Source organism: uncultured Maribacter sp. (assembly GCF_947500405.1).
Classification (GTDB): Bacteria; Bacteroidota; Bacteroidia; order Flavobacteriales; family Flavobacteriaceae; genus Maribacter_B.
Map to the genome: position 1 here is coordinate 173,014 of NZ_CANMRY010000006.1, position 57,671 is coordinate 230,684.

Annotated in this window: 47 protein-coding genes and 1 pseudogene (2 of these 48 only partly in view); 20 read left to right on the forward strand and 28 right to left on the reverse strand. The window is 31.3% G+C overall.

All coding sequences use genetic code 11. The features are described 5' to 3' along the window. Positions 1-917: the 5' portion of a DUF5689 domain-containing protein gene (locus Q0945_RS10235; RefSeq protein ID WP_299434200.1), read on the reverse strand. The gene continues 415 nt to the left of window position 1, outside the view; the window shows 917 of its 1,332 coding nt (coding positions 1-917); its start codon is at positions 915-917; its stop codon lies beyond the left edge, outside the window. A gap of 53 nt (positions 918-970) precedes the next feature. Beyond that, positions 971-3,709 (reverse strand): TonB-dependent receptor, encoded by a 2,739-nt coding sequence (locus Q0945_RS10240; RefSeq protein ID WP_299434202.1) that lies wholly within the window; start codon positions 3,707-3,709, stop codon positions 971-973. 100 nt (positions 3,710-3,809) lie between these two features. Here Q0945_RS10240 and Q0945_RS10245 point away from each other — a divergent pair, with 100 nt between their 5' ends. Continuing rightward, positions 3,810-4,862, forward strand: coding sequence for an endonuclease/exonuclease/phosphatase family protein (locus tag Q0945_RS10245; RefSeq protein ID WP_299434204.1), 1,053 nt, complete (start codon positions 3,810-3,812; stop codon positions 4,860-4,862). A gap of 7 nt (positions 4,863-4,869) precedes the next feature. Here the strand turns inward: Q0945_RS10245 and Q0945_RS10250 are convergent, their stop codons facing one another. The 8 genes from Q0945_RS10250 to uvrC form a co-directional block, all read right to left on the reverse strand. After that, positions 4,870-5,307, reverse strand: a complete 438-nt coding sequence (locus Q0945_RS10250) for a hypothetical protein (protein ID WP_298487963.1) — start codon at positions 5,305-5,307, stop codon at positions 4,870-4,872. Between the two features lie 92 nt (positions 5,308-5,399). After that, positions 5,400-8,177 (reverse strand): TonB-dependent receptor, encoded by a 2,778-nt coding sequence (locus tag Q0945_RS10255; protein WP_299434206.1) that lies wholly within the window; start codon positions 8,175-8,177, stop codon positions 5,400-5,402. A gap of 171 nt (positions 8,178-8,348) precedes the next feature. Further along, the gene (pgi, locus tag Q0945_RS10260) at positions 8,349-9,986 is read right to left on the reverse strand and encodes a glucose-6-phosphate isomerase (protein WP_299434208.1); all 1,638 of its coding nucleotides are present in this window, start codon (positions 9,984-9,986) and stop codon (positions 8,349-8,351) included. A gap of 4 nt (positions 9,987-9,990) precedes the next feature. Continuing rightward, positions 9,991-11,259: a peptidoglycan DD-metalloendopeptidase family protein gene (locus Q0945_RS10265; protein ID WP_299434210.1), complete on the reverse strand. Its 1,269-nt coding sequence runs from the start codon at positions 11,257-11,259 to the stop codon at positions 9,991-9,993. Positions 11,260-11,261: 2 nt separating this feature from the next. Beyond that, on the reverse strand, positions 11,262-12,230 hold the full coding sequence (locus Q0945_RS10270) for a tryptophan 2,3-dioxygenase family protein (protein WP_299434212.1): 969 nt from the start codon (positions 12,228-12,230) through the stop codon (positions 11,262-11,264). A 7-nt stretch (positions 12,231-12,237) separates the two neighbouring features. Further along, on the reverse strand, positions 12,238-13,017 hold the full coding sequence (locus Q0945_RS10275; RefSeq protein WP_299434214.1) for a DUF3108 domain-containing protein: 780 nt from the start codon (positions 13,015-13,017) through the stop codon (positions 12,238-12,240). A 322-nt stretch (positions 13,018-13,339) separates the two neighbouring features. After that, complete coding sequence (locus Q0945_RS10280; RefSeq protein WP_299434216.1) at positions 13,340-15,589, reverse strand: patatin-like phospholipase family protein; 2,250 nt, start codon at positions 15,587-15,589, stop codon at positions 13,340-13,342. 11 nt (positions 15,590-15,600) lie between these two features. Further along, complete coding sequence (uvrC, locus tag Q0945_RS10285; protein ID WP_299434218.1) at positions 15,601-17,397, reverse strand: excinuclease ABC subunit UvrC; 1,797 nt, start codon at positions 17,395-17,397, stop codon at positions 15,601-15,603. 565 nt (positions 17,398-17,962) lie between these two features. Here uvrC and Q0945_RS10290 point away from each other — a divergent pair. Beyond that, on the forward strand, positions 17,963-18,526 hold the full coding sequence (locus tag Q0945_RS10290) for a 5-formyltetrahydrofolate cyclo-ligase (protein WP_299434220.1): 564 nt from the start codon (positions 17,963-17,965) through the stop codon (positions 18,524-18,526). A gap of 34 nt (positions 18,527-18,560) precedes the next feature. Here the strand turns inward: Q0945_RS10290 and Q0945_RS10295 are convergent, their stop codons facing one another. Genes Q0945_RS10295 through ileS form a run of 4 tightly spaced genes read right to left on the reverse strand, consistent with a single transcriptional unit; the run spans position 18,561 to position 23,680 of the window. Then, complete coding sequence (locus Q0945_RS10295; protein ID WP_299434222.1) at positions 18,561-19,202, reverse strand: lipoprotein signal peptidase; 642 nt, start codon at positions 19,200-19,202, stop codon at positions 18,561-18,563. A 32-nt stretch (positions 19,203-19,234) separates the two neighbouring features. Then, positions 19,235-19,855 (reverse strand): hypothetical protein, encoded by a 621-nt coding sequence (locus Q0945_RS10300; protein WP_299434224.1) that lies wholly within the window; start codon positions 19,853-19,855, stop codon positions 19,235-19,237. Between the two features lie 38 nt (positions 19,856-19,893). Then, a complete protein-coding gene (locus Q0945_RS10305; protein ID WP_298487973.1) occupies positions 19,894-20,277 on the reverse strand; it encodes a TraR/DksA C4-type zinc finger protein in 384 nt (127 codons plus the stop codon). 4 nt (positions 20,278-20,281) lie between these two features. Then, positions 20,282-23,680 (reverse strand): isoleucine--tRNA ligase, encoded by a 3,399-nt coding sequence (gene ileS, locus Q0945_RS10310; RefSeq protein WP_299434226.1) that lies wholly within the window; start codon positions 23,678-23,680, stop codon positions 20,282-20,284. A gap of 182 nt (positions 23,681-23,862) precedes the next feature. Here ileS and Q0945_RS10315 point away from each other — a divergent pair, with 182 nt between their 5' ends. Continuing rightward, on the forward strand, positions 23,863-24,273 hold the full coding sequence (locus tag Q0945_RS10315) for a hypothetical protein (protein ID WP_299434228.1): 411 nt from the start codon (positions 23,863-23,865) through the stop codon (positions 24,271-24,273). Positions 24,274-24,328: 55 nt separating this feature from the next. On the opposite strand, the gene Q0945_RS10320 is transcribed toward Q0945_RS10315, so the two are convergent. The 4 genes and pseudogenes from Q0945_RS10320 to Q0945_RS10335 form a co-directional block, all read right to left on the reverse strand. Next, positions 24,329-26,740, reverse strand: a complete 2,412-nt coding sequence (locus Q0945_RS10320) for a TonB-dependent receptor (RefSeq protein WP_299434230.1) — start codon at positions 26,738-26,740, stop codon at positions 24,329-24,331. Position 26,741: 1 nt separating this feature from the next. Continuing rightward, the gene (recO, locus tag Q0945_RS10325) at positions 26,742-27,461 is read right to left on the reverse strand and encodes a DNA repair protein RecO (RefSeq protein ID WP_299434232.1); all 720 of its coding nucleotides are present in this window, start codon (positions 27,459-27,461) and stop codon (positions 26,742-26,744) included. 93 nt (positions 27,462-27,554) lie between these two features. Continuing rightward, positions 27,555-28,898 carry an NADP-specific glutamate dehydrogenase gene (gene gdhA / locus Q0945_RS10330; RefSeq protein ID WP_299434234.1) on the reverse strand — a complete coding sequence of 448 codons (1,344 nt, stop codon included), beginning with the start codon at positions 28,896-28,898 and terminating at the stop codon, positions 27,555-27,557. A 206-nt stretch (positions 28,899-29,104) separates the two neighbouring features. After that, positions 29,105-29,305, reverse strand: a pseudogene (locus tag Q0945_RS10335) (PLP-dependent transferase); the annotation flags it as partial. Between the two features lie 215 nt (positions 29,306-29,520). Here Q0945_RS10335 and Q0945_RS10340 point away from each other — a divergent pair. Next, entirely contained in the window at positions 29,521-30,264 is a 744-nt protein-coding gene (locus Q0945_RS10340; protein WP_299434236.1) for a DUF3298 and DUF4163 domain-containing protein, read from the forward strand. A 1-nt stretch (position 30,265) separates the two neighbouring features. On the opposite strand, the gene Q0945_RS10345 is transcribed toward Q0945_RS10340, so the two are convergent. Next, the gene (locus Q0945_RS10345; RefSeq protein ID WP_299434238.1) at positions 30,266-30,730 is read right to left on the reverse strand and encodes a DinB family protein; all 465 of its coding nucleotides are present in this window, start codon (positions 30,728-30,730) and stop codon (positions 30,266-30,268) included. A 102-nt stretch (positions 30,731-30,832) separates the two neighbouring features. On the opposite strand from Q0945_RS10345, the gene Q0945_RS10350 reads away from it, so the two are divergent. After that, complete coding sequence (locus Q0945_RS10350; protein ID WP_299434240.1) at positions 30,833-31,186, forward strand: ArsC/Spx/MgsR family protein; 354 nt, start codon at positions 30,833-30,835, stop codon at positions 31,184-31,186. Then, a complete protein-coding gene (locus Q0945_RS10355; protein ID WP_299434243.1) occupies positions 31,183-32,076 on the forward strand; it encodes a DMT family transporter in 894 nt (297 codons plus the stop codon). Before Q0945_RS10350 ends, Q0945_RS10355 begins: the two co-directional genes overlap by 4 nt. On the opposite strand, the gene Q0945_RS10360 is transcribed toward Q0945_RS10355, so the two are convergent. After that, positions 32,060-32,536 carry an acyl-CoA thioesterase gene (locus tag Q0945_RS10360; protein WP_299434245.1) on the reverse strand — a complete coding sequence of 159 codons (477 nt, stop codon included), beginning with the start codon at positions 32,534-32,536 and terminating at the stop codon, positions 32,060-32,062. The genes Q0945_RS10355 and Q0945_RS10360 overlap by 17 nt on opposite strands. Before the next feature lie 118 nt (positions 32,537-32,654). Between Q0945_RS10360 and Q0945_RS10365 the strand changes: the two genes are divergently transcribed. The 4 genes from Q0945_RS10365 to Q0945_RS10380 are packed head-to-tail and all read left to right on the forward strand — an operon-like array spanning position 32,655 to position 35,520. Beyond that, positions 32,655-33,629, forward strand: coding sequence for a nitronate monooxygenase (locus Q0945_RS10365; protein ID WP_299434322.1), 975 nt, complete (start codon positions 32,655-32,657; stop codon positions 33,627-33,629). Position 33,630: 1 nt separating this feature from the next. Further along, a complete protein-coding gene (locus tag Q0945_RS10370) occupies positions 33,631-34,035 on the forward strand; it encodes an ACT domain-containing protein (protein ID WP_299434246.1) in 405 nt (134 codons plus the stop codon). Next, positions 34,035-34,997 carry an alpha/beta fold hydrolase gene (locus tag Q0945_RS10375; protein WP_299434247.1) on the forward strand — a complete coding sequence of 321 codons (963 nt, stop codon included), beginning with the start codon at positions 34,035-34,037 and terminating at the stop codon, positions 34,995-34,997. Before Q0945_RS10370 ends, Q0945_RS10375 begins: the two co-directional genes overlap by 1 nt. 40 nt (positions 34,998-35,037) lie before the next feature. Further along, positions 35,038-35,520, forward strand: a complete 483-nt coding sequence (locus tag Q0945_RS10380; RefSeq protein WP_299434248.1) for a cytochrome c — start codon at positions 35,038-35,040, stop codon at positions 35,518-35,520. 62 nt (positions 35,521-35,582) lie between these two features. Here Q0945_RS10380 and Q0945_RS10385 read toward each other — a convergent pair whose 3' ends face one another. Continuing rightward, positions 35,583-37,154, reverse strand: coding sequence for a SulP family inorganic anion transporter (locus tag Q0945_RS10385; protein WP_299434249.1), 1,572 nt, complete (start codon positions 37,152-37,154; stop codon positions 35,583-35,585). A 235-nt stretch (positions 37,155-37,389) separates the two neighbouring features. Then, positions 37,390-38,307 (reverse strand): nicotinic acid mononucleotide adenyltransferase, encoded by a 918-nt coding sequence (locus Q0945_RS10390; protein ID WP_299434250.1) that lies wholly within the window; start codon positions 38,305-38,307, stop codon positions 37,390-37,392. A 121-nt stretch (positions 38,308-38,428) separates the two neighbouring features. On the opposite strand from Q0945_RS10390, the gene Q0945_RS10395 reads away from it, so the two are divergent. Then, positions 38,429-39,430: an NAD(P)H-dependent glycerol-3-phosphate dehydrogenase gene (locus Q0945_RS10395; RefSeq protein WP_299434251.1), complete on the forward strand. Its 1,002-nt coding sequence runs from the start codon at positions 38,429-38,431 to the stop codon at positions 39,428-39,430. A 2-nt stretch (positions 39,431-39,432) separates the two neighbouring features. Here Q0945_RS10395 and pbpC read toward each other — a convergent pair whose 3' ends face one another. Further along, on the reverse strand, positions 39,433-41,781 hold the full coding sequence (gene pbpC / locus Q0945_RS10400) for a penicillin-binding protein 1C (protein WP_299434252.1): 2,349 nt from the start codon (positions 41,779-41,781) through the stop codon (positions 39,433-39,435). Between the two features lie 27 nt (positions 41,782-41,808). After that, entirely contained in the window at positions 41,809-42,165 is a 357-nt protein-coding gene (locus Q0945_RS10405; RefSeq protein ID WP_299434253.1) for a hypothetical protein, read from the reverse strand. 86 nt (positions 42,166-42,251) lie between these two features. On the opposite strand from Q0945_RS10405, the gene Q0945_RS10410 reads away from it, so the two are divergent. After that, positions 42,252-42,758 carry a CvpA family protein gene (locus tag Q0945_RS10410; RefSeq protein ID WP_299434254.1) on the forward strand — a complete coding sequence of 169 codons (507 nt, stop codon included), beginning with the start codon at positions 42,252-42,254 and terminating at the stop codon, positions 42,756-42,758. Between the two features lie 150 nt (positions 42,759-42,908). Then, positions 42,909-43,349 (forward strand): hypothetical protein, encoded by a 441-nt coding sequence (locus tag Q0945_RS10415; RefSeq protein WP_299434255.1) that lies wholly within the window; start codon positions 42,909-42,911, stop codon positions 43,347-43,349. Positions 43,350-43,360: 11 nt separating this feature from the next. Here Q0945_RS10415 and Q0945_RS10420 read toward each other — a convergent pair whose 3' ends face one another. Next, a complete protein-coding gene (locus tag Q0945_RS10420) occupies positions 43,361-48,877 on the reverse strand; it encodes an MG2 domain-containing protein (protein ID WP_299434256.1) in 5,517 nt (1,838 codons plus the stop codon). Between the two features lie 313 nt (positions 48,878-49,190). On the opposite strand from Q0945_RS10420, the gene Q0945_RS10425 reads away from it, so the two are divergent. From Q0945_RS10425 to Q0945_RS10450, 6 genes are all read left to right on the forward strand, one after another. Further along, positions 49,191-49,655 (forward strand): CAP domain-containing protein, encoded by a 465-nt coding sequence (locus Q0945_RS10425; RefSeq protein WP_299434257.1) that lies wholly within the window; start codon positions 49,191-49,193, stop codon positions 49,653-49,655. A 136-nt stretch (positions 49,656-49,791) separates the two neighbouring features. Further along, a complete protein-coding gene (locus Q0945_RS10430) occupies positions 49,792-50,331 on the forward strand; it encodes a 3-hydroxyanthranilate 3,4-dioxygenase (RefSeq protein ID WP_299434258.1) in 540 nt (179 codons plus the stop codon). After that, positions 50,332-50,703 (forward strand): DUF1304 domain-containing protein, encoded by a 372-nt coding sequence (locus tag Q0945_RS10435; protein ID WP_299434259.1) that lies wholly within the window; start codon positions 50,332-50,334, stop codon positions 50,701-50,703. 84 nt (positions 50,704-50,787) lie between these two features. Beyond that, the gene (locus Q0945_RS10440) at positions 50,788-52,338 is read left to right on the forward strand and encodes an aldehyde dehydrogenase family protein (RefSeq protein ID WP_299434260.1); all 1,551 of its coding nucleotides are present in this window, start codon (positions 50,788-50,790) and stop codon (positions 52,336-52,338) included. Between the two features lie 221 nt (positions 52,339-52,559). Beyond that, on the forward strand, positions 52,560-53,465 hold the full coding sequence (locus tag Q0945_RS10445; protein WP_299434261.1) for an OmpA family protein: 906 nt from the start codon (positions 52,560-52,562) through the stop codon (positions 53,463-53,465). 27 nt (positions 53,466-53,492) lie between these two features. Further along, on the forward strand, positions 53,493-54,095 hold the full coding sequence (locus Q0945_RS10450) for a hypothetical protein (protein ID WP_299434262.1): 603 nt from the start codon (positions 53,493-53,495) through the stop codon (positions 54,093-54,095). 67 nt (positions 54,096-54,162) lie between these two features. Here Q0945_RS10450 and Q0945_RS10455 read toward each other — a convergent pair whose 3' ends face one another. Beyond that, a complete protein-coding gene (locus Q0945_RS10455) occupies positions 54,163-55,158 on the reverse strand; it encodes an acyl-ACP desaturase (RefSeq protein WP_299434263.1) in 996 nt (331 codons plus the stop codon). A gap of 64 nt (positions 55,159-55,222) precedes the next feature. Further along, positions 55,223-55,948, reverse strand: coding sequence for a metallophosphoesterase family protein (locus Q0945_RS10460; protein WP_299434264.1), 726 nt, complete (start codon positions 55,946-55,948; stop codon positions 55,223-55,225). A gap of 160 nt (positions 55,949-56,108) precedes the next feature. Between Q0945_RS10460 and Q0945_RS10465 the strand changes: the two genes are divergently transcribed. After that, positions 56,109-57,056, forward strand: a complete 948-nt coding sequence (locus Q0945_RS10465) for a carbohydrate kinase (protein WP_299434265.1) — start codon at positions 56,109-56,111, stop codon at positions 57,054-57,056. On the opposite strand, the gene Q0945_RS10470 is transcribed toward Q0945_RS10465, so the two are convergent. Beyond that, a protein-coding gene (locus tag Q0945_RS10470; protein ID WP_299434266.1) for an ATP-binding protein crosses the window boundary here: on the reverse strand, positions 57,053-57,671 show its 3' portion. 521 nt of this gene lie beyond the right edge of the window; only the last 619 of its 1,140 coding nucleotides appear in the window; its start codon lies beyond the right edge, outside the window — the gene reads right to left on this strand; its stop codon occupies positions 57,053-57,055. The genes Q0945_RS10465 and Q0945_RS10470 overlap by 4 nt on opposite strands.

Genomic DNA, 57,671 nt, shown 5'->3' on the forward strand with positions numbered 1-57,671 from the left:
TACCTTTGTAATGTCCATTTGTTTAAACTTAATGCACTATCACTAGCATTATAAAGCTCTACAAATCTTCCTAAACTAGTATTATCTGGGTCTGCTAATTCTGATATAAATATAGCGTCTGATGTAAATTCTGTTATTTCTTCCATACAACGTTCTTTATTAAAATTAAGGTCGTGTAAACTTCTAATTAGTAATTGATAGTCCTTACTAGATTTTGAAAGTACTCCTGTTATGGTTCCATTTAAATCTGGTAAAATACTATCATAAAAATTGGAATAGCCACTATTAACAAGTTTTAAAATATCTTCATCACAGTTTCGTAATGTTCTTTCGGTTTCCTCTTTTTCTTCTGCAAACGGTAATTCTAATTCTTCCTCCAAAAATTCTACATTATTAAATGTAACCAGAGTATTAATGTGTTGGTCTGATACTTCAGATATTTCTACTACTGTTGGTTCTAGTTTTTGTTGCTCTTCACAAGATAAAAACACATGTTCTTTTAAAGATATTGCTGGCAACCTACCTACCGATAAATTACCAAAAGAAGTAAAAAGACCTCCAATTTTATAAGTTTCTTTGCTTTTTCCTAAATACAATCCTTTTAATTTTATAAAAACTTTGGAACCTACAGGATATTGTAAATGTAAATTTTGTAAATCTACCTCTAGTTGTATTCCTCCTGTAGGGTTTATAGTTTTGTCTTGACAATGAAGAACACTAAAAAAGTTACCTTCTTTGTCGGATGAAATAACAATTGCCTCCAAGACTAAATCTTCTTGTATTTCTATGACACCATCAACATATATATTTTTTAAGTCTTCTAAACTAATTGTAGCTACTAATTCTGAATTACATAGATTATCTGGTGGGTCAAAATTTTTATCTGGAGCACAGCCTAAAACAAACGCTAAACTCATATTTAGCATAAAAAAACAAACCTTATTTATGTTAACATTACTCATTCTGTTCTTTAATTAAAACTATATGCAAAATTTAAAAAATAGGTTCTACCGTAACCATACCAATATTTTGGAGCAAAAGAAGGGCTACCACTAAGGTTATCATCTTTTAATTGCCCATAATTTCCATTTCTACTTTGTTCATAACCACCCGTTCTATATTTGGTGTTAAATAAATTATTTAAACTCATAAAAACACTAACATATTTGCCATTTACTAACCAAGATTTTCCTGCAACGGCGTTTAATAAATAAAAATTATCTAATGGTTTTTGTGCTAATAGTGCCGTAACATTTTCTTCTGTAGCATCCAGAAAATTTTCTCCCGTTTCTGGATCTAAATAAAAACTGTTTGTTCTGGTAATGGTAGATATATTATTATAATTGTTGCCTAAAAAATTAGCACTTAACCCTACCCACCAATATTTAGGGTCTCTATAATCTATACCAATAGCCCATGCTTTTTGAGGTCCTTGAGCTAGTTTATATCCCTTTATATATGCTTCTCCTAAATTTACATTTCCGGTTGTATTTATGAGTTCTTCTGATGCATCTGCAGTATCAAAATTTATAGAAACATTAGGGTTGCTTGCATATACATATTTTGCAAGAGAAAATACTCCAGATAGTTTTACCGCAGAGGATAATTGATAGGTTACTCCTAACTCTGCGCCAAAATGTAATTTGTCTAAACCGGTGAGTACTTCTTGTACAAAGTCTGACCCAACACCTGCATTTACAAAAAAGAAATTTATATCTGTAGTATTTTGAAAACGGGTATGAAAACCTGTAACTCTTCCTGTTAGTTTAGGAAAACTTGCAAAGTAACTTACATCTACACTAGTTATGGTTTCTTTTGTACTCTCGCCAACTATAGTATTATTCTCTCTAGGGTTAATAAACAAATTTTGGATTGTTGGAGGTCTGTTTATTAATGCTACATTAGTAGACACCCAATTTCTACCATTAATTTTATACGTTGCACCCGCTTTTGTAGCAATATTTGAAAAACTTAGCATCTCACTTTTACCTAAGGAGCTATCTAAAAAACGTTCATTTTTATATAACCCTTCTCTTTGGTAATTAGATGCGCTATATTTTCCAGATATAAATCCTTCCCATTTTTTAGATTCATATTTTAACTGCCCAAATACATTGTAATTGTTTACAAGAATATTGTAGTTATAGTTAAAAATATCTCCTACTACTTTTTCCTGTTTTTCGTTTACATTATTTTTTGTGTTAGAAAAAGCATCTACATCATCATGATAATTTGCTCCTAAAAGGTCTACTATTTTAGCGTAATTACCAGAATGTAAATTTTGATAGTACCCCCCAATGTCTAATTTTAAATCTGTTCCTAAATTTACATTTACAATACTATTTATTATAAACTGGTGGTCTTTAACCACATCATTATATAAAATATATGAGGCTGGGGAACTTATGGTATTTGTATTAGCTACATATATATTTTCCCAATCTATTTGCGCATTATCTAAAAAATCTTCTTCAGCTTTATTAGCACTATAAAAATTAGCTCCTATGGAGCTGTTTAAATAAAAGCTGGGCAAATATCTATAATATGTTTTATCAGGGTTAGGTGCATTATAATATCCTAACCTACTTTTAGAACGTGTGCCATATTGATAAGCAACCCCAGTGTTTATGTTTACTTTTTGGGTATTAAATCTATGGTTAAACATAAATACAGGTTCTTGTAATTTACGCTCTCTAGAATTTCTGGTTTTTCCATTCTGATTTCCCCAATATGGGTTGTAAGTGTTACCTTTTAACTCAAAAACCTCTTCTGTAATTGCAGAGGATCTTCCTCTTCTGTTCGATGCCAAGAAGCCTGTTAGTAGTAGTGTATGTTTAGCATTTAAATTATATTCCACAGCACCGTAAATTGCATACGCATTATATAATGTCCCTTCTACATATCCATTTTTAGCTCCTCTTAAAGAACCCGAAATACTATATTTTATTCCTTTTTTATTAGTTTTAGAGGTATACGTTGCCATTAATCTACCGGCATAAGTTCTATTAGAAACAGAAGAAGAGAATCTATAACCAGGTCTAAGTTGCGATGGCCTTGTATCTATATTTGTAGTTCCCAAAACTCCACCAAAAGATGAAGAAGAGGGTTTTAAACCTGCTGAAAATTCTTGGTTTCTAGTTACATCATTTAATCCGCCCCAGTTATTCCATTGCGGCCTTCCGTCTATAAGTTTATTCATGGGAATACCATTAATTAGCACCCTACCATTACGAGAATCATAGCCACGGACTCTAAAGAAAGCCTGACCAAAATCAAACGCAGCCCTATTTAAAAATATATCTTTTGTTGCTTGTAATAAACCAGAAGTAATAGATTCTCCTTGATCATCCTCCAAATCTGCATCTGTTAAAGCAATTAAATTATTGGTTTTCTCAATTACTATATCTGGCTCTAAATAAATAGCACCTAAATCTATATCTTCCCTATTACCTATTAGCTCTAATTTCTTAGTTATAAAATTATATGCACTAACTTCTAATATAAAAGACCCCTTTATGTTCAAAAAAATATTAAAATTACCCAGTGTAGATATAGGGCTTTCTATTGGTTTTCCATTAATGCTAAGTGCTGCATTAATAGGCTCTTTTTGGTTTACTATGGATGTAACTTTGCCGGTTATTTTATAATCTTCTTGCGCTACTACAAATTGTAACATAAAAAGCCATAGCGACAGTACAAAATATCGCATTATATTTGGTTATGATTAATGGTTGCTTATAACATATAGCTAAAAAGGCAATATTATTGTATGAAAAAACCTTATTATTTTGTTATATATTAAAATTTTTATGAAATATAACTTTACATTTTTAAAGAATATTCTTGTATTTCTATTCGCTATTTCTACTGGATATGGGCAGGAAAAAAACAAATATACAGTCCGAACTATTGCATTTTATAATGTTGAAAACTTGTTTGATATTAAAAATGATTCCCTTACTAGAGATGATGACAGAACTCCTTCTGGTAAAGATAATTGGACATTAGATAGATATACTACCAAAATTGAAAATACCACGAAAGTATTAAGCCAAATTGGTTCTAAAGTGACCAATACATCTCCAGATATTATTGGGTTATGCGAAATAGAGAATATAGAAGTTTTGCAAGATTTAGTAAATCATCCTAATATAAAAAACAAAAATTATGGTATTATACATTTTGATTCTCCTGATGAAAGGGGCATAGATGTAGCTTTACTTTATAAGAAAGATGTTTTTATTCCTGATAGCTTTAACAGTCATAGACTTTTGCTTTTTAATGAAGAAGGGTATAGAGATTTTACTAGAGACCAACTTGTAGTTAGTGGCTTATTAGATTCTGATAAAATACATTTTATTGTAAATCATTGGCCATCAAGAAGTGGTGGTGCAGCAAGGAGTAAACCTAATAGACTACAAGCTGCCAAACTTAATAAACGTATTATAGACTCTATTTCTAAGACTGAAGTAAACCCAAAAATTATAAGTATGGGAGATTTAAATGACGACCCAACTGATGATAGCCTTAAAAAAATTTTACAAACCAATGGGAAAAAGAAAAAATTAGAAGATGGTTCTTTATATAACCCTATGGAAAAACTATATAAAAAAGGAGTTGGTACACTTGCCTATAGAGATAAATGGAATTTATTTGATCAATTTTATATGACAAAAAGTGTAACTAATTCTGTTTCTTCTAGTGGCTATAGTTTTTGGAAAACTGGGGTTTACAATCCACCCTATTTATTAAACCAAACAGGTAAGTACAAAGGGTATCCCTACAGAACATATGCTGGCGGAAGTTACGCCGGTGGTTATAGTGACCACTTTCCTATATATCTTTATTTAATAAAAAAGTAATGCTTATTTATGCAAACCATTGCCCCCATGGAATTCTACTTAAAATAAGTATTAAGCCAATACCATAAAACATTGCAATACTTTTAAATTTTTTGTTACCCTCAACAAATTTCTTGTGACGAGACCAACCAATTGTTATTAAAACCAAAGCAATTATATTAATAAAAGGGTGTTCTACAGCTAAAAGTCTTGCTGCAGAGTTTAAACCTCCCATACCAAGCTCTTTAATTGCATTTAAACCATTTGCAGACACAAAATAAAGAATAAGTCCTACTAGTAATTGAATATGACATAAAATCATAGCAAATAGGCTAATACGTAAATCTTTAGTCATAGTAAATACCTTATTTCCAACTAAACCAATAATAGCATTTGCTACTGCTAAGAATAATACCGCCAACGCAACATAGGCCAAAGAAGAATGAAGGGTTTTTATAATTTCCATAGTCATCAATTATTTTGATAAAAATAGTGAATTTTAAGCATAAAAAAACCCTGCATAGAGCAGGGTTTTAAAAAATTATTCTTCTTTTCTTTTTAGAATTTGTAACGCAAACTTACATTCCATGTTCTTCCAAAACCAAACCAAACTTGGTTTCTTGTATCTATACCTTTATAAGTTGACACTGTCGTAGCTGGGTTTACTTCTGGCGCTATATCATCTGTATAAATACTAGAGCTACCTTCTGCAATATATTCAGTATCTAAAACATTATTTACATTAGCACTTAATCTAAGTGTTTGGTTTTCATGCAAATCAAACGTATATCCAGCACCTAAATCAAATAAATTATAACTAGGTAATTCTAAAGCCCCTCTGTTATCTTCTGATAAGAATTGAGCATCATTTGCCCACTCTCTTGTATCTAGTTGAAAAGAGAAATCAGCATATAAATCTGATGCATATCTCCAATCTAAATTAAGATAAAATCTATCAGTTACATTATAATTTGCTCCTAATGTAGCTGTAGTTTGCGCAGCATCACCAACCTTAGCACCATCTACAAATAATGTTGCAGAATCTACTAAATTTTGATTACTATCAAATACGCTTGCAGTAACATTATCTTTATACTCCCAGTTACCAACACTTAACATACCTTCTATCCTTAAGCCGTTAAGAGGGCGAGCAGTAAATTCTAATTCAACACCAGAATGCACTTGCTTAATCCCTGCAAATGTACCTGTACCATCATCTACCTGATCTGCTCCTCTAATAGTTTGTGAAAGAAAACGATTATCCCAAGTAGTGTTATATAAGTTTAAAGACACATCTAAAAATGATGATTTAAAACCATATCCTAATTCAAAAGAAGTAATTTGTTCGTTCTCTGCATCTTCATTAATATCATTAGCAAAATTAGGAAAAATAGCATCAAAGAAAGGCTGTCTTTCTATTCTCCCGGCATTAAAAAATACATTATGTTTTTCATCTATATTATAGTTTATACCACCTTTTAAATATCCTCCAACTTTATTTTCTTTATCACTTGTTACATTATTAACACTTGCGAAATAATCAATTCTCTTATACGATTGATTTGAAATACCTGCTTGTAAAACTGCTGACAAATGCTCGTCATCACTATACTCTACAATCCCATTAAAACCTGCCCATTTAACTTCACCTACATTATAATAGTTAATTTTACTATTTCCATTTAAACCTGTATCATTAAATGGTGACGCTTTTATAGTTTCTGTAATAATTTTACCATCTACTAAATTTCTATCACCAGTACTCCAATAACCATCTAGGCCTAACAAATCATTTAATACTCTATAATGAAATCCTGTATATGTTCTTAAATCAATACCAGCTCCAAAAGTCCATTTATTAGATTCATACTTAAGATTAGATATTGCTCCATACCAGTTATGAGAATTTACAGAAGCTCTTCTTACAGCTGTATTTTCATTGATTGTATTGTTTGGAGAAATACTAGTATTAGTACCAATAATAGCTCCTGCATAATTAGAATTCCCTTCTGCATAAGGTAGCCCTGCTCTATTATTAGCAACAACAGCATCAAAATCTATAGTACCATTATCATTTCTAAAAGGTAAATTACCATCCGCAATAGCTTCCGTTAAATCTTTTCTAAATGGATTAATACCAAAGTTTCTTCCTCTAGCACCAGTTCCTCCTCCACGTCCCCAAGAACCATATACAGATGTTGATAATGATAATTTTTCATTAATATTCCAATCCCAGTTTAAAGTCCCTATTGGTTTGTTATAAAAATTTCTTCTGAAATTATATTCTTTACCATCCTTAAGACCCCAATCAGCATTAAATTTTCTAAAATCATCACCTCCAAAATTTTGATAATCTCTTATAGATAACCTAGTTGTTCTTTGATTATGCCATTGTGCAGAACCTGTAAAAGTAAAATTAAAGGCATGTTGTTCTGATGGTTTATAACCTAATGAAAATAAATACGTGTATCCTTCTCCTTCTGTACCATCTACGTAACCATCTCCTTGCCACCTTCCCAATAAGATACTAGATGCCCATCCTTTGTCATTAACACCTGTATCATAACCCGCAACTGTTTTTATATAACCGTCATTAGCAACTGAAGTTAATAACATACCTCCTTCATTTTTATCTGTAGATTTAGTAACTACAGTAATTGTACCTCCAACAGAGGGTACAGCCAATTTAGAAGCTCCTAAACCTCTTTGAATTTGAAGACCCGAAGAAATATCTGAAAGACCCTGCCAATTAGACCAAAAAACTCTACCATTCTCCATATCATTAACTGGCTGACCATTTATGATAACTGATGTGTTGACTTGTCCAAAACCTCTAACTCTTAAAGTTCCATCACCGTAACCACCACCTGTTTTAGTTGCATAAACTGAAGGTGTAGAATTTAAAATTTCAGGAAATTCTAAGTTTCCTAATTTTAATTGAATTTCTGAGCCTTTTATAGTAGACGCAGCTACTGGAGTTTTTCTTTCTTTTACTAAATCAATTACTCCTGTACCAACTACCACAACACCTTCTAACTCTTCTGCATTTGGTTGTAATGTAATTGAACCTAAGCTTCCTTCTGATGTATAGGCTACTGTTTTGCTTATAAATCCTATATATGAAATTACTAAGCTTCCTGAACCTTCTGAAACATTTATTGAAAAGTTACCATCAAAATCAGTTACTGTTCCATTAGTTGTTCCTTTTACCATAACATTTGCGCCTGGTAATGGACTATTTGTTTCCCCGTCAATTACAGAACCCGTTATAGTTCCTTGTGAAAATGCAATAGCAGTAATTAAAAAAGCTGCTAGTGCGAAGTACATTTTTTTCATTTTTCTAATGTTTGTTATTTTCATTATTGTGCAAAAGTGTCGCATTTTTTTTAACAACACATTAAGACAATGTTAAATTAGTCAACCCAAATTTAACATACAATTAGCAATAAAAAAGGCTTATAACCTTATAAGTTACAAGCCTTTATAGAATTTTACTAATAAAGAAAATTATCTCTTAAATTTTTGAAGTAATTGTAATGTTGATGCATCATGATTAGCAATTTCTGAACCATTAATATCTTTTAGAATGGTACCAGCTAATTGTTTTCCAAGTTCTACTCCCCATTGATCATAGCTGAAAATATTCCAGATTACGCCTTGTACAAATATTTTATGCTCATACATTGCTATAAGTGCTCCTAGAGACTTAGGAGTTAACTTATCTATTAATAGTGTGTTTGTTGGTTTATTACCTTCAAACACTTTAAATGGAGATAATTTCTCAATCTCTTCTTCTGATAGGTTTTTAGCTTTTAATTCTGAATCTACTTGTTCTTTCTTCTTTCCGTTCATTAAAGCCTCTGTCTGTGCAAAGAAATTAGCCATTAATTTATTATGGTGATCTGTTTCTCCATACAAAGACTCTTTAAACCCTATAAAATCTGCTGGAATTAGCTTAGTACCTTGGTGTATTAATTGAAAAAAGGCATGTTGCGAATTTGTTCCAGGCTCTCCCCAAATTATTGTTCCTGTTTGGTATTTAGTTGTTACTCCATTACGGTCTACACTTTTACCATTACTTTCCATTATACCTTGTTGTAAATAGGCAGAGAATCTACTTAAATACTGTGTATAAGGTATTATTGTTTCGGTTTCTGCACCATAAAAGTTATTATACCAAACACTAAGAAGTGCTAAAACTACCGGAATATTAGTGTTAAAGTCTTCTTCTTTAAAATGTTTATCCATAGAGTTTGCCCCTTGTAATAAAGCATCAAAATTATCATAGCCTACAGCTAATGCTATTGACAAACCTACAGCACTCCAAAGAGAAAAACGGCCACCAACCCAATCCCACATAGGAAAAACATTAGCACTAGATATTCCAAATTCAGCAATTTTTTCTGCATTTGTAGAAACGGCTGCAAAATGTTTTGCTATATCTTCTTGAGTAGCATGTTCTAAAAACCATTTTTTTATGGTTGTTGCATTACTCAATGTTTCTTGCGTTGTAAATGTTTTAGATACTATTACAAAAAGTGTTGTTTCTGGGTTTAAATCTCTTAACACTTCACGAACATGATCCCCATCTACATTACTAACAAAGTGTAATTTTAAATGGTTTTTGTAAAACTTTAGAGCTTCAGTTACCATTGCCGGTCCAAGATCCGAACCTCCAATACCAATATTTACAACATCTGTAAAAGATTTTCCTGTATACCCTTTTGCTTCCCCAGATATTATAGTCTTAGTAAATTCTTTAATATGCTCATTTACTTCATATACTTCTGGTATAATATTTTTTCCGTTTACTAAAACAGTATCTTCTTTTTTAGCTCTTAGCGCTGTATGTAACACTGCTCTACCTTCGGTTTCATTAATTACATCTCCCGTAAAGTATTTATTTATTGCATCTTTTAACTCTAATTCATTAGCCAATTCTACTAATAAATCTATAGTTTCTTTAGAAATTCTATTCTTAGAAAAATCTACTAAAAAATCTTCCCAATTTAGAGTGAATTTTTCTGCTCTTTTAGGGTCTCTACTAAATAACTCTTTTAAAGTAGTTTCTTTTGTAGTACTAAAGTGCTCCTCTAATTTAGTCCAAGCTTTTGTTGTTGTTGGATTAGTGTTTTGTAGTGGCATTGTTTTAATTAAGTGTTACTAGTTCTTCTTCTATTTTCTCTGGAAAATTAATACTATCTAATTGTTGTCTTTTAGGGTTTATGAAATTATAATAATCTTCCCTTAAAGATTCTGCTAAAGGTTCTGCTTGTGGTAATTTTTCTTTAAGTGGATCTACTTGTCTTCCATTTTTCCAAAAACGATAACATACATGAGGCCCTCCCGTATTTCCCGTCATACCAATCCATCCAATAACATCTCCTTGCCTTACAAACTCTCCCTTTTTAACATTTTGGTTTTTCATGTGTAAATATTGTGTAGAATAAGTACCATTATGTCTTATTTTAACATATTTCCCATTACCCCCTCTTCTGGTAGATTCTGTAACAGTACCGTCTGCTGTAGCAATAATTGGTGTTCCAATGGCTGCAGCATAATCTGTTCCTTTATGCGGTCTTAGTTTGTAACCGTAATATTTTATTCTTCTTTTTAAATTATACCTTGAAGATATACGACTAAATTTTACTGGAGCTCTTAAAAAGGTTCTTCTTAAGTTATTTGCATTTTCATCAAAATAATCTACAATGTTTTTTAAAGAGTCATTTTCATAAGCAAAAGCATAAATTGGTTTGCCATTATGTTCAAAAAAAGCGGATTCAATTGGCCCGGCTCCTGCATAAATAGAATCATTAATATACTTTTCTTTATATATTACTTTGAATTTATCTCCTTTTTGAAGTCTAAAAAAGTCTATTGTCCACGCATAAACTTCTGATAAATTGTTTGTTACATTATAATCTATCCCTTGATCTAAAATGGCTTCAGACAAGGATGTTTCTATTACCCCAGAAGCTTCTCTTTCTATGTATTTTACTTCTTTTTTATCTTTATAAGCTATTATACTGTCTCTTAAATCTACTACTGTATAATTTATAGCATCATTTTCGTAAATAAAAACTTGTGCTGTTTCCGTTGTATCTTTTGCTTTTAATATTACGTAAGGTTTTCCTACTCGTATTTTACGAACATCAAAAGTGTCTTTATAATCTTCTGAAATTTTTGCGATTTTAGGATACTCTACATGGTTTTTAAGCATTAATTCTCCAAAGCTATCGCCATTTTTAACTGTGTCTTTATGTACTTTAAAATTATCTAAATTAAAGCCGTACTGTTTCGTAATTACCTTTTCTTCTTGCTTAGGTTTTTGTACCGCAACAGTAGTTTTTTTTATTTCATTGTTTTTACAAGCAGACAGTAAAACCAATGCTATTATTGTGCCCCAATATTTACGCATTATTACTCTTTATTATTATCTGGATTAAAAATATGGTTTACCCATTCTCTTCCCCAATCTATTATTTCTTGTTCTGTATATATTTCTGGAAAAAATATTACTTTTTGAAAACTTGGTGGTAAATATTTTTTCCAATTTGTTCCTCCAGTTGCATCTATGGCTTCTTTCTCCTTATGTAAATACCTATGTGCAGATCCCATATGCATTAATGGCCAATTTACATTTGCATTTAAATCTAACGTTTTTAACGCTTTAACCAGCTCGTTATTGTTTTGGTCTTCTTTAGAAAGCTGCAAGTATTTATCATATATAGTACTGTTATGAACTTGTTTTGCTATTCTTATTAAGCGTGGAGTATACCTGTACTCAAACTGTTTTAAGGTTAATGTCTTTTCTCCGGTTTCTTTGTCTATTGCTCCTTTTTTCCAATATATAGATTCATACAATTCTTCTATAGTATTTTCTGAAGAAAAAAGCTCTCTTTGTGTATGATGTACTAAATTATGCATTGGAGTTGCATAAAGCTCTATCATCCTATATTGTGCAGATTGAAAACCACTCGCTGGCAATAATGCCATTCTGTATTTTAAAAATTGCTCTCTTTCCATTCCTTTAATCATGATACTAAAGGATGATATTAAGGCTTTATAATAATTATTTATTCTATTAGCCTTATCAATAAAAAAAGAAACGCTTAGAGACTTATCGTCCACCAATTGTTTTTGTTCGTGTAGTATTAATTTAAAATATAATTCTGTAATCTGATGATACATTATAAAAATCTCTTCATCAGGGAAATATGTTTTGGGAACCTGTAAACTTAAAAGTGTATCTAAATGTATATAATCCCAATAAGTTAAATAACGTTGGTAAAGCAAACCATCTAAATAAGCGCTAAGATCTTGGCCAGAATCTTTATATTTTTCTTGTAATTTTTTTATTTGAGACTCTATCTGCTCGTTATTCTCCATTATTAAGTTAGTCCATTATTATTTTAAACTGATGTTTAAGACCATTATACCCATCTAAATCTGCCTTTATAGAACCAACTGCTATGTCTGCTTTTATTCTTATTGGTATTCTATTATCATCATTGGACACCCAAAGAGATAAACTTTCTTGCTCTTTAAATATTCTTCCTGACTGTACTAAAGGTCTAAATTTTAGGCACTCTACCTTTCCGTATTTTGTCTTAACCACTTCTTTTCCAAGATACTTTAATTTAAAATTAAAAACACCATCATCATCAAACAACATTTTTAATGTAATTGCTTCTCCTTTTACTAAATCTTGAACATTGTAATTGTTTCTAAGGTAATAAAAAGCAGATATTAAATCTTGTATACTATCTTGAAGGTCAAAATTAAGCTTTTTCTTGTTCTTTTTATCGTTTAATAAAGCCTTATCTTTCTTATAATCAAAATTTATCTCAACATCTTTCTTATAACCTCCTTCATTAATTTTGCGAACAAAACGGTATGGCTTTCCATCTTTTTTATCAAAATAGCTTTCATAGGTATCATCCACTTTAAAAAATACACTTGCAAAACCTGTAGTTTTTCCATGAGCTACAACATGGTATACTGGTTTATTATTTATAGTACTATTTTTAACTTGTAAGGTTGCGTAACTAGCATTTAAAAAACCATAGTGCATTCGAAATTTAAGCCACTCTCCTGATTTAAATGAAGATTTTTGATTTTGCGCGCTACTAAATAAACTTATGAATAAGAAAAATAAGAATATAATTTTTTTCATAACCTAATAGTTTTTTAAAACATTAAAATTACTAATTAGTAGTAATAAATGTGTGTTAGTAACAATTACTTAAACAAAATTTGTTCCAAAGTATTGTATAAAAAAAGCCCAGTTTTAAAACTGGGCTTTTCCTAAATAACCAACCAAACTTTAAATTATGAAAAACCAATACTTAAAGTTATAAGGGAACCACCCCTTATGTTATACAAATGTAGTATATACTACTTCTATAACAGCAAGCTTTAACTTACTTTAACTATTACATTAACACTTATTGGTATTTAGCCTATTATTTTATATTTTTTTTAAGAAAAAAGGGTTGTTAAAACCAGTATCCTACACTTATAAATAGATTACTCTTTTTTACTTCTGGAGACCAAGAATACATTAATTGAATAGGACCTATAAAAGAATCTAAACCATACCCTATACCATAGCCAGAAAAATTTGGTGCTGTAAACCATTCTCCTGTTCTAAAAATATCATCCTCGACATTAGAATAATTACATGCAAACATAAAATGATTTTTAGCCGCAAATTCATAGTCTAATTTTGCATAAGCTTTTACAAAACTATTTCCTGGCAAGCTTAAAAAATCGTACCCAATAAAAGGAATAAAATTATTAATAGTACTAGCTCCAAAACCTCCTAAAACAAAATCGAAAGTTGATACTTTAGATGTACCCAGTTTAAAGCCTCCTTCTGTTTCTATATTTAGGGCTACGTTTTTAATTATAGGAATAGCTACTCCTATTTTTGCTTTAGATATTGAAAATTCTTTAAAATTGTTGTTATAATCTGATGACCAAGGGTAAAAATGAAAATCGCCATTAAAATACACTCCTTTTTTAGGAAAATATTTATTGTCATAAGTATCATACGTTAATTGGCTATAGGCGCTTAAAAAAGTGCTTTTTTCAAAAAAGGTTCTTCTATCTTTAGAATTTGCGGTACTATCTATACTTGCGAGAGTTCTAGAGCTATATTTTATAAATTTATGTTCCACACCTAATGTAAACGCTAATTCGTCTTTTAAGACTGTTTGTACATATATTTGGTTTGTTAAATCTGTTACATCTAAATTAATCCTATTAACATTAGTTATACCAGGAATATCGTAATTTTCATTTACTAGACTAAAATCTATTTCTTCTTCAAAAGCATTGAACCTAGAGTTAACCCCAAAACTCCAATAACTACCTTTATCTATATAATACTGCATATTATAACGCACATTATCTCCCAAAATAAAGTCAAAAGAAGCTACATCATCTCTTGTTAAAAAATTCTTTCTTGTAAGGTTAATTATTGCTGCACTTTTATACAGATCGTCATAATGAGCTCCTAAACGAATAAAGGTTTTTGTCTTCTTTTCTTCTAAATTTAAAATGAGGTCTTCTCCAATGCCATTTTCTAAAAGTTTATATCTATTTGTTTGAAAGTTTCCTGTTGCCGATAAATTTAAAATTCCTTTTTGTAAGTCTGCAAAGGTAATTTCCTTACCTAAAGAGAACCTTAACTTCCCTTTTACATATCCTCTAGAATAATTATTATTACCATCAATAATTAATCTACTAATTATTAATGTATCCTTTATAGTTGTTTTAGAAATACCTTTTTTTCTAATTTTTTGATTAAATGCAATTGTTTTTAATTCCGAATATTTTTGAATTGCAGCGGTTTCTCCGGTTTTTATAATTGCATCTCCTTCATTAAAATCTAACACAGAATACTCTTCTATTTTTGGCTTTATATAAATAGTGGTCTCTTCAGATTTTTTTTTCATGTCTGTAGCTACTCTAAAATTATTTATCTGTGACAAAATCTCTGTAGCAGAAATAAGTTTTTCTTTGCTAGATAAACCGTGTTGTACATCTACACCAATTACAACATTTGCCCCTAATTTTTTTACTTGATCTATTGGGTAGTTATTTACAATACCACCATCTATTAAAGTTTTATCTCCTATTCTTGTTGGTTCAAAAAGGGAAGGGAGTGTACCACTAGCCATTATTGCTTCAGGCAAATATCCTTTATCTAAAATTACTTCTTCTCCCGTTTCTACATTTGTTGCAATACATACAAATGGTTTTGGTAATTTTTTAAAATCATTAATATCTTTTACATGGTACAATAGGCGTACCAACTCATTATAAATATTTTGTCCTCCAGAATATGCAGCAGGAATTGTTATCTTAAATTTATTAAATGGTAATGTTAAAATATAACGCTCAGAATCTTCTTTTTCGTAAAATGTTTTTGCACTTCTTGGTAAATTATCTTGAATAAAGCTCCCAAAATCTATATTTCTAAAAATAGAGTCTAACTCAGTAGCAGAATAACCAGAGGCATATAATGCACCAACAATTGCTCCCATACTTGTACCGCTTACATAATCTACATGCACTCCTGCTTCTTCAATAATTTTTAACGCACCAATATGGGCCATCCCTTTTGCTCCACCACCACTTAAAACCAGACCTACTTTTACATCTTTTTGTACTGCTAAGTTCTGCGCATTTACAAAAAAAGTAAATAATATTGCTGCTATTGTTATTAGTAATTTGGGCATACTATATTAGATTATTGTTTTGTATTAAAAGCTTCAAATATTTTTTTTGCTTTAGAAAAACCAACGTTTTCTGTTAACTTTTCTAATGATGCTTCTTTTACTCTTTTTACCGATTTAAATTGTTTTAATAATTCTTCTATTGTTTTTTTGCCTATACCTTCTATACTTTCTAACTCAGAGTTTATTGCGGCCTTACTTCTTTTATTTCTATGAAACGTAATTCCAAACCTATGGGCTTCATTTCTTAGTTGTTGAATAATTTTTAAACTTTCAGATTTCTTATCTAAATATAAAGGTATTGGATCTTCTGGAAAATAAATCTCCTCTAATCTTTTTGCTATTCCTATAATTGCAATTTTTCCTCTTAAGCCTAACAAGTCTAAACTTTTTAATGCAGAAGATAGTTGTCCTTTACCACCATCTATAACTATTAATTGCGGCAGAGATTCTCCTTCTGAAACTAATCTTTTATATCGCCTATAAACAACCTCTTCCATAGAACCAAAATCATCTGGCCCATCTACTGTTTTAATATTATAATGTCTGTAGTCTTTTTTAGACGGTTTACCATTTTTAAAAACTACACATGCAGCAACTGGGTGCGTTCCCTGAATATTACTATTGTCAAAACATTCTATATGTCTGGGCTCTTCAGAAAGGCGAATGTCTTTTTTCATTTGGCCCATTAATCTATTTGTGTGCCTATCTGGGTCAATTATTTTTATTTGATTAAAACGTTCTTTTCTATAATATTTAGCATTGCGCTCTGATAGCTCTAGTATCCTTTTTTTGTCTCCTAATTTTGGCACTGTAATCTTTAATTCTGGCGCAACTTCTATTTTAAAAGGCAAATAAAGTTCTCTTGTAACTAAATTAAAACGTTGTCTTATTTCTATGATAGCTAAAAGCAAAAGCTCGGCATCAGTCTCATTTAGTTTTTTCTTAAGCTCCATAGTGTGCGATCTAATAATTGCTCCATGAGAAAGTTGTAAGAAGTTTACATAAGCAAAAGCTTCATCAGAAATTATAGAAAATACATCTACATTATTAATCTTAGGATTTACCACCGTAGACTTAGATTGGTAGTTTTCTAAAACTTCAATCTTTTCTTTTATTGCTTGCGCCTCTTCATATCGCATTTCCTTAGCCATTTCTGCCATTTGACTTTTAAAATAATGCAATGATGTTTTAAAATTACCTTTAAGAATTTCTTTAATATCTGTTATTTGCTGGTTATAATCCTCTAAAGATTGATGTCCTTCACATGGTCCCTTGCAATTTCCTAAATGGTATTCTAAACACACTTTATATTTTCCTGCCTCAATTTTTTCTTTAGAAAGGTTATAGTTACAAGTACGAAGCGGATATACACTTTTAATTAGATCTAATAGGGTCTTTACTGTGAAAGTACTTGTATAAGGTCCAAAGTAAGCAGACCCATCTTTTATTAATCTCCTTGTACTAAATATCCTGGGAAATCGTTCATTTTTAATACAAATCCACGGGTAGGTTTTGTCATCTTTCAACAAAACATTATACCTAGGTCTATATTTTTTAATTAAATTATTTTCTAACAAAAGAGCATCCGATTCTGTAGATACAACTATATGCTTTATACTCCTTATTTTTTTTACTAATACTTTAGTCTTACCATTATCATGTTTCTTATTAAAATACGAAGACACTCTCTTTTTTAAATTTTTTGCCTTACCTATATATAATATTTTGTCTTCCTCATCATAAAATTGATACACCCCAGGACTTTTAGGAATTGTACTTAATTGTATTTTTATGGGAATATGAGACATGAAATAACAAGATTATTGGCCTTTTATAAAGTATGGTTAAATTACTATGTTTTTTAAATAATAACTATCTATTTCAACTTTTTTTAACTCTGTCCTATTTAGTAAAACCAAGTTATTAATATTATCAAATTCTTGATTTACGAAGGTCAATATTTTTATATTGTTATTTTTTAAGTGTAAAATCGTATAAAATGTTAAAAACAGTTTTTGCAAGAAAAAGTTTTTTCTTATGCCTTTTTAAGATAATTTCTTTGTAATGAATTGATTATCAATTTTTTAAATGTAAAAATTACATTTTAATTTTAAATAAATCTTTCTTTTATGTAAATTATTTTTGTTAAAATGTGCATTTCATCGATATAAAAGTGCATTTCATGGGTTTTATATCATTTTTTTTACATATATTTAAAACATCATATAAACCCGAAACACATGGACAGCTACATAATTACTTTAGGAACGTACTTAATATTAATGTTATTTTTTAAGGTGTTTTACGCATCTTCTATAAAAGAATAATATTACTCATAAGTACTCTACGTAAACTTAAAATCAGCCTTAATACATGTTGAAAAAAGATTTACGAGCCTTGTATTTAGGTAAAAGACTTCAATATTCTACACAGTCTTTACAAAGTGAAAGCTTAACTATTTCTAATAACTTATTAGCCTTACCTATATGGAGTTATACTAACTACCATATTTTTTTATCTATTGATAGAAAAAGTGAAATAGACACTAATTTTATTTTATCTATTTTACAAGGAAAAGACAAGAATGTTATAATCCCTAAAATGATAAAAGGTTACGCGTTAGAAAACTATTTACTCACAGACAATACTACATTAAAGAAAAATAAATGGGGAGTTCCTGAGCCTATAGACGGTATTAAAGTAGAACCTTCTTTTATTGATGCTGTATTTGTTCCTCTCTTAGCTTTTGATAAAAAAGGGAATAGAGTAGGCTATGGAAAAGGGTATTATGATAATTTTTTAAATAACTGCAAACCTGAAGTTCTAAAAATAGGTCTTTCTCTTTTTGAAGCTGAAGAACAAATTACGGATGTATATGAAAATGACATTCCACTAGACTATTGCGTTACACCAAAAAAAACATATATTTTTAAGTAAATAAATCTCTACTATCGAGTAATTTCAAGAAAAACTACTCTTCTTCTTTTTTATTTTCTTCTGCGTTTTCTCCAAAAGCTTTTTTGTTAAAAACTAATAAAATGCCTACCCCTGTACTAATTGCAGTATCTGCAATATTAAAAACAGGCTCAAAAAATCGAAAATTATCCCCTCCAAAATAAGGAATCCATTCTGGTAAAGTAGTATTTACCATTGGAAAATAAAGCATATCTACCACTTTTCCGTAAAAAAAGCCTCCATAAGGTTCATTAGAGAATAAAGTTGCTACTTGATTGTAACTATCATTAAAAATTACTCCGTAAAACAAGGAATCTAAAATATTTCCTAAAGCGCCAGAAAAAATACAAGAAACGGCAATTATTAGTGTATTAGAAGCTCCTTTTCTTATTACATCATATAACCAATAACCAATACCCGTAATTGCAAAAAGCCTAAAGACAGTTAAAATAAGTTTCCCAGTAGCATCTGAAACTGGTAGAATATCACTTAGTTTAGCTCCCCACGCTGCACCTTCATTTTCTATAAAAAGTACTTTAAACCAACTAAAAACCTCAACAGACTCTCCTAAAACAAAATTTGTTTTTATATAAATTTTACTAATCTGATCTATTAAAAGTAAAGTGAAAATTAGTAGTAATGACTTTTTTAAATTCATAATCTTATTTATAGACGGCAAAAATAGACATATTATTTTACTTTATTTAACAAGATATTTCCTGTAATAGTTGTCAAATTAAAAAGGGTTTCTCCCTCTGGAAAATCATCTTTTTTAATTTTTCCGTATTTACTATAGGCAATAAATTTACCTTGTTCATTTTTAACTATTATATCTCCACTTTTAGTTGTAACAAAAACATCTCCTGTTATAGTAGATAGGTTACATATACCTTCTTCTAAGGACACTCTTAAGCTTTTATAAGTGCCAGATGCTACTATATTGGTGTTTGTCCCTAACAATAAAACGTCTTTATCTTTAGGAAGTATAATTTTTAAAGCTATGGAGACTACTTTATGAGCGCTTAATTTATCGTTTGGACTAACAAAAACAGGTTGAAATTCTGTTTTTATACCAATAGAAGAGTCTCTTTCGCTAACATTTAAAAGTAAATTTTTTTGATACTCTCCATCAATCAAAGCCTCTAAAATTACTTCGTTATCATTTGTTGTTACAACCTCTATTTCATAACAATTGGTAGCATCTATTTCTATAGTAGAAATAGCACTATTTAATATGGATTTCTTTACTACTTTCTGACTTATACCAATAAAGGAACAAAAAAGCAAAAGGGGGAAAATAAACTTTTTCATGCTTAGTTATAAAGAACGCCCTAAAAGGGCGTTTACTATTATTTTTGCATATTCTTAGCTTCAATACTAAGTGTTGCGTGTGGTACTAATTTAAGACGCTCTTTGTTTATAAGCTTACCAGTAACTCTACAAATACCATATGTCTTATTTTCTATACGAAGAACAGCATTTTTTAAATCACGAATAAATTTTTCTTGTCGAATAGCTAATTGCGTATTAGCTTCTTTACTCATAGTTTGCGAACCTTCTTCGAAAGCTTTAAAGGTTGGCGAAGTGTCATCTGTACCATTATTACCATCATTCATATAAGAACTCTTAAGTAATTCTAAATGGCTTTTTGCTTTCTCTATTTTTTCTTCTATAAGAGTTTTAAACTCTGCTAGGTCTTTATCTGAATACCTTACTTTTAATTCTTCTGCCATAATATTAATGTTTTGCAATAAACAATTTTGTGTTCACTTGGTCAAAAGTTACTTCCGTGCCACTTTCTAATTTTTCTTCAAAATGCAAATCTGCAGTTAATGTTTCCGTCTTAATATAATCTATATTTCCAGCAACTGCTTCTTCTACAATACCGTCTTTTAATATTTTAATATCAATTTTGTCTGTAACTTCAAAACCAGATTCTTTTCTAATATTTTGAATACGGTTTACTAATTCTCTAGCAATTCCTTCTTTTTTTAACTCCTCATTAATAGTAACATCTAAAGCAACGGTAAGTTTACCTGATGTTGCCACTAACCAACCTTCAATATCTTGAGAAGAAATCTCTACATCCTGTAACTGTAAAATAATACTTTTATTTTCTATGTTTATAGATAATTCGCCATCCTGCTCAATTTTCTGGATATCTTCTTGATTAAGACCTGCTACAGCTTGCGCAATTTGCTTCATCTCTTTACCATATTTAGGCCCTAAAACCTTAAAATTAGGCTTAATCTGTTTTACCAAAATGCCAGAGGCATCATCTAATAATTCTATTTCCTTTACATTAACCTCAGACTTTATTAAGTCTGCAACAGCTTCTATCTCCTGCTTCTGTTTTTTATCTAAAACTGGAACTATTATCTTTTGCAATGGCTGCCTTACTTTTATTTTCTCTTTTTGTCTTATAGATAAAACTAAAGAAGAAATAGTTTGCGCTTTTTCCATTTTACTTTCCAAATCAGCATCAATAATAGCTCTATCATATTTTGGAAAATCTGCTAAATGTACACTTTCAGCAGCATCTTTTTGCGTAGTATTTGTTAAATCTTTATAAAGCCTATCCATAAAAAATGGGGCTACAGGCGCCGATAATTTTGCAATAGTTACTAAGCATGTATAAAGAGTTTGATATGCAGATATTTTATCTTGCTCATATTCCCCTTTCCAAAAACGTCTTCTACATAATCTTACATACCAGTTACTTAAATATTCTTGTACATAATCTGAAATAGCTCTTGTTGCTTTTGTTGGCTCATATTCTGCATACGCTTCATCTACCTTTTTTATTAAGGAGTGTAATTCTGATAAAATCCAACGATCTATTTCTGGTCTTTCTTTTAGTGGAATTTCATCCTCTGCAAATTTAAAATCGTCTAGATTAGCATATAATGCAAAGAAAGAATAGGTGTTATATAAGGTTCCAAAAAATTTTCTTTTTACTTCTGCAATACCCTCAATATCAAACTTTAAGTTATCCCAAGGGTTTGCATTAGATATCATATACCAACGCGTTGCATCTGGTCCATGCGCATCCATAGTTGTAAATGGATCTACTGCGTTACCTAAACGCTTAGACATTTTTTTACCGTCTTTATCTAGTACTAAACCATTAGATACTACATTTTTGTAGGCTACGGAATCAAAAACCATAGATGCAATTGCATGTAGTGTATAAAACCAACCTCTGGTTTGGTCTACTCCTTCGGCTATAAAATCTGCCGGGAATGTCTCTCCTTTATCAATTAAATCCTTATTTTCAAAAGGATAATGCCATTGTGCATAAGGCATAGAACCACTATCAAACCAAACATCAATAAGATCGCTTTCTCTTTTCATTGGTTTTCCTGATACTGAAACTAAAGTAATTTGATCTACAATATTTTTATGTAAATCTATTTTCTCATAGTTTTCTTCGCTCATGTCTCCCACAACAAAATCTTCAAAAATATCTTTCTCTAAAACACCCGCTTGTAATGCTTTAGCCATTTCTTCTTTTAATTCTGCTACAGAACCAATAATAATTTCTTCTTTACCATCCTCTGTTCTCCAAATAGGAAGTGGTATTCCCCAATATCTAGACCTAGAAAGATTCCAATCATTGGCGTTTGCTAACCAGTTACCAAACCTACCTTCTCCTGTAGATTTAGGTTTCCAATTAATGGTCTGATTTAATTGAAACATTTTATCCTTTACATCTGTCACTTTAATAAACCAAGAATCTAACGGATAATACAATATAGGTTTATCTGTACGCCAGCAATTTGGGTAACTATGCACATACTTTTCTACCTTAAAGGCTTTATTTTCTTCTTTTAAACGAATTGCTATTTCTACATCTATAGAGCGTTCTGGAGCTTCCCCATCATTATAATACTCATTCTTAACATACTTACCACCCCATTCTTTTAATTCTGGTCTAAACTTACCTTGTAAATCTACTAAAGGAACTGGATTTCCGTTCTCATCTAAAACCAGCATTGGAGGTATTTCTGGTTCAGCTTGTTTTGCAACCAAAGCATCATCTGCTCCAAAAGTAGGTGCTGTATGTACTATACCTGTACCATCTTCTGTGGTAACAAAATCTCCAGAAATTACTCTAAAGGCATTTTCTGGATTTTGGTAAGGTTGTACAAAATCTATAAGTTGTTCATACTTTATACCTATAAGGTCTTTCCCTTTAAACTCTTTTACAATGTAATATGGTATTTTTTTATCCCCAGATGTATATTCTAATAGTTCTGGTTTTGTTTCTACTGCATTATATTTTCCTGCAAATTGTTTACTAACCAAGTTCTTGGCTAAAATTACATTCATAGGTTTAAACGTATATTGGTTATACGTTTCTACTAATACATAGTCTATTTTAGAACCTACTGTTAAAGCTGTATTACTTGGTAAAGTCCAAGGCGTTGTTGTCCAAGCTAAAAAGTATATATCCCCTTCGTTTTGTAAAAACTCTGGCAAAGTATCTTCTATTGCTTTAAATTGTGCTGTTACTGTAGTATCTGTTACATCTTGATAGGTTCCAGGCTGATTTAACTCATGTGAACTAAGACCAGTACCAGCTTTTGGAGAGTATGGTTGTATAGTATACCCTTTATAGATAAGGTCTTTATTATAAATTTGCTTTAATAACCACCAAACCGACTCCATGTATTTGGATTTGTACGTAATATATGGGTCTTCCATATCTACCCAGTACCCAACTTTTTCGGTCATTTCATTCCAAACATCTGTATAACGCATTACTGCCTTTTTACAAGCAGCATTATACTCTTCTACAGATATTTTTTTACCAATATCTTCTTTGGTAATCCCTAATTCTTTCTCTACACCTAACTCAATAGGTAAACCATGCGTATCCCAACCAGCTTTTCTTTTTACTTGAAAACCTTTCATGGTTTTATACCTTGGAAAAATATCCTTAATAGTACGAGCCATTACATGGTGTATGCCAGGCATACCGTTTGCAGAAGGAGGTCCTTCATAAAAAACATAGCTTGGTTTTCCTTCTCTAGAAGAAACACTTTTATCAAAAATATCTTGTTCCTTCCAGTATTTAAGAATTTCTTCTGCCACTTTTGGCAAGTCTAAATTGTTGTATCCCGCAAACTTCATAATCTCAGTGCTCTACCTTTAAATTAAGGCTGCAAAATTATAAATTTAGATTGAATAATAGGCCTTTATACACAACCAATATACTTGTTAAAGCCCTATTTCTTACATTAAGACATCCAAAAATCGATTTATTACGTATATCTTTGCGTTGAAAACATATTTAAACACTAAAAACATTCACAATGAAAAAAGTAATTTTAGGATCAATTTTAATGGTTGCATTAAGTGTATCATTTGTATCATGTAGAGAAGCTGCTGATAAAGCTAAAGACGCTACAGAAGCTGCTGCTGACGCTGCTGGAGATGCTGCTGATGCTGCTGGAGAAGCTGCAGGTAACGCTGTTGATGCAACTAAAGATGCTGCTGATAGCGCTGTTGATGCTGCTGGAAATGCGGTTGACTCTGCAAAAGATGCTGCAGGTAACGCTGTAGATTCTGCTAAAGATGCTGCTGGAAATGCAGTTGATGCTGCTAAAGACGCTGCAGGTAACGCTGTTGACGCAACTAAAGATGCTGCAAACGATGCTGCTGACAAAGCTAAGGATGCTGCAGGAGCTGCTGCTGATAAAGTTAAAGATGCTGTAAAGCACTAAGAACTTATTCTTTTAAAAAAAGGGCGAAACTTAATTGTTTTGCCCTTTTTTATGCCTAAAATTTATATCCTATTCCAAGAATAAGATTTATTCCCGGAGCAACTATACCAGATGAATACGTTCTATACCTCTGGTTTGTAATATTCTCTACACTTAAAGTTGTTTTTAATGCGGATGATATTGCATATTGAGAACTAAAATTAAGAGTGTGCCAAGATGGTGCGTATGGATTACCATCTAGGTCTGTAGCATATATATAATCTTTACTTTTTTCTGAAGCTGCTAAATCATTATACGCTATTTCTCCATTGTAATTTAAATATAGATCTGTCTTAATTTTTTGGTTTTTCCATATAACATGAAAATCTCCAAAAGTTGGAGCAACATGCCTTGCAGGTGTATCTGTACCATCTTCCTCTTCTTCTATACCTTCTGTAAATGTTATATTACTATTTATTGAAAAATTTTCACTTATATAAGCATCTAGCCCAAACTCAAATCCATAAACATAAGCTTTAGCTGCATTTTGAACTGCCTGAACATTACTTAATTCTCCATTATAATTTATCTCTGATGCGTCATTAAATTCAAAGTCTCTACGTACCAGAGCATCTACTAAATAAGTATAAAATGCTGCTCCCTTTAACACTAAAACATCTTTAATATTTTTATGGACACCCAGCTCTATATTATAAGCATATTCTGGCTCTAAATCTGGATTAGGTACTACTACAGAACCTGGTTCCGAATCAAAAACCTTACCAACATCATCTATATTAGGGGATCTAAAACCTGTAGAACCATTAAAAGTTACTTGCAAGTTTTTCTTTGGAAACCAGCTTAACCCCAAACTACCTGTTAAAGCCCCCGTACTAAGTCTTTCATTATCAAAAGGAAAAGGGTAAAAAGTAGTTTCAAAATCTGCATCTATCCAAACATGACTATATCGTAACCCAGATAACACTGTAAAATTAGGCTTAGCCTTGTATTCTCCATTAACATATGCAGCAACGGTTTTCCAACTTGCACCATGAGGGTACCTAGATGCAGCTCTGTTAGTTTCTTTGGTTTCAATATTTGTTTCTGTACCATTGGAATATATTTTGTTAAAAATAAATTCTCCTCCATAATACAAACGCAAGTCTCCAATTTTTTTATTTTCAAAATCTATATTTGCAGATAAAGCATCTACATTTTCTTTAGTACTAACCAAATCTAATACGCCAAAGTTTCTACTATTTCTACTTTCTTCAAAATGCTGATATGCTGTAGTTATTTTTAAGCCATCATAAAATTTCCCATTTCCTTTTTTTTGTATTTGAAAATTAGCCATAAACCACTTTTGAGGCCCATAATACCAATCGCCATAACGAAGCCCCTCTCCATTAGTTGTTGGTCTTATTAAACGATCATACCTAGAATAATCTGATGTTTCTGAATAATAGGTTCCCAAAAGGAATTTTAAATTATTATTAGGTTTAAATGCTAATTTTTGCATTACATTAATTTGACTATAACCGCTTGTAACCTGTTTTTTAGGGTTATTGTTGCGTACCAACACATCCGCATCATTAATTCTTTTTACATAATTATTTCTTAGATAGGAATCTGGTCCCGAAGTACCCATATACAAATCATCAAAATTGCTATACGTTACACTAGTTAAAAGTGCCCATTTCTTTTTTCCTAAATTAATATCTGCATGTAGTGTGCTCTCCATGTTTACAGAAGAAAACCTATAATTACCGTTTCCAGAAACAGCTAAGCTATCTGTGCTAGAATACTGTGCTTTCTTTGTGTAAAAATTCATAACACCACCAATAGCATCACTGCCATAAATTACAGAACCTGGACCAAAAATTATTTCTGTATTTTTTATTGTATATGGGTCTATAGAAATAACATTCTGAACGTTACCTCCTCTAAAAATGGCATTATTCATACGAACACCATCTACAGAGAGTAATAGCCTATTTGTTGCAAAACCCCTTATCATTGGGCTGCCCCCTCCTAACTGACTTTTTTGAACAAATACTTTACCACTTTTTTGCAGTACATCTGCCGAAGTTTGTGGTGCAGTAAAAGAAATACTTTTAGCATCTATAGATGCAATTTTATTAGGAATATCTTTTTTTTGTTGTTCCCATTTAGAAATAGACATAACAACCTCATCTAACTCATTTGGTTTCATAACCATAACAACCTCATGGCTATGTTTTAATAGTTGCCTTTTTGTTTTCTTAAAAACATCATAACTAACGTGTTTAAAAAATATTTTTTCTTTTAAGTCAAAATTATCTAACCGGCAAGTACCATTTAAATTAGTAATAGTTGCTTTAGATTTATCGTTATTGTATACTGCAACATTAACTATAGGAGAATTAGTCTCTGCATCTAAAACTGTTATTTGTTGCGCAGAAACTATTTGTAAAAATAGAAATACTATAAAAAATACTATTTTTTGCATCCTAATTAAACACTTCATTTAATATGGCTAGAGACTTGGGTTTTCTAAATCCTTGTAAATGTAATTCATAATAAAGTACTAAAGATTTTAACAAATTTTGCCTACTTTCTTTATGCAGCTTAATGGTGTGTATTACATCAAATTTTATGCCTAATAGAGTTTTAAAATTATCTAAATTTTTATTTTCTATCATTGGGTTTAATGAAGGGCTATTTATAAACTCTCCTTCTAACAAATCAAAATACAGAGCTTGGTTATTAGATGTATCTGGATATATCCCTAAATATCTGGTTAATTGTATTAAAAAGTATAAATGAAAATTTGCAATTTCATCATTGGTATCTAACCACTGTAACATTACTTCTATATAGGAGAAAAGGTCTTCATTACACTCTTCTTCATGTATACTATGACTAAGCATTTCTGCTAAAAAAAGAGTCATTGCATTTTTTGCAATTTGGGAGTGTAGTGTTTGGTAGTGGTAATTTACTTTTGCCTCTCTTATACTTTCTAAAGTTCCTTTGTTTCTATGATTAGCAACTATTTCTAATTGCATTAAAGGCTGAAAATATGCGGTCTTTAATTTTCCTTTTTTACTTGCCAACACTCCTTTTAACAAATACGATTTAAGCCCGTCTGAAGCTGTAAAAGCTTTGACAATTAAACTTGTATCTCCATATTTTAAGGAAGATAAAATTATGGCTTTGGTAGTAACCTGCATTTTTGTTTTTAAATCTTGTCAAAGATAATTGTAATAAAGTAAAAAGGCTTCCCAGAAACTGGAAAGCCTTATTTTTATATTTAAAAGTTAGGTTTAAATTACTCCTTGTGCTAACATAGCATCTGCTACCTTAACAAAACCTGCAATGTTTGCTCCTTTTACGTAGTTGCAAAAACCATCTTCTTCTTTACCAAACTCAATACAAGAATTATGAATTTCTTCCATAATACCTTTTAATCTTTCATCTACCTCTTCTCTTGTCCAACTAATTCTAAGAGAATTCTGAGACATTTCTAATCCAGAAGTTGCAACACCACCAGCATTAGAAGCCTTTCCTGGAGCAAAAAGTATTTTAGCATCATGAAAAGCATGTATAGCATCTGCTGTAGAAGGCATGTTTGCTCCTTCTGCAACACAAATACATCCATTAGCAATAAGTTGTTTTGCTTGGTCTACATTTAACTCGTTTTGCGTTGCACATGGTAATGCAATATCACATGTAACTCCCCAAGGTTTTTCCCCCGCATGGTATGTTGCAGAGCTATATTTTTTAGTATACTCAGAAATACGAGCACGCTTGTTATTCTTTAAATCCATAACAAACGCCAATTTCTCTGAATCTATACCGTCTTTATCATAAATATAACCAGCAGAATCTGAAAGCGTAACCACTTTACCACCTAACTGAAATACTTTTTCTGCAGCAAATTGCGCTACATTACCAGAACCAGAAATAACAACTGTTTTTCCTTTTATCTCTTGGCCTTTAGTTTTTAACATACTTTGTGCAAAATATACAGTACCATAACCTGTTGCTTCTGGGCGTATTTTAGAACCTCCCCAAGAAAGACCTTTTCCTGTTAATACTCCCGTAAACTCGTTTCTTATTTTTTTATACATTCCAAAAAGGAATCCTATTTCTCTTGCACCTACACCAATATCTCCTGCTGGAACATCAGTATTAGGTCCTATGTGTCTATTTAACTCTAACATAAAAGCATGGCAAAAACGCATTACCTCATCATCAGACTTTCCTTTAGGGTCAAAATCTGAACCACCTTTGCCACCACCCATTGGCAACGTAGTTAAGCTGTTTTTAAATACTTGCTCAAAAGCTAAGAATTTAAGAATACTTGCATTTACTGTAGGATGAAAACGTAAACCTCCTTTATAAGGACCAATTGCCGAGTTCATTTGTATACGATATCCTCTGTTTACATGTATCTCTCCTTGGTCATCTACCCATGCAACTCTAAACGATATTAAACGTTCTGGCTCTACCATTCTTAAAAGAATGTTTTTACCATTATAAATTTCATTATTAGCAATGTATGGTATTACAGTTTCTGCTACCTCTTGTACTGCTTGGATAAACTCAGGTTCATGGCCGTTTCTTGCCTTAACCTCATCCATAAAACCTTTAATTTTTGCCTCCATAAAGCTATTTTAATATATTATATTTTAACAATTTAGAAATATAACGGCGAAATTATAACATTACTATAATTATATCGCTATTTTTTTTAGTTAAATTATCATAATCTTAATTTAATAATCTTAATCTTACATTGTTAAAAAACTTTAAAATTCCCCTTTTTATTGTTCTCTTTAAAAAGCATGCATTTTATACAATGTATTACTAATTAACTTAAGACATTCTCTAAATCTTCTATTAAATCTTGCGCATCTTCTATCCCCACACTAATTCTAATTAATGCATCTTTAATTCCAATTTTTTCACACTCTTCTTTAGGCATACCACCATGAGACATACTTGCAGGATGCCCAACTAAACTTTCTACACCGCCAAGAGATTCTGCTAATGTAAAAAGCGATAGTTTTTTTTATAATAATAACCCGTTGTGCATTTAGAAAAAGTTGTGCAAACTGCTAAAAGGCAGTAAATTGTAGTTACCACACTATAATTTATATGCACAACGGGTAAAGATATATTCGTCATAAAAAAGAATTAGTTAATAGTATTTTAAATTTACAGTATTCTCCTTGGAGATTATAACGAAACCGTATTTTTGTGCCATTAAATTAATTATCTCTTTCTATGAAATATATTTATATACTACTTCTTTTATTACTTGTATCTATTAGCTGTAAAAATGAAACACTACTAACTTTTGAAACTTTATTGATTGAAGATAAAACTTGTGAAAATTGTCCTGTAGTGACTATTGATATTCCAAAAGCATTAGAAAAAACACCCATTTCTAAAAACATAAATATTGCTTTACAAGAAGAGATAATTACCCTTTTAAATTTTGATGAAACAACTAATGTTACTTCTATAAAAACTGCCATTGCATCTTTTAATGAAGGTTATACTAAATTAAAAGATAAATTTCCTGAAGAATCTACAAAATGGGAAGCTGTTATTAATGGAGAGGTATTATATGAAAATAAAGATATTTTAACTATAGCTTTAGACTCTTACATTTTTACTGGTGGCGCTCATGGGTATTCTGTAAAAAGATTTTTAAATTTTAATAAGAAAAATGGCGTTGAAATAGAAAATTGGGAATTATTTAATACCAAATTTGACTTTGAAAAGTTTGCCGAAATTAAGTTTAGAGTTCAAGAAAATATTCCACAAGACCAACCTATAAATTATACTGGTTTTATGTTTGAAGAAGATTCTTTTTATTTGCCAGAAAATATTGGATTTACAAAAGAAGGGATACAACTTTTATATAACCAATATGAAGTAGCATCCTATGCGGATGGCCCCATTACTATAACAATTCCTTATAATGAAGCCAATAAATATTTAGTTACAGAAATTAAAAAATAAACTATTTAGCCAAGGCTCTCTTCAATGCTAATATTGAACCTAAGTGTATACCCTCATGAAAAACATTAAACGCTATAGCATCTTCAGCACTATCTAAAGTTACCTGTGGCGTTGTTGTATAACTTTCATATGAAGTAAAAATACCTTTACTATAGTCTTCCATTGTTTGTTTTGGCACTGATAATAACAAAGCTTCAATCTCTTTTATTTCATCCTCACTCACAGGTTCTTCTGTTGGTACAGTTCCTTTTTTGTATTTCTCTACTAACTCATTAGAAACTAAAAGTTCCTTACCACTTTTCCCATATACCAGTAACTGTTGCGTTACAACTACATGCGCAATATTCCAAAATAGATTATTATTAAATCCATCAGGAATTACAAATAGTTCTTCTCTAGGCGTTTCAGTTAAAAATCTTTTAAGAATAACTCTATTCTTCAAGGTAGTATCAAATAATTTTTCCAATAGATTTTTATTTTAAATTAAAGACTATACATTTTATTATGACAAAAATAGAAAATTAGGCTTTAATTAGGTTTCTTTGCTTAGTAAACTTTGCAGTAAAAAATGAAAAAAATATATTACTTAAGCACTTGTGATACTTGTAAAAGAATTATTAAAGAATTAGAACCTTTAGAGGCTTTTGAACTTCAAGATATTAAAACCAGTCTTATTACGGAAAATCAAATAAAAGAAATGCAAGATTTAGCAGGTTCCTATGAAGCTCTTTTTAGTAAGCGAGCAAGGTTGTATAAAGAAAGAAACTTAAAAGAGAAACCACTAGAAGAGAAAGATTATAAAGAACTTATTTTAGAACATTATACCTTTTTAAAGAGACCTGTAATACTAAATAAAGGTCAAATATTTATTGGTAATAGTAAAAAAATAGTGGAAGCTGCTAAACAAAATATACATTCTTGAACCAAAGAACGCTAGCCATATTAGCAGCAATTGGTGCTACTACAATTTATGGTATGAACCATACTATTGCAAAAGGAGTAATGCCAACCTATGTTAAACCTTTTGGGTTTATAATGTTACGTTTAGTTGGTGCTGCTACTTTATTTTGGTGTATTTCATTTTTTGTTCCAAAGGAAAAAATTGAAAAGAAAGACTGGGGAAAAATATTACTTTGCGCAGTTCTTGGCATGGTAATTAATATGTTATCCTTTTTTAAAGGGCTATCCTTATCTACACCAATAAACAGTTCTGTATTAATTATATTAACCCCTATTTTCGTAGTAATATTATCTGCAATATTTATAAAAGAAAGAATAACTTTACGTAGAGTTCTTGGTATTATTTTAGGCTTTATAGGTGCAATTACTTTAATATTGTTTAAAGCAGAAGTTAGTCAAAATGCTCCTAATATACCTTTAGGGAACTCTTTGTTTATAATTAATTCTCTTTGTTTTGGAGCGTATCTTATTTTCGTAAAAAAACTAGTAGAAAAATACCACCCTTTTACCTTAATGAAGTGGCTTTTTACCGTTGGAGCAATTATAAGTTTTCCTGTAACTTATCCAGAATTTCAAGAAATACAATGGAGAAATATGCCATTAAATGCCTTGGGAGCTGTTGCTTATGTAATTATTGGCACTACATTTTTAACGTACTTATTTAACATTTATGCTCTTAAAAATTTAAAAGCATCTACTGTAAGTTCTTTTAGTTATTTACAACCTATTATAGGTGTTCTCTTTGCCCTTTTAATGGGTAAAGACAGTTTAAGCACTGTTAAAATTATAGCCATGCTATTAATTATGTTTGGCGTTTACTTAGCAAGTAAAAAACCTAAACCAAATCCTTAGGTACTTTTGCAAATTTTCTAGTGTCCTCTTTTGTAAGTACTCTAAATCCTTCTGGTTTCTCTACTTTATTAAATGCATTTAAAAAATCGTCATTAAGTCCTATTAATGCTCTAGTTTTTAAATTTACCCAAGCACCCATCATCTCGCAATGTGCAACGTTTTTACCTTTATAGTCATAAAAGTTATGGTGAAATTCAAAAAACTTACCATTTTCACTCATTCCCATAACCTCCATAGAAACTCTTACTGGTTTTCCAGGAAAAACTTCTTTAAAGTAATACACATGTTCATAAAAAACTACTGGACCAATACCCTGTTCTTCCATAGTTTTATAATCAAATCCTAATTCCATTAAAAAAGCCATTCTAGTTTGACTCATAAAATTTAAATATGCAGAGTTTGCTAAATGTCTATTAGCATCTACATCACTCCATCTAATTTCAAAATCTTTTAAATACATAGTTATTTTTTGTTATGCATGCATAATACTTCATAAAAATAGCATAGTTTTGAAGAACAAGGAACATTTTAAGAAAAAATTATCTTTAAATTTAATAGCTAACTCTAAAGTAAACCCTATGACTACAAAACCATCTTTTATAAAAAAACTTTCTTTACCTGCTGTTGCTGCTCCAATGTTTTTAATTTCTGGTCCACAATTAGTAATTGAGTGTTGCAAAAATGGTATTGTAGGTACCTTTCCTGCGCTTAACCAGCGTACAAGTGAAGGTTTTGAAGAATGGCTTATTGAAATACAAACTGCTTTAAGTACTTTTGAGAAAGAAACTGGCAAAAAAGCTGCTCCATTTGGTGTTAATCTTATTGTACACCCAACCAATCCTAGATTAGAGGCCGATATAAAATTATGCATTAAATATAAAGTCCCGTTAGTAATTACTTCTTTAGGTGCAGTATCGCAAGTAGTAGATGCTATTCATAGCTATGGTGGACTAGTTTTTCATGATGTGATTAAAAAACGTCATGCAAAAAAAGCTGCAGGAGCTGGTGTAGATGGTTTAATTTTAGTTGCCGCAGGAGCTGGCGGACATGGAGGCACTATAAATCCTATGACTTTAGTTTCTGAAATAAAGCAGTTTTTTGACAAAACAATTTTGCTCTCTGGTTGCATAAGTACAGGTAGAGATGTTGCTTCTGCATTACAAATGGGTGCCGATTTAGCATATATGGGAACTCGTTTTATTAATACCAGTGAAAGTAAAGCTACAGAGGAATATAGAAAAATGATTATTGAAGCAGGAGCTAGCGACGTTGTTTATACCGCATCTATTTCTGGTGTGCATGCTAATTTTTTGGGAGCTAGCTTAAAAGCTGCTGGTATTTCTGAAGAAGATTTAAAAAAGGACACGAAAATAGACTTTGGAAAAGAAATGGATACCGAGGCCAAAGCCTGGAAAACTATCTGGTCCGCTGGGCAAGGTGTTGCTAACATAGAAAACACTACTTCTGTTTCTAATTTGGTTTCTACTTTAAAAAAAGAATTCAAATCTGCCATAGAAGAACAAATAAAGTATTTAGAAATATACCCTAAATAACATGTCTGAAGAAAAAGAATTAGAGCAATTACTAAAAGGGATGACTCCGAAACTTAATGAAGGTAAATATGTGTTTTGTACGATTAAAAATCCAAATATAATACCTAGAGAATGCACTATTTGCGAGTTTAAAGAACAAGAAGGAACTACTATAATTATAGAGCAAAAAAACGCAGATGCTTTAGGGCTTAAGTATACCTATGTTGCTTCTTGGATTACTTTATCCATACATTCCTCTTTAGAAGCGGTAGGACTTACTGCTATGTTTTCTTCCGAATTAGCGAAGAACAATATAAGTTGCAATGTAATTGCTGGGTATTATCACGATCATATTTTTGTAGATACCAAAGATGCAAATAAAGCAATTACCGCACTTTTAAACCTATCTAAGAGTAAAGCTAAATAATGCCAAACATACCTTCTTTATACAAGCCTCCTCTAGTATTTAAAAACAGTCATTTATCTACCATCTATTCTGGGTTATTTAGAAAAGTTCCTGTATTACATCAAAAAAGAGAAAGAATATTTTTAGCTGATGGAGATTTTTTAGATTTAGATTGGAGTTTTGCGCAAAAACCTTCTAAAAAAGTAATTATCCTAATTCACGGATTAGAAGGTAATGCCCAAAGAGCTTATATTTTAGGAAGTGCTAAACTATTTAACCCTTCTGATTATGATTGTTGTTCCATTAATTTAAGAGGTTGTAGTGGAGAAGCAAACGCTTTATTCCGCTCCTATCATTCTGGTGCCACAGAAGATTTAGAAAGTGTAATACAACACATTCTAGAAACAAAAAAATATACTGAAATTTATATTAAAGGATTTAGCCTTGGAGGTAATTTAGCACTAAAATATGCCGGAGAGAAAAGGCATCGTCCTAAAGAATTAAAAAAGATTGTTGCTATATCTGTTCCTTGTGATTTACACAACTCTTTACAGCAATTATTAAAACCTAAAAATGCATTGTATGCCGCAAGGTTTAAAAAACATTTGATTGAAAAATTAAAAACTAAACAAAAATTATTTCCACAAGAGATTCTAGATACCGATATAAATTCTATTCATACTTTATTAGATTTTGATAATTTTTATACCAGTAAAGCACATGGATTTACAGATGCTATGGATTATTATGAGAAAAGCAACTGTTTACAATTTTTACCAAATATCTCTATTCCAACATTACTCATAAACGCTAAAAACGATTCTTTCTTAGGAGAAAGCTGTTTTCCTATAGCTATAGCAGAAAAAAATACCTTTATAAATCTAGAAATTCCTAAATACGGAGGGCATGTTGGTTTCGTTGGGCAAAAAAATGTTACCTACACCGAAAAAAGAGCCCTAAGTTTCTTTAAGGAAACAAATTAGTTTTTGTATTTATTATCTTAGAGGCAAAATTAAATAAGCAATGAAAAAAATAGCATCCATTTTAGCACTAGGAGTTCTACTTGCTAGCTGTGGCGAAAAGAAAGAAGAAAAAAAAGATGGTTTTGAAATTAACAGAACTAAAACCGAAACAAAAGCTGTTAATCCTGAAACAAAAGAGGTTCCTGTAGATTTAAGTAATAAAGGAGTTGGGCCAATTACTACATTAGAACTTAATGCAGATATTGATGCAAAAATGGCTACTGCTGGTGAAGAAAAATTTAAAGCTTTATGTACTGCATGCCATATGGTAGATAAACGTATGATTGGGCCTGCTTTAAAAGGTGTTACAAAACGTAGAAGTCCAGAATGGATTATGAATATGATAATAAATCCTGATAAAATGATAAAAGAGGATCCCATTGCTAAAGCATTATTAAAAGAGTATAATAACGCCATAATGTTTAATCAAAATTTAAGTGAAGAGGATGCAAGGTCTATTTTAGAATATTTAAGGACTTTATAAGATAAAAAAATGCCCTTAGAAACAAATTTCTAAGGGCATTTTTTGTATTATTAATTCTGCATTTACTTAGAGACTACTTTATATGTTGGATCTTCTAAAACATTAACATCTATAATATCATCTGCATCTTTTAGTAACCTAATGCAATCTTTGCTTAAATGTCTTAAGTGTACTTTTTTGCCAACTTTATGGTAACGTTCTGTAAGTTTGTTTAAAGCTTCTATACCAGACATATCTGCTACTCTACTATCTTTAAAATCTATAATAATTTCATCAGGGTCTCCCTGAATATCAAACTTTTCATTAAAAAGAGTAGTGGAACCAAAAAATAAAGGCCCAAAAATTTCATAGTGCTTTACACCATTATCATCCACATGTTTTCTTGCTCTAATACGTTTTGCATTTTCCCAGGAATATGCCAGTGCAGATATTATAACTCCTAATAAAACAGCTACTGCAAGGTTGTGCGTTATTGCAGTTATTAAAGTAACTAATACCATTACTATAACGTCTGAATTTGGCATTTTTCTAAACGTTTTAAAACTTGCCCATTCAAAAGTACCTATAGCAACCATAAACATTAAACCTACTAAAGCTGCCATTGGCAATTGTTCTATTAGATTAGAACCAAACATAATAAACACCAATAGCATTACTGCAGCAGTAATACCTGATAAACGTGCTCTTGCACCAGAAGAGGTGTTAATTAAACTCTGCCCAATCATTGCGCAACCACCCATTCCAGATAAAAACCCAGAAAGTATATTTGCTGTTCCTTGTGCTACACACTCTTTATTACCACTACCTCTAGTATCTGTAATTTCATCAATAATATTTAAGGTTAGTAAACTCTCTATTAAACCTACACCAGCTACAATTGCAGCATAAGGGAAAATAATTTTAAAAGTTTCTAACGTTAATGGAATATTAGGAATAGAAATAGGAGGAAAACCACCTTTTATAGACTCTCCTTCTTTCATAGTGTCTGCTACAGTAAGTGTGTCTATACCAAAGCCTAAAACAATTGCAGAAACTACTACAATTGCCACTAAAGAAGAAGGTACTGCTTTTGTTAGTTTAGGTAAACCCCAAATTATTAACATGGTTAAAAGCGTTAATCCTAGCATTATATACATAGCGCTGCCTTCTAAAAGGTTGTCTGTTCCTTTTTGATAAAAATTAGGAAACTGCGCCATAAATATAATTATAGCCAAACCGTTTACAAAACCAAACATTACGGGGTGTGGTACTAAACGTATAAATTTTCCTAAGCGCAAAACACCTGCTAATATTTGTAATACTCCTGCAATAATTACGGTTGCAAACACATAATTAAGAATTGTCTCTGGCTCTATTCCTGGAAAGTTTCTTTTTAACTCTAAAATAAGTCCAATAAAAACAACTGCAACAGCACCTGTTGCTCCAGATATCATTCCTGGTCTACCTCCAAAAATAGAGGTAATTAATGCCAATACAAAAGCTGCATAAAGCCCTGTTAAAGGAGAAAACCCCGGGATTAATGCAAAAGCAATTGCTTCTGGAACTAATGCTAAGGCTACTGTTAATCCAGAAAGTATTTCTGTTTTATAATCTACTTTTTGTTTAAAATCAAAAAGATTAAGATACTTTTTCATATCACTAATTTAAGGGCGCAAAAATAGAACAAATTCTTTTGGAACACCTTAAACTGTTTAATAATTAAAAATATAGTGGTTTTTTATTAAAAAAATTAAACTTCTTAATGTTCTTACTAACAATCTATTAGGAATTATATAAATAAAAAACCGCCTTAAACATATTGTTTAAAGCGGTTCTTAACTAAATAACCAACCAAAAATTCTTCTAAGAGTATTTAATACTTTTCTCTTACTATTTTATTTTTCTACTTCGTTTTACATGCATTGTAGGATTCGAAGTCTTTTTTCTCTTTTTACTTACCGAGCTTTTGCCCGATTTTAAGTACTGCTGATATCCTTTCCCTGTAAACTCATAAACCGTTTTACTATCTGGGTGATAAAGCTCTATAGTACTATTATTAATAACGTATAGTTCAAAGTAATCATTGCCCATAAAATCATATGCAAGTGTTAAAGTTTTGAGCGTTTCATCGTTTTCTATGTTATATACCTGATAATCTCCTTCAAAATCCCATTGTAACCTAGAAATAGAGGTTCCATTTTTATCTATAGAAGATCTAAAAAAGTCTGGTAAAAACTGTAAAAAATTCTCTTCATCAAAATCGTTTATTGCTCCTTCTTCACTAGTATAACTTTTTTCCCAAGCATCATACTCTTGTAAAAAGTAGTTTATATTATCATAAAACACGTTATCATAATCAAACGTATCTGTATAATATCCTTTTAAAAAGTAAGACGTTCTAGATCCAGCATCATACAATTCTATCGTACTATTATTAACCGTAAGCACCTCTAATATCCAAGAACCATCTACATCATGATCTATATCTACCGCACCATTATAGCCATCATAATATCCTACAGGGATTCCAAAACCATTTCCTGTATTGCCAATACCTACAATATTGTTATTAGCATACATTTTTCCATTTTTAAATGAAACGGTAAATGCTCGTTGTAAAAAAGGAACTTCGCCATTACCCTTGGTAGCGTTAATATCTATATACCATAAGTCATACAATTGTAACACCTGATTGGTGGTATAAATTGGCTCCTCTATAAATTCATCTTCTATTAATACTTCTGCATAACAAGAAGAAAGTAAGGTTCCTACTAATATAAATCCTATAAGTAATTTTACTGCTTTCATCTTTTAACTATTTTAAATTCCTTTAATACAAAACAAACCTTATGCCAAAAAATTTACAATGCTTATATTGTACTATAGAAAGCTCCTTAAATTTTGGTAATTTTGGAACATTAATACTATAATGCACAAACAAATGAAATTTGCAGTTTTAGGAGGAGGAAGTTGGGCAACAGCTATTGTTAAAATGTTATCCGAAAACCAAGATCAGGTTATTTGGTATATGCGTAATGAAGATGCTATTGCTCATATTAAAACTGAAAAACATAATCCTAACTATTTAAGTTCTGTAGAATTTCACTTGGATCAACTACAATTAACTTCAGATATAAACGAAGCTGTTTCTAATGCCGATTTATTGTTATTTGCTATTCCGTCTGCTTTTTTAGATAGTGAATTGCAAAAGCTTACCGTCTCATTAGAAAATAAAATTGTTTTTTCTGCTATAAAAGGAATTGTTCCTGAAACTGGGTTAATTGTTGGAGAGCATTTTCATGAAAAGTACGCTATCCCTTTTGAAAATATTGGTGTTTTAACTGGCCCCTGCCATGCAGAGGAAGTTGCCTTAGAAAGGTTGTCTTATTTAACTATTGCTTGTGCAGACCAAGAAAAGGCGATAATTGTAGCAGATAACTTAAAAAGTCATTATATAAAAACTAAAATATCGGACGACATTATAGGTACAGAATACGCTGCTATGTTAAAAAATATTTATGCAATTGCAGCAGGAATTTCTCATGGTTTAGGGTATGGAGACAACTTTCAGAGTGTTCTTATGAGTAACTCTATTAGAGAAATGAAACGCTTTATTAAACGTGTGCATAAAATGAAAAGAAACATTAACAATTCTGCTTATTTAGGCGATTTGTTAGTTACCGGGTATTCTACTTTTAGCCGTAACCGTATGTTTGGCAATATGATTGGTAAAGGATATACTGTAAAAAGCGCCATGATGGAAATGAGTATGGTTGCTGAAGGGTATTACGCTACCAAAAGTGCACATTTGCTAATGCAAAAAATTAATAAAGAATCTGGAACTCCTATTATAGATGCTGTTTATGAAGTATTGTATAAGGGTAGAAACCCAAAAAAAATATTTACTGCGCTTACCGATAAGTTAGATTAAATTTACTCTACAGTAATATGTATTATTGCTTCATTACCCAAAGCATCTAAAACTGTAATTTTGTGTTTTCCTTCTGAAGGAATAATTCCAATTTCATGAAAATTAGTTGTTTCTTTTATAAACTCTTCATCTACATACCAATACACAGGTGTTTCTTGTTTAGAGTGCGCTAGCTTTAAAATAAGTTCTCCCTTTTCCCCATTAAAACCTTTAGTAAGTGTAATTCTGTTTCCATTCTTTGGGTAAATAAATTGCATAGGAGAAACATTTGTTGGCTTGCATGTCCTTTTAAAGCTTGGGAGTATTCTATAATCAAGATGCGTTTTTTTATAATAAAACTCCATTAAGGGTGGTATTACAAACCAAGATTCTGTTATAGTAGTAGATAAATCTGCGCAGGAAGAATTTACCCTAAATTGTTTCTTAGCATCTAATTGTATGTTTTTATGATAAGAGCATACCTTAATTTTATTTTCTTTATTTGGAATAGAAATAGTTTTTGTGGGGCAAATAGGTGTTGCTAAATACCCACTTTTAGAACAAACCTTAACATCTATAAATGCATCTAGAGGCTTTAAAAACCAGTCCGATTTTGGTAGCACATCAAAAACATCAAATAAAATAGGAGCTGCACTACGTACTCCAGTATGGTTTGGTCTCCCTTCTCCATCTGCGTTACCTGCCCAAACACCAACTACATAATCTTTAGTTACTCCAATAGCCCAAGCGTCTTTATTACCATAACTAGTCCCTGTTTTCCAAGCTACTTCTTTACTACTATCATAAAACTCCCAAGACTCACTCCCTTCTGGTCTATTTACTTCTTTCATAGCTTCAAAGGCTAAATAAATACTTGCAGCATCAAAACTATTTTTCTCCTTTGTAAGTTCCCCAAAATTTATAGAACCTTCCTTTTCTATAATTGGTTCTACAAATTCATTTTTATAATACTCACTAGAAGTCTCGTTAAAATGATTTACTGTAGAAGCCAAATTTGCATACGTCTTACATAAATCCCACAAATTACTTTCTGCACCTCCTAAAATTAAAGTTAACCCATAATGTTCTGCAGATTTGTTAACTCCTCCCAAATTAAAATAGTTAAGCTGGTCTCTAAACTTTTTTAAACCATAAGACTGTAATAAACGCACCGCAGGAATATTTAAAGAACGAGCTAGGGCCTTTTTTGCAGTTACGGCCCCACTATAATCTTCATTAAAATTTTCTGGAGTGTACCCAGCAATTTGGGTAGGCACGTCTGGTACTAACATATCTGGCAACAATTCTCCTGCATCTAACATCGCAGTATAAAGCAAAGGCTTAATAACACTACCTGTACTTCTATTTGCTTTAATTATATTAACATCTTTTTGGTATTCTTTTGTAGTTGGTGTGTTTCCAACATAAGCTAAAACTTTTCTAGTCTTTACATTTAAAACTAAAATTGAAGCGTTATGTACTAAATTTTGTTTTAATCTTTGGTAATGCTTCTCTAGAATCCTATTTGCATTTTGTTGCAATGTCCTATCTATAGAGGTTACTACACATTGCCCGTTATTATTTTTTGTTATTTCTTGTACTAAATGTGGAGCAATTTGCGGTAAAGCATACGGCTTTTTTGGTAATTCTTCTAATAGTGCTAATTCATAGGTAGTTTTATCTAAAACGCCTGTATTTAATAATTTTTTTAAAAGTCGGTTCCTTTTAATTAATAATTGTTCTTGATTTTTTCCTGGGTAAATTAAACTTGGAGCGTTTGGCAGTACCGCTAAAGTAGCAGATTGTGCCCATGATAATTGATGAGATTGTAACCCATAATAACGCCAAGAAGCTACTTCTAAACCTACTACATTACCACCAAACGGAGCATTACTAGCATATAATGCTAAAATTTCTTTTTTAGAATGTCTTAACTCTAATCTTGTAGCCCAAACTAACTCTATTAACTTTTCTAGGTAAGACCGTTTCTTATTCTCTCTGGCTAAGCGTATCACTTGTTGGGTAATAGTACTACCTCCACGGAGTGTTTTACCTGCTAATAAATTTGTTTTAAAAGCCTTAGCCATTGAAACAGGGTTAAAGCCAGGGTGTTTATAAAAATAAGCATCTTCAAACTCAAGAATACAGGTTTTAAATTTATAAGGAACACTATCTATTTTTGGAAACCGCCATTGTCCATCTGCTGCAATGGTAGCTCCTATTAAAACCTTATCGTTACTTTTTATTACTGTAGCTTTAGGAGAACTAAATAAAACCTTTGGAAGGCAAAAGTAATACGCAATACACAAAGTACATACTAGAACTAATTTCTTTGGATGCTTTTTTATAAACCGTACAACTTTATTTTTCATAAGTACTAAGTCATCCTAAGCAACAATTTATGCTATATATTTTTTCTCTAAAAAATAACCAACAATTGCTTCTTTCATTAATATCGATTGTTCTCCAGCTTTTAAAGCTGGTAATTCTTCTACAACAATATAATGAGGCCAACCTTCTTCATCAAAAAAATCGAACTTATAATACCCATAAGGTTCAAGCAATCTGCAAATAGCTATGTGCATTAAGTTTAGTTTTTCGTCTTTCTTATACGTCTTATCATATTGCCCTAATTCCTGTATCCCTATTAAATAAATAATGGCATCTAAATCTAAGGTATCTCCTTCTGCAAACTGCGTAGAAAGTTTTTCTACTAAACTTTGCCAACGTTCTTTTAACTCTATATCTCTAGACATTATTTAATTTTTAATCTGTAGTCATTTGTTTTTAAAAAATCAAAGGTACAAATCAAAGTTTTATATTTGCCTAAATCAAAACAAGCATGGCTATATTAGATATTGTTTTAGGAATAGTACTTATTTGGGGGCTTTATAAAGGTCTTAAAAATGGTCTTTTTGTTGAAATTGCCTCTATAATTGCTCTCATTGCAGGAATTTATGGAGCTATACATTTTTCATACATAGCTGGCGATTATTTAGCAGAACATATGCAATGGAATGAGCATTATATGAATGTTGCTTCTTTTGTAATTACCTTTATTGCAATAGTAGTTCTTGTACATATAGCCGGAAAATTATTAACTAAAGTAGCAGATTTTGCTATGTTAGGTTTTTTAAATAAAGTAGCTGGGGCTTTATTTGGGGCTTTAAAAGTTGCTGTAATTGTTGGAGCTTTATTGGTATTCTTTGATCGTATGAATAATACACTACATTTTATTGGGGATGGTGCTAAAAAAGAATCTTTACTCTATGAGCCAATAAAAGAAATTGGTGCTTTTGTTTTTGATACTGTTTTACCTGAAAAAGCAGATGAAAAAACTACAAATTAAAAAAATGTTTTGTAGTACAAATCTTGTTGTTTCTGAATCTTTTAATTCTAATATTACATTAGGCAGATTTTTTACGTTTTTAGCCGATTAAATGTAATATATAAATAAACATTGTTTTCTTTTGTAATTAGAACAGCAGTACACTATACTTTGAAAAGAATAAAAGAGTATTATTTTTACAAAAAACCCCTTCATATTTTAAGTTATGACTTTGGGGATTTTTACTTGTATGACACTTTTATTGTTGGCGAAGTAAAAGAAGATGTTGTTATTTCATGGGAAGCACAAGGAAAATTTTTAGTAGATGAGCTCCATAGTATATACCAAGATAAATCTAAAGAATTAATTTACATAAGCCATCGTATTAATGATTACTCTGTAGTCCCTTCTGATTGGCTAAAATTTAAAGAGTATGATATTAAATTTAAAGGGTATTGCATAGTTAATTATACTAAGAGAGGTTTTTTTAATAGTATGTTAGAGAAAGTTTTTGTGCCAAAATTGCAAACTTTTTCCTCTTTGAAAGAGGCTTTAGTATGGGCAAAATCCTTTGAAGCTGTTATACTAGACAGCTCTTGTTATATACCTTAATTTTATTTATTTTACTGCACAACCTTTACCCATTCCCCTTTAGTACGCACCATGTAATCATTATTATACATAGCTTCTGCTTGTACTCCAGGTAAATAATAAGTTCCTAAATAGGATGCGTTTAACAATACTCTAAACGTTTTGCTCTCTTTAGGTTTCATATCAAAATAAAAATTAGCCCTATCATCTCTAATATCTGTATGGGTTACATTATTCTCCACAAAACTTCCAAAATCTGTAAATCTTGTATTTACAATTTCCCAACCACTTGGAAATATTTGCGACATTGCCATATCTTTTAATTTAACGGTAGATGTATTGGTAATGGTAACCTCAGCAACAAAATCTGTTCCTTGCTGTATTTCTGTTATCTCTAATGTAGACCCATTTCTATTTTTATACACCACATTTGCATTAAGGTTTTGCGTTATTACTTTTTCTTGGCCAACAGGCAAAATTCCATTTGTAATTAAACTAACATAAACTGCATTATTCTCTTTGTTCTTAATGGTTACTGTATTTGCTCCTTTTTTAATTTCAAAATTCCTATTTACTAATGTTTTGGAAGTACTAATTTTATCTGATTTTCCGTTTACAGAAATACTTGTACTAATACCTTTACCACCTACCATGTCGGCAAATTTTGCCATACTTAATAAACTATAAGCCGTTTCTTGTGTGCTTAACCATCTTTTTTCTGCTAACACACCAGCTATTTCTTTTGCTAGTTGTTGTGCTTTTACTTTGTCTTGTACTAAAACAACCGTTTCTAAAGCCATTGCTTTATTACGTAAAGCAGAACCATAGGTATAGTAGTAATTTTTTCTTTTAGCAAAATCCCATTTAGCCTTTAATAATAAGTCTTTAGCAACTTTGCTTTGCCCTATTTGGGCATAGGCTGCTGCTAGTTTAAAGTAAGTATCATTAGACAATTCTTTTGTTTCTCTTAGTCTGTTCATAGATGCGATATCTGCATTTCCAGAAAGAGCCAAAGTATATAAACGATACGCTTGCGCTAAAGAAGAACTTGTGTTTCCAGAACGCCACTGTTTTGCTATTTGTTTTTGATAATTTACCCAACTAGATTTAAACCCTATAGGCAATACATAACCTCTTTTTTCTGCTTCTAGTAAAAAATGCCCTGCATAAGTTGTTCCCCAATCATTAGCTTGCTTTTGTCCTGGCCAGTAGCCTAAACCTCCGTTAGCTAATTGAAACCCTCCTAATCTTTTAATAGCACTTTCTACATTCTGCTGAATTCTTTTTTTCTTATTAGAAGTAATATCAAAAATAGAAGTTAAAAATAACTGCGGAAAAGCTCCAGAAGTAGTCTGTTCTACACAGCCATGAGGATAGCGAATAAGTTGCTGCATACGCCCATTAAAATTCATTGCTGGTAAAGTAGAAAACTCTACATCTACAGAGTTGCTTCCGTTTATTCCAAAAGATTCTATAGAAATTGTTTTTTCTGCATTGGCCTCTAGAATAATAGCCTCTGTATTAGAAGTAATTGGGTTAGGGTTTACCACATCTATAGGAATTTCAAAAGATGCTTTTTCGCCATTACCAGATGCTTCAACCACTACCTTTCCTATACCTTTATAGTCGGATATATTTAAGGTAAAATATGCCATCTTCTCCTCTGGTGCAGTGAAGCTTAAAGATTGAGATGTTCCGCCTTTTACAGTAAATGCTTTGTCTTGTTTTATTTTTAAAGTAACATTTTTAATTTTCTTTTCCATAGCAAATACGGTAACTGGCAATGTTACTTTTTCACCTGGTGTAATTTTCCTTGGCAAAGACGCCAATATCATTAATGGTTTACGTACAGGAGTTGTTTTTTCTGCTATGCCATAAGCTTCTTTAGTTACATCACCAGCAACTATCATAGTACGCACAGAACCTACATATTTTGGAATTTTAATTTTATGTGTTTTTGTTTTTCCTGCTTTTAACTCAAACGGGCCTAAATGCACCACCATAGGTTTAAACCTATTAGCTTTCTTATTTTTTGCGCCAGCTAACTCATCATCTCCACCAATTGTAAAAACCTGATTTACTTTGCCTCCAAAAGCCCCAATAACATCATCATAAACATCCCAAGTCTTTACACCTAATGCTTCTTTAGCATAAAAGGTATTCCAAGGATTTGGAGTTTTAAATCTTGTTAAATCTAATAACCCTTCATCTACAATAGCAATACTATAAGTCATAGCTTTTCCTTTGTTTTCTTTTACCGTTACTTTTATTTCTTCTTCTGGTCTAAGAACATCTGGCATAGCAACAACTGGCTCTAACTTTGTTTCTGGGTTTTCTACCGCTATTGGTACCAAACCATATAAACGAATAGGGTTATCATTTAATGTGCTTGCATGTGGTTGTAATAGCGTAATATGAATAAATACATTGGGTGTATATAATTCTGTTATAGGCAATATAAATTTTGTTTCTTCTTTGGTTGTTTCTACCCAAAGAGATTCTAAAACTTCGCTTCCATTTTCTACAGTAACTAAGGCTCTACCTCCTTCTGAACTTGGGAAAGAAACCGTAGCATTCTCGCCAACATTATAATTTTCTTTATCCGCTGAAAAAGACAACATAGTGGCTGCAGATGGGTCGTTCTTTTTAGATTTTCCTGCCCAACCTGGCCAGTCTACGTATACTGCTTTACCTGTTGCATGACCGCCTTTGGTATCTTCTACACGTACTAAATAACGCCCCCAGTCTGGGTACTTCAATTCAAACTCAAAACTACCTTTTCCATTAGAACTAGTACTTATTGTTTTAGAAAAAATTTCTTCTCTATATTGGCTACTACTATATGAGGATAAGTTATCTGCAGAAGTATCCCACCACCATCTCCAGTTTACTTTATGGATGGTAACTTTCAGGTTCTTAGCTGCTTTTGGTTTTCCATTTTCATCTACAGAAACTACCTCAAATTTATGCTTAACATCGGTTAAAAGCATTCCTCTTCTTTTATCTCCTTTAGGAGCATTTAATCCAACATACGTACTATAAGGAGAGTATTGCTTTGTAAAAACATCCGTACTAAAATCGCCTCCATTTTCATATACTTTAGTAATAAATGCTACATTTAGCATTCCTGGAGCTTTTGCTGTTACTTGCGGATTTACATTGAATTTTGCTTTTCCTTCTGCATTAATCTTACCATTAAAAACTACTTGCTCTTCACTAGAAAAACTACGTGAAGGATCATCAAAAACATACCCAGGAAAAGTCTTAAAAGTTGTTTTCTTTGCATTAAATTTTCCTGTTATATCTGCCTTTAAGTTTTTAGCTATAGCACCATGTAGCCATTTTACTTCTATCTCTCCATCTACTGGAGATTTACTAGACAATACCTCTTTATCAAAAGCGGTTTTTATTTTTAAACGGTTTGGCTTTATGGTTTCAATTTTTAGAGTCTTTGTAAAAGATGCTCCTCCAACAGATACTTTAATTAACCAATTTCCTGTTACAGCATTCTCATCGGTCTTTAAACTAAAATTGTAAAAATTATTTACACCATTAGTTGTAACCTCTCTATGTACTATACTATTATAAGGGTCTAAAAGTTCTAGTTTTACAGGATGATTTTCTGGTAACTTATTAGCATTATCATTTAGCATAAAAGAAAGATAAATTTTGTCTCCAGGGCGCCAAACTCCTCTTTCTGCAAAAATGAATCCTTTTATTCCTTTTTGTAATTGAACACCAGAAACATTAAACTTACTTACAGAAAGTGCATTACCATCATTAAGTTTTATATAATTTTTTTGACCATTACTTTCTACAATTGCAAAAAAGGCTAGTTTATCTGAATCTAAAAATGAGATTCCTTTTTCATCTGTAGTAACTTTTCCTACTTCTTGTTGCTGATAATTATAGAAAGTAACTTTTGCTCCAGCAATAGGTTTTGTAGTTACAATATCATTTACAGCAATAAAATAACTTTTATTAAGGCCTTTTTTTACTGTAACCCCTATATCTGTAGCCAAAACATTTATGCCAATTTTTTTATTATAATAATAGGATGTGTTACATGGGTTTTCTCTCTCAGACCAATTATAATCGTAGTAATAGTCATTATAATAATTTTCAACCCCATCCCAAGAACTATTCTCTTGTTCTTCATCAAAACTATTTGTTGGGTCTTCGTCCTTAAAATTTGTAGAACCACAGGTATATAGACTATACGCTCCTTTATATGTAAATTCTACTCTATAAATTGCGCCTACTTCTGGAGTAATAATGGACTTTAAATCTAAAGCATGTGCTGTCCATTTTCCAGTATTATTAGATAATTTACCAACTAAATCAATCTTTTTAGTAATAATTGGCCTTGCTACGCTTCTTAAATTACCTTGTCCGTTTATAGTATTGTTTTGTAAAAATTGTAGTATGTTATTTTCGTAGATTTTAAGAACTGTAACATCTACAGCTTTTAAATTTACAGCCTCAAAATTAATCTTAAGATTATTAGATGAAGGTAAAATAGTACCGTTAGAAAGCAATCTAATTTGTGGTTTTATTTCTTCAAAAGCCACACGTTCTTTAAACTTAGATTTTAGTTTATAGCCATCTGCACTTTCAATTCCATCAAAAATTTCTAGGAATGCAGTTCCAGTCATTTCTTTAGATGGGTATATTTTTAACACATTACCATCTACAGAATACTTTGGTTTATCATCGCCTTCTAAAACTACTAAACCTTTAAAGTTTTGGCTTTTTTTAATTGGATCCGAAAAATTTAATACTATTATTTGATTCTCTGAAGAATCTAAAGTAACATCCAGAATAGTAAAATTATTTTTTCCTGCAATAGAAATTTTATTTTCACCCTCACTTTCTATGTCTAAGGCTTTTCCTGTCCATGTAACTAAAAGTTCGCTATCTTCCTTAAAACGCTGAATACTATCTATTGTAAAAGAAAACTGAGTTCCTTCTTTTAAACCATCCTCAAACTTTGGCGTTATTTTTTTTCCTTTATGTGTTATACTTACTAAGGTTTTAGCATTTTCTAAAGAAAGAACATCAGAACTTCTTAATTGCCCATTTATATATTGGTACTCTTTAGAGTATGATTGTATTGCATTTGTATAAATATTAAACTGCTGTTTTACTGTTTTTACTCCAAAAGACATTTCTTTTACCTCCTCTGGAGAATTAGGTAAAATAGTTTTTAGATTTAGCGTAAAAGCATAGTCTGTATCTTGTTTAAATGCTTTCTCTGGAACAAAAGCAATTGTCTTTTCATCTAAGGCTATTACTTTACCTGCTACTTTAGGAGAAACTTTAAATAAACTTTTATCTAACTCTAACCCGTTCTCCCAACCTTCTATTGCTGTATTAAAGACAACTCTAACATCAGATTTAACAGAAATTATTCCATGACTTACTTCAGAAATGTAATCTTGATACTTACTTAAATCATCAAAAGTATCCGAGGCATTTTTTTGTTTAGAATTACAACTTATTAAAATAGTTAGAAAGAAGAAAAGATAAAAAATAGACTTACTATTCATGGAATTATATTTTATGTAAAAGTAACGGAGTTTATAACACATTACATCCCTGTTTTCATTGAAATGCAAAGAAGACTTACAAATGGAAAAACGTTTTTGTTGTCCGAAAAATTATACACTTTATCTAAAAAGAAGTATTTCATCGAAAAAATGTAAATTTTAATAGAACCAATACAATAATTCTTTAATATTACAACCGTTAATAGTTTCCCCTTATTAGCAAAGAGCTTAAGAAAACCCCTTTCTTAATAATATTACCTACTTCTGTTAGAGAACAACCTACTTACAAATAGAACATTATATGAAAATGAGTATGCAAAAAGCATTCTTAGTTTTATTTGTATTTGTGGCTTTCTCTTGCACAAAAGAAACCGCCGAGGATACAAACTTTATAGAAGCTGAGAACGTTAAAGAAATAGAAGACGAATTACTTTCTATTGTTAATGAATATAGAGTAAATCAAGGGCAAACATTACTTAGCTATAGTAGCATAGCATATGAACAGGCTAATAAACATAATGATTATATGATTTCTAAAGGAAACATAAGTCATGACAATTTTAGTTCTAGAGCTACCGCTATATCTACAGAGTTAGAAGTAGAATACGTTGCCGAAAATGTAGCAAAAGATTACAAAACTGCTAATGAAGCTTTTAAAGGATGGCTTGGTAGTTCTAGTCATAAAAAAACTATGGAAGGAGAATTTACACATACTGCGGTGAGTGTAAAAAAAGACATAAATAACAATCTGTTTTATACACAACTCTTCTTTAGATAAAGAAAGTATTTAAATATGGGGCAAGCCTCTGAGCATTTAAATCTTGATTATAGAGTAAAAACATTTTGTTTTATTAATTTTATAACATCAGCATATTGCTGGTGTTTTTTTATTTCTAATTTTTAAAAATTACAAAATGCCTATACAAGCTCCTTTTAATCTTACTACATGGATATCTGAAAACAGAGAGTTACTAAAACCGCCTGTTGGAAACAAAAACCTATATAAAGATGCAGGAGATTATATTGTAATGATAGTTGCTGGTCCAAATGCCCGAAAAGATTACCACTATAATGAAACCGAAGAATTATTTTATCAATTAGAAGGAAATATAGAAGTACACTTACAAGAAAATGGTGAAAAGAAAACCATGAAACTTGGGCCTGGAGACATGTATTTACACCCTGCAAAAGTACCACACTCTCCAGTACGTCATGAAAACTCTATAGGGTTAGTTATTGAGCGTAAAAGAGCAGACTTAGAAGCCGAAGATGGCTTATTATGGTTTTGCGATAATTGCAATCATAAATTATATGAAACCTATTTTAAGTTACACAATATTGAGAAAGATTTTCTAAAACATTTTAAACACTTTTACGGCTCTCCAGAGTTACTTACCTGTGATAATTGTGGAACAAAAATGCCTGTTGATAAACGATTTACTAAAGAAGAATAAATGGATATAATTGCAAAAATTTTAATAGGCATAATTGCGTTTTTGCACTTCTACTTTTTATGGTTAGAAATGTTTGCTTGGACTACTAAAGGAAGAAAAGTTTTTAAAAATTTTCCGCCAGATTTATTTGAACCCACTAAGTCTATGGCTGCAAATCAAGGGCTTTATAATGGTTTCTTAGCATCTGGACTTGTATGGACATTCTTAATCTCTAATATACAATGGTCTACTAATATTGCAATCTTCTTTTTAAGTTGTGTTGCAATTGCTGGTATTTATGGAGCAATATCCGTAAGTAAAAAAATATTCTACATACAAGCACTTCCTGCAATTATCGCAATACTTTTACTAGTAGTAAAACGGTTTTTATAACTAAAAAACTAACCGTTAGGATTAATCCGTTTTATTTGTAAATTTGCTAAAAAATTTAACAAATAGTGTTCAAAAAGTTATAAAATGTCAAAAATAGCATCATTCGGAATACAAGAAGCACTTAAACAATTAGGTGTTACTGAAATTAATGAAGGAACATCTACTGGCTCTAATAAATTCTCTAATGGGGAAATTATAGAGTCTTACTCTCCTGTTGATGGCAAATTAATTGGTAAAGTAAAAGCCACAACTAAAGAAGATTATAATAAAATGATGCAAACTGCAATAGTTGCATTTAAAGAATGGAAAACAAAACCTGCTCCACTTAGAGGGGAAATTGTTCGCCAATTTGGAGAAAAGTTAAGAGAAAAAAAAGAAGCTTTAGGTAAACTTGTTTCCTATGAAATGGGAAAAAGTTATCAAGAAGGTTTGGGTGAGGTTCAAGAAATGATAGACATTTGTGATTTTGCAGTTGGTTTATCTCGCCAATTACATGGTTTAACTATGCATTCTGAACGTCCAGGACATAGAATGTATGAGCAATACCATCCGCTTGGAGTTGTTGGTATTATTTCGGCTTTTAATTTTCCTGTTGCTGTTTGGGCGTGGAACACCGCACTTGCTTGGATTTGCGGAGATGTTTGTGTTTGGAAACCTTCTGAAAAGGCTCCAATTTGTGGTATAGCATGCCAAAATATTGCTGCTGAAGTTTTTATAGCTAATGGACTTTCTGAAGGAATTTGCAATCTAATAAATGGCGATTATAAAGTAGGTGAAATGCTAACTAAAGATTCTAGAATTCCTTTAGTTTCTGCTACAGGTTCTACAAGAATGGGTAAAATTGTAGCACAAGAAGTTGCTGCTCGTTTAGGAAAATCTTTATTAGAGTTAGGTGGAAATAATGCTATAATTGTTACCCCAGATGCAGATGTTAAAATGACGGTTATTGGTGCCGTTTTTGGTGCCGTAGGTACTGCAGGACAACGTTGTACATCTACAAGAAGGTTAATTATACATGAAAGCATGTATGCTACTGTAAAAGACGCTATAGTAAAAGCCTATGGACAATTAAAAATTGGCAACCCATTAGATGAAACTAACCACGTTGGTCCAGTAATAGATAAAAATGCAGTTAAAATGTATGAAAATGCACTAGAACAAGTAGTTGCAGAAGGTGGTAACATACTAGTAGAAGGCGGTGTACTTTCTGGAGAAGGATACGAGTCTGGCTGTTATGTAAAACCTGCAATTGCAGAAGCGCAACCACATTATAAAATTGTACAACACGAGACTTTTGCTCCTGTCTTATATTTATTAAAATATTCTGGAGATGTACACAATGCAATAGCTATTCAAAATGAAGTAGCGCAAGGGTTAAGTTCTGCTATAATGACTAATAATTTACGTGAAGCAGAAGCCTTCTTATCTGTACAAGGGTCAGATTGCGGTATTGCTAACGTTAATATAGGTACTTCTGGCGCAGAAATTGGAGGCGCATTTGGTGGTGAAAAAGAAACTGGAGGCGGTAGAGAAAGTGGTTCTGACGCATGGAAAGTATACATGAGACGCCAAACCAATACTATTAACTATACTACAGAATTACCTTTAGCGCAAGGTATAAAGTTCGATTTATAAACAAAACATAGTTCTTTTAGTAAAAAAATGCCCTACTACAATTCTATGTAGTAGGGCTTCTTACTTGCCATTAAAAAATATAAAAAAAGTATAATTTGTATGTTTATTTAATGTTCTCTAACCGGTAATTAATGTTTACCTCCTTGATTTTTAGACATTCGTAAGATTTTTTTAAGATTTTTTTAATACATTGTAGACTAAACACTAAATGAATATTAACAATGACAAAAACAACTACGAATCTGCTAGGGATTATAATTACCATCCTGGCAGGTATTTATTTTTACATTACGTGCTGCAGTGAATGCGGTACGGCTGTAAAAGAGGAACCCGCCAAACAAGCCATAGTTCCAGCAGAACCAACCGCAACATCCTACCCCTTTGCTTTTAGCGATGGCGATTATGCGTTTAATGAAAATGATAATTACAACTTTAATTTGTCTGGATCAGAAATTCTTATGCCATTATCTACAAAAGTAGAAGCTGGTATTGCAAGCCTAAAATCCTTTTTAGGAGAAAACGCATCTAAGGTTATAAACATTACTGGCTATTATAAAAGTGATGAAACCAACGATTCTGCATTCCCTAATTTAGGACTAGCAAGGGCAAATGCTGTTAAAAACCATTTAGTTGCTAATGGTATTTCTTCTACTCAAATTAACACCTTTGGTAGTTTAAAGGATGAAATGGTAGATAAAGACAACGTTTATTTAGGCCCTGTTGCTTATGGTTTAGATTCTAAATCTGAAAATGCAGACGATGAACTAAAAGCGCTTTATGAAAAAATTAAAGCAAATCCATTAGTGCTTCATTTTAATACTGCGCAAGCTTCTATTAACCTTAATGCAGAGCAAAGACAAAAAGTAGCAGATATTTCTAGATATTTAGATAAAGTAGATGGTGCTTCTGCTAATGTTGTTGGCCATACAGACAATACTGGTAACCGTAATACCAATATAGGTCTAGGACAAGAGCGTGCAGACTTTGGAAAAGCCTACCTTATAAAAAATGGTATATCTGGAGATAAAATAAACACTTCTTCTAAAGGGCCAGATAGTCCTGTTGCAACCAATGCTACCCAAGAAGGTAGAGCAGAAAACAGAAGAACAGTAATTACATTAAACTAAATAACAAACAATAAAAAATTATAAAATATGGATTTTGCAAATATGAACATTTGGTGCTGGTTAATTCCTTTATTAGTAGGAGCAATTTGTGCTTACTTAGGCTACCTAATTGGAAAAGGAAAAACAACTACTATAGATAATAGTGCCGATTTAAAATTATTAGAAAATAAAAATGCAAAACTACAAGCAGATTTAGATGCTTGTATTAGTAAACGCGCTGCATTACAAACTGATTTAGACGCTTGTAATGTTAAGTTATCTGCAAAATCTGCTGCTCCAGCTGCTTCAGCAGTTTCTTCTTTTGCTGCTGGTGCTGCAGTTGCATCTATTCCTTTTGATGGAGATGCTGCAAAAGCTGTGTTTGGAAAGAAAATTAATGAAGACGATTTAAAAATTGTTGAAGGTATTGGGCCAAAAATATCTAGTATGTTTAATGATGCTGGAATTAAAACTTGGAAAGCCCTTTCTGAAGCTACAGTAGCAGAATGTCAAAAAGTATTAGATGGTGGTGGTGATCGTTATAAAATTCATGACCCAGCTTCATGGCCCATGCAAGCAAAAATGGCGTATGAAGGTAAATGGAAAGAACTTGCAAAATGGCAAGATGAACATGACCACGGAAAATTATAATTAAATAACCAACAACAAAAAGCCCAATCAAAAAATTTGATTGGGCTTTTTTTATTTTAGAAAATCTTTACAATCTACCGTTGGCTTCTACCCACTTAAAATTATATTGATCTTCAGGAAATTTCATACGCTCAGAAATACGTAATAAACGAGCTGGCAACTTCATTAAATAATCTCTTGCCTTTTGAGCCTCATCATTTAAAGACCTTACAGTGTCTATTTCCCAATAGCTATTTAGTTTCTTTAATATTTCTATGTAATCATGTGCGGTGTATACTCCTAATCTTTGTGCGCAGTTAGAAAAGTTCTCAAAAGCTGTTCCTATACTTCCACCAGATTCTCTAAGAAAGTGTGCAGGCATAACTATCTTTTGTTTCATCATATCGGCAAAAGCTATCATCATTCCAGAAGGGTCTTCAGATAAAATAGTTTTTACAAATTCTCTATATGCTAAATGATGCCTCATTTCATCACCAGCAATAATAGTACACATTTTACCTAAAAGTGCATTTCCTTTTTTCTTAGCCATTTGCCCAACACGCTTATGCGATATATTGGTAGCTAATTCTTGAAAAGATGTATATACAAAATTCTTATAAGGGTCTCTATCTGTTCCAATATCAAAACCATCAGAAAGTAAATGTTGCGTTGTAATTTCTACTTCGCGCATATTTACTCTTCCAGATAAATATAAATATTTGTTTAGTACATCTCCATGTCTATTTTCTTCTCCTGTCCATGCTCGTACCCATTTAGACCATCCATTTGCCTTACCGTCATGTTGGTTTATCCCTTCTACATCCATTAGCCAAGATTCATATGTTGGCAATGCTTCTTCTGTAATAGTATCGGCTACCATGGTAACCCAAAAATCATATCCTAATTCTTTAGACTCTTCACGTAATTGCTTTACGGATTCTAAAAAATTATCGCTCTGTGAATCTGGTAAAAAATCTGTAGGTTGCCAAATCTCTTCAATAGGAATAAGAAAAGAATCTATAAAGCCCTCTACTTTATGCTCTATAGCCTGCATAACTTCTAACCTTATATTTTTTTCAGACATAAATTATTTTTTTGCAAAGTTCGTTAATAATATAGTGTTTTTACCTCTAAAACTACATCTATTTTTAATTTCTTCCCTTTTCTGAAGGATAAAAAGTGTAAACAGGATCACTTTGCCATATTTTCTTACTTTTTATATCAAAAATAGTAAGCGGTCCTTTAAAGGCTGCTCCAGTATCTATATTCCAAACATTTGCAAAATTCTGGGGTGTAGTTTTACCCATTCTTGTCACAGGTGTGTGCCCAATATATATTTCTTTGTAATTTTTTAATCGTGCTGGGTAATTTGAATCTTCTTCTTGTAAATCTGGATTTAAAGAAACTGCTAATTCCCATAATGTACGATCCCAATAAAAGGTTTTTGTAAAATACTCATGCTCAATACCTTTTAAGTTTGTGAATCCTGCATGAAGAAAAAGTCTATTTTCTTTATCTAGATAATAGTTTTTTAATTCTTTATAGAACTTAATATGGCGCTTTTTAGTTTCTTCTGAAACTGCCGCATAAGAAGTACTAGTTGCTGTGCCTCCATGTTGCAGCCACACTGGATTATGTTCTTCTTTTAACAACCAATCTAAACATAGCTCATCATGATTACCTCTTAAATAAATACACTTATGTGTTTTCTGTAGTTCTAATAAAAATTCTACTGTTTCTACAGCTTCACTCCAGCCATCTACATAATCTCCTAAAAATATTAAGGTGTCTTCTGTAGTTACTTCTGCTTTTTCTAAAACTTGTTGCAGTGCCTTTAAACCAGAATGTATGTCTCCTATTACTAATGTTCTCATACTACAAAAATCGTAATTATGAACAGGAATATCCTATTTTATACCTTTAAAAAACTTTTTTTTAACCTAAGCATTACAAACCACAAGTATAGTACTCTAAATTTATAAAGGAACAGATATATTTTTCTAACTACTTTAGCGTTATCTGAAAAAGGATAAAATGAAAAGCGTATTCTGTATTGGAGAATTATTGATTGATTTTATTGCTAAAACTGAAAAAAACAATTTAGGTAAAGCAAAAGATTTTTCTAGAAACCCTGGTGGAGCTCCTGCAAATGTGGCCTGTGCTATAAGTAAACTTGGAGGCTTAAGCAATTTTATTGGTAGTGTTGGTAAAGATTCTTTTGGAAGCTATTTATTAGAAGTACTTAAAGACAATAATGTAGATGTATCTCTAGCACAAAGAAGTGATGCTTTTACAACGCTTGCCTTTGTTTCTTTAGATGAAAAAGGAGAGCGCGATTTTGTTTTTAGCAGAGGAGCTGATGAAAAATTAAAGTATGATTCTTGTATTAAAAAAGAATTTAATAATAACATAGTTCATTTTGGTGCTGCAACTGCCTTATTAGGAGGTAATTTAGAAGATGCTTATAACCGATATTTTTTTGATGCGCTTACGCAAAATACATTTATAAGTTTTGACCCAAATTTTAGAAGTGATTTATGGAATAACCAAACCGATGTTTTCATAAAAAAATGCTTGCCTTTTATTCAAAAATCACATTTATGTAAATTTAGTTTAGAAGAGGCCCAATTACTTTCTGGAGAAACCAACCCAATAGACTGCTCTGGTATATTACATGAAATTGGTGCCCAAGTTATTGTTATAACATTAGGCAAAAAAGGAACCTTAGTAAGCACAAATAAAAAACAAAAAACCATACCAAGTATAGAGGTTAAAACGGTAGATACTACTGGTGCTGGCGATGCTTTTATTGGTTGTTTATTGTACCAAATAGCATCTTTAACCTCTACTTCTACTATTATGGAAGATTTTAGTTTATTAAACAAAATGGTAATAAAAGCTAATAAAGCTGGGGCTTATTCTACTACTGGCTATGGAGCAATTTCTTCTTTGCCAAACCATAATGCTGTTTTTAATTCTTAATTATTATACTGCACTTTACGCAGAATTCTTAAAGAAGCTTTAAGATCGTTATAAATTTTTCTGTCCGTTTTTTTAAGCAGTGGTCTTGCCTTTTCCATTTTCTCTTTTGCATCTTCAAAATTATTTAAATAGCAAATTAAATAGGTAGCGGGCAGTTGTTTTAAATCTTCTAATTCTGTTGCTTTTAAACTAATTCCTTTTTTTATTTTAGAAAGCAGGGCATTATTAGTGTTATAAATATGGTGCAAATCTTCTTTATTATACTGCGGCGGATTAAATATTAATTTACTTTTTATTACATATTTTCCATTATCATTAAAAGCAATGGTAACCTCTTCTAAAGGATAATATTTTACTTTATTTCTCAAACCTAACTGTACATATTCTGTAGTAGTAAAAGAGTCATTTGTATAGGTAATTGTTACCTCATCTAAGGTGGAGTAAAATAGCTTTACTTGCTCGTTTATAAGTTCTATATCTACCCTAGAAAAATACGTTTCTTGTTTTACTTTTTTAATATTACCAGCCCAACAAACTACAAACTGTTCTTTAAAAACTTTATAGTTACTTTCTAAATCCTTGTGCCTATTATTTATAAAATCTATAACACCATCT

Coding starts and splice junctions, on each gene's coding strand:
- Q0945_RS10240 (WP_299434202.1), bottom strand. CDS start 3,709: ATGCGATATTTTGTACTGTCGCTATGGCTTTTTATGTTACAATTTGTA.
- Q0945_RS10245 (WP_299434204.1), top strand. CDS start 3,810: ATGAAATATAACTTTACATTTTTAAAGAATATTCTTGTATTTCTATTC.
- Q0945_RS10250 (WP_298487963.1), bottom strand. CDS start 5,307: ATGGAAATTATAAAAACCCTTCATTCTTCTTTGGCCTATGTTGCGTTG.
- Q0945_RS10255 (WP_299434206.1), bottom strand. CDS start 8,177: ATGAAAAAAATGTACTTCGCACTAGCAGCTTTTTTAATTACTGCTATT.
- pgi (WP_299434208.1), bottom strand. CDS start 9,986: ATGCCACTACAAAACACTAATCCAACAACAACAAAAGCTTGGACTAAA.
- Q0945_RS10265 (WP_299434210.1), bottom strand. CDS start 11,259: ATGCGTAAATATTGGGGCACAATAATAGCATTGGTTTTACTGTCTGCT.
- Q0945_RS10270 (WP_299434212.1), bottom strand. CDS start 12,230: ATGGAGAATAACGAGCAGATAGAGTCTCAAATAAAAAAATTACAAGAA.
- Q0945_RS10275 (WP_299434214.1), bottom strand. CDS start 13,017: ATGAAAAAAATTATATTCTTATTTTTCTTATTCATAAGTTTATTTAGT.
- Q0945_RS10280 (WP_299434216.1), bottom strand. CDS start 15,589: ATGCCCAAATTACTAATAACAATAGCAGCAATATTATTTACTTTTTTT.
- uvrC (WP_299434218.1), bottom strand. CDS start 17,397: ATGTCTCATATTCCCATAAAAATACAATTAAGTACAATTCCTAAAAGT.
- Q0945_RS10290 (WP_299434220.1), top strand. CDS start 17,963: ATGTTGAAAAAAGATTTACGAGCCTTGTATTTAGGTAAAAGACTTCAA.
- Q0945_RS10295 (WP_299434222.1), bottom strand. CDS start 19,202: ATGAATTTAAAAAAGTCATTACTACTAATTTTCACTTTACTTTTAATA.
- Q0945_RS10300 (WP_299434224.1), bottom strand. CDS start 19,855: ATGAAAAAGTTTATTTTCCCCCTTTTGCTTTTTTGTTCCTTTATTGGT.
- Q0945_RS10305 (WP_298487973.1), bottom strand. CDS start 20,277: ATGGCAGAAGAATTAAAAGTAAGGTATTCAGATAAAGACCTAGCAGAG.
- ileS (WP_299434226.1), bottom strand. CDS start 23,680: ATGAAGTTTGCGGGATACAACAATTTAGACTTGCCAAAAGTGGCAGAA.
- Q0945_RS10315 (WP_299434228.1), top strand. CDS start 23,863: ATGAAAAAAGTAATTTTAGGATCAATTTTAATGGTTGCATTAAGTGTA.
- Q0945_RS10320 (WP_299434230.1), bottom strand. CDS start 26,740: ATGCAAAAAATAGTATTTTTTATAGTATTTCTATTTTTACAAATAGTT.
- recO (WP_299434232.1), bottom strand. CDS start 27,461: ATGCAGGTTACTACCAAAGCCATAATTTTATCTTCCTTAAAATATGGA.
- gdhA (WP_299434234.1), bottom strand. CDS start 28,898: ATGGAGGCAAAAATTAAAGGTTTTATGGATGAGGTTAAGGCAAGAAAC.
- Q0945_RS10340 (WP_299434236.1), top strand. CDS start 29,521: ATGAAATATATTTATATACTACTTCTTTTATTACTTGTATCTATTAGC.
- Q0945_RS10350 (WP_299434240.1), top strand. CDS start 30,833: ATGAAAAAAATATATTACTTAAGCACTTGTGATACTTGTAAAAGAATT.
- Q0945_RS10360 (WP_299434245.1), bottom strand. CDS start 32,536: ATGTATTTAAAAGATTTTGAAATTAGATGGAGTGATGTAGATGCTAAT.
- Q0945_RS10365 (WP_299434322.1), top strand. CDS start 32,655: ATGACTACAAAACCATCTTTTATAAAAAAACTTTCTTTACCTGCTGTT.
- Q0945_RS10370 (WP_299434246.1), top strand. CDS start 33,631: ATGTCTGAAGAAAAAGAATTAGAGCAATTACTAAAAGGGATGACTCCG.
- Q0945_RS10375 (WP_299434247.1), top strand. CDS start 34,035: ATGCCAAACATACCTTCTTTATACAAGCCTCCTCTAGTATTTAAAAAC.
- Q0945_RS10380 (WP_299434248.1), top strand. CDS start 35,038: ATGAAAAAAATAGCATCCATTTTAGCACTAGGAGTTCTACTTGCTAGC.
- Q0945_RS10385 (WP_299434249.1), bottom strand. CDS start 37,154: ATGAAAAAGTATCTTAATCTTTTTGATTTTAAACAAAAAGTAGATTAT.
- Q0945_RS10390 (WP_299434250.1), bottom strand. CDS start 38,307: ATGAAAGCAGTAAAATTACTTATAGGATTTATATTAGTAGGAACCTTA.
- Q0945_RS10395 (WP_299434251.1), top strand. CDS start 38,429: ATGCACAAACAAATGAAATTTGCAGTTTTAGGAGGAGGAAGTTGGGCA.
- pbpC (WP_299434252.1), bottom strand. CDS start 41,781: ATGAAAAATAAAGTTGTACGGTTTATAAAAAAGCATCCAAAGAAATTA.
- Q0945_RS10405 (WP_299434253.1), bottom strand. CDS start 42,165: ATGTCTAGAGATATAGAGTTAAAAGAACGTTGGCAAAGTTTAGTAGAA.
- Q0945_RS10410 (WP_299434254.1), top strand. CDS start 42,252: ATGGCTATATTAGATATTGTTTTAGGAATAGTACTTATTTGGGGGCTT.
- Q0945_RS10420 (WP_299434256.1), bottom strand. CDS start 48,877: ATGAATAGTAAGTCTATTTTTTATCTTTTCTTCTTTCTAACTATTTTA.
- Q0945_RS10425 (WP_299434257.1), top strand. CDS start 49,191: ATGCAAAAAGCATTCTTAGTTTTATTTGTATTTGTGGCTTTCTCTTGC.
- Q0945_RS10430 (WP_299434258.1), top strand. CDS start 49,792: ATGCCTATACAAGCTCCTTTTAATCTTACTACATGGATATCTGAAAAC.
- Q0945_RS10435 (WP_299434259.1), top strand. CDS start 50,332: ATGGATATAATTGCAAAAATTTTAATAGGCATAATTGCGTTTTTGCAC.
- Q0945_RS10440 (WP_299434260.1), top strand. CDS start 50,788: ATGTCAAAAATAGCATCATTCGGAATACAAGAAGCACTTAAACAATTA.
- Q0945_RS10445 (WP_299434261.1), top strand. CDS start 52,560: ATGACAAAAACAACTACGAATCTGCTAGGGATTATAATTACCATCCTG.
- Q0945_RS10450 (WP_299434262.1), top strand. CDS start 53,493: ATGGATTTTGCAAATATGAACATTTGGTGCTGGTTAATTCCTTTATTA.
- Q0945_RS10455 (WP_299434263.1), bottom strand. CDS start 55,158: ATGTCTGAAAAAAATATAAGGTTAGAAGTTATGCAGGCTATAGAGCAT.
- Q0945_RS10460 (WP_299434264.1), bottom strand. CDS start 55,948: ATGAGAACATTAGTAATAGGAGACATACATTCTGGTTTAAAGGCACTG.
- Q0945_RS10465 (WP_299434265.1), top strand. CDS start 56,109: ATGAAAAGCGTATTCTGTATTGGAGAATTATTGATTGATTTTATTGCT.